Raw genomic sequence first — 45,703 nt, 5'->3', positions numbered from 1 at the left:
GTAGCCGTTGGTCGGCTCGGCGCGGAGCATCTCGAGAACGATCAGGTCCAGGGTGCCCTGGAGGAGCGGGATGGGTTTGGTCACGGGTCGGAGCACTAGGATGTCTAGTTATATAGACGGCCTAGTGTTTCGTCAAGTTTCGTCTTCGCCGGCGACGGCGATGGCGGCGGCCGGGCGGCCGAGCACTCGCCCGATCGTACCGCGCGCGGTCACCCGCTGCCCGAGGCGTGCCTTACGTCCATGCGAATTCTTTCTCCCGCGCGCGGCGCGTCTCTCGCCCTGGCAACGCTCCTCGCCGCGTTGGCGCCCGGCCCAACGGCCGCCGCGCAACCGACGACGGGGAGTCAGCCGACTCGTCGACATCAACAGCGGCACCAACAACCACGCCGGTGAGCATGTCGCTCGAACATCTTCGCGCCGGAGGCTCGCATGAAGGCATGGCTTCGATCGGAGAGGCCTCCGGCGCAAAGGCGTGCTTCGGCGCGCCGTAAGGCGCCGGATCGGCCCTCCGTTGGGCCGCGAAGACGCGGTGAATGCATGAGGCCGGCACGCGTGGCGGAGTAGGTCGTCGCCCGGTAAAGCGGCCGCCCAGCTGTATGGCAGAGTTTGCTGTGTAACCGTAGACGCCGTCCGCATCTTGCCGTGTGTGGCGAGTCGGCATAATTACTGTGGTCGACTCGCCGCGTCACTCGCCCGTTTCTCGAGGCGGCTGGTGCCTCACGCGGAGCGAAAAGCTTTGCGTCGCAGGCCCAACCAGTGCAGTCGTGCCTCGCGGCATGCGGAATCATCCGTCAGGCGTGTGACACTGCCGCTATGAAAATCCTGGGAATCTCCGCCTTTTACCACGACAGTGCGGCGGCGCTCGTCGACAACGGAACCATCGTCGCGGCTGCGCAGGAGGAGCGATTCACGCGCGTCAAAGGCGATCACCGGTTTCCGGCGCACGCGACGCGCTACTGTCTTGCAGAAGCCGGCATCACCGCACGTGATCTCGACAGCGTGGCGTTCTACGACAAACCCTTCCTCAAATTCGAGCGCCTGCTCGAGACGTACATCTGGTATGCGCCGCGTGGCGTTCGAAGTTTCCTCAAGGCCATGCCGCTCTGGCTCAAGGAAAAACTCTGGATGGAGCGCACGATTCGAAGCGAGCTGGGCTTCGAGGGACCAGTGTGTTATCCGGAGCACCACGAGAGTCATGCTGCGTCCGCGTTCTTCCCGAGTCCGTTCGGTTCGGCCGCGATCATCACGATCGACGGCGTCGGCGAATGGTGCACGACGAGCTGGGGCGTGGGCAGCGGCAACCGCATCGAGCTGCGCGAGGAAATGCGATTTCCACACAGCCTCGGTCTCCTCTACAGCGCGTTCACGTACTATACCGGCTTCAAGGTGAATTCCGGCGAGTACAAAGTGATGGGGTTGGCGCCGTACGGCGAGCCGAAGTACGTCGACCGCATTCTCGAGCATCTCATCGACTTGCGGGACGATGGGTCGTTCAAGATGAACATGAAGTACTTCGCGTATCCGGCCGGCCTAACGATGACGAACGGCGCATTCGACGAGTTGTTCGGCGGTCCGCCGCGCAAACCCGAGACACACCTCACGCAGCGCGAGATGGATCTCGCCCGGTCGATTCAGGATGTGACCGAGCTGGTCATGATGCGCATGGCGAAGCACGTGCGCCATGAAACCGGCGAGCGGAACCTCTGCCTCGCGGGCGGCGTCGCGCTCAACTGTGTGGCGAACGGCAAGATTCACAAAGAAGGCGTCTTCGATCAAATCTGGATTCAGCCGGCTGCGGGCGATGCGGGCGGGGCATTGGGCGCCGCGCTCTACGCGTGGTATCAAGTCGAGCGGCAGCCGCGGCTCGAGCGCGGGGATGGGCGGGATCATCAGCGCGGGAGTTATCTCGGCCCGCGCTACGATGGCGACACGATTCGCCGCTTCCTCGACGAGCGCAAGGCGCCGTACACGCGCATGCCCGACGAGGAACTGCTGCCGTACGTCGCACGCCTGCTCGCGAACGGGTCCGTGGTCGGCTGGTTCTCCGGACGCATGGAATTCGGCCCCCGCGCGTTAGGCGCGCGATCGATCCTGGGCGACGCGCGCAGCCAGACGATGCAATCGGTGATGAATCTCAAGATCAAGTTCCGCGAGTCATTCCGACCGTTCGCCCCATCGTGCCTGCGCGAAGACGTGGCCGATTGGTTCGACCTCGACGCCGATTCGCCGTACATGCTGCTGGTCGCCAACGTGCGGCCGGACAAGTGCACCGTGATGACCGACGAACAGCGCGGCCTGTTCGGCATCGACAAGCTCAACGTGCCCCGCAGCGCCATCCCCGCGGTGACGCACATCGACTACTCGGCGCGCATCCAGACCGTCGACGCCGTCGATCATCCGCGGTATCACCGGCTCTTGCGAGAATTCAAGTGCCTAACCGATGTCGGCGTGCTGATCAATACCAGCTTCAACGTGCGCGGCGAACCGATCGTCGAGAGTCCCGCCGATGCGTATACGTGCTTTCAGCGGACGGGCATCGATGCGCTCGTCCTCGAGGATTGCGTGTTGCTCAAGCGCGACCAGCCGAGGTTCGAGGATGCCGGTGATTGGCGCTCGCAGTTTACCCTGGACTGATTATGGAATCGCTCTGGCCAAAGACTCCAACGCGAAAGCAGTTGCGCGAGTTCGGCGTCGCCGTCGGCGGCGCCCTGGTAGTCGTGGGCGGCATCGTGCTCTGGCGGCATCCCGCGTGGCATGCGCACGGGTATGCCTGGATCGCTGGAGCCGCGCTCATGCTGTTGGGCGCCGTTGCGCCGCCGGTGCTCTTGCCACTCTACAAGCCGTGGATGGCGTTCGCCACCGGCCTCGGCATCGTCACGACGTCGCTTCTTCTGTCCGTGCTCTATCTCCTGGTGCTTCCGCTCTTCGGCCTGTTCGCTCGCCTAACCGGCAAGGACACGCTCGAGCGCGCCTGGGCGCCGGGAACCCAGCGCACGTACTGGAAGCCGCACGAGCGCATCGACGTGCCCGACCGGCACCTGCGGCCGTTCTGACCGCAGCGTCGTTCCAACTGAGTCGTGGAGGTGCGTGATGTCGAGGACGAGAATGCTCGGGGACCTGTGGTTGTTCTTGCGCGTGCGCAAGAAGTGGTGGCTCATGCCGCTCGTGATCATGCTCGTGTTGTTGAGTATTCTCATGGTGCTGGCGCACGGCAGCGCGCTGTCCCCGTTCATCTACACGCTGTTCTGAGCCTGACAGCATGCGCCTAACGCGCTGGCTCGTCGCGACGCTGCAATATGCCGGCCTCGCCTGTTTCGGCCTGGTGCTGGCCCTCGCCGGCGGCGAGCTGATGCTGCGCGTGTACAACCCCTTCGAGTCGCGTGTGAAGGGGTACGCGATCGCGCTGCCGGTGAATCAGCGCTACATCATCAAGAATCTCGACGACGACAAGCTCGACCCGACGATCATTCACACGACGAATTCGCTCGGCTTTCGAGGGCCGGAGCCACCGGCGACGCCATCGTCCATCCTCACTATCATGACGATTGGCGGCAGCACGACTGAGTGCTTCTATCTCTCCGACGGCCACACCTGGACCGACGTCCTCGGCCGCGACCTGGCGCAGACCTTTCGCCCGGTGTGGGTGGACGACGCGGGGCTCGATGGACAGTCGACGTTCGGCCACCTCGTGTTGCTCGACAGCATCGTGCACATGCGCGCCAAACCGAAGGTGGCGGTCTTTCTCATCGGCGTCAACGACATCGGCCACGACGCGCCGACCGCCGAGGATACCACACTGTACCGGCGATACAGTGTGCGCCGGTTCGCCCGCCGCCTTGTGGAGCACAGCGAGCTGCTTGCGTTAGGCGTCAATGCATATCGGTCCATCGAAGCGCGCCGCAGCGGCCTCGTGCAAGGGCAGGGTTGGAGCATGAAAAACCTGCAAGTCGATCTGCATCGCTCGGAGCACGAGCCGATGCGCACCGCGGAGCGCATGATGCTGCTCGCGCAGAACCGCGCGCGCTACATCCCCGCGTACGACGCGCGCGTTCGCGCGCTGGTACAACGGTCGCGCGCCAACGGCATCGAACCCATTCTCGTGACGCAACCGCTCTTAATCGGCCCGGTCACCGATGACGTAACCGGCGTCGATCTCGCCACCGTCCGCTGGGGCAAAGGGAACGGCGCCGAGATGTGGGACGTGATGGAGCTCTACAACGACGTCGTGCGACGAGTCGGTGAAGAAGACAGCGTTCTCGTGGTGGATCTGGCGCGGCAGATGCCGAAAAGCTCCCGCTACTTCTATGATTACGTCCATTATACGAATGCGGGCGCCCAGCGCGTCGGCGACATCATTTATAGCGACATCTGCCCGTTCTTGAGTGCGCGGTATCCGATGTATCGCACGTCTGCGTGCACTGCGTCGCGGACCAGCGCAGTGGTCGCCGCCAAGTGAGACGATCGCGGGTTGTGCTCGCAGCCATCGCGAAGAAAAGCCGCTGAGAAGTGTGTACCTTACCTCCATGCGATTTCATTGTCCCGCGCTCGTGGCGCCTCTCGCCGCCGCGACGCTGCTCATTGCCTCAGCGATCGGCCCAACCGCGGCCGCCCAAACAAGCACGCCGGGTCGGCGTACCGGTGTCGAAAGCAGAATCGTAACGTCGATCGACGCGCACAACGACGACGCGCTCGCCCTGCTCATCCGGCTCGTCGACATCAACAGCGGCACCACCAACCACGCCGGCGTGCGCAACGTCGGCGACATCCTGCGCGCCCAATTCGACTCGCTCGGCTTTACCACGCACTGGGTGGACGGCTCGGCGTTTCATCGCGCCGGACACCTCGTGGCCGAGCATCCCGGCCCCGGTCCCAAGATCCTGATCATTGGCCATCTCGACACCGTGTTCGATCCGTCGAGCCCGTTTCAGAAATTCGTGCGGCTCGATGACAGCACGGCCCGCGGGCCCGGTGTGATCGACATGAAGGGCGGGGACGTGATCGCGCTCTACGCGCTGCGCGCGCTCAAGGAGGCCGGTGCGCTCGACTCGATGCACGTCGTGGTGGTGTACGACGGCGATGAAGAAGATGCCGGGTCGCCGCTCTCGCTGGCCCGGAAGACGCTGATCGACGCGGCGCACGGCGCGGCCGCGGCGTTAGGCTTCGAAGACGGCGCGGGCGATCCCCGCACCGCGGTCATCTCGCGCCGCGGCGACATCTCGTGGACGCTCACCACCACGGGCCGCACCGCGCACTCGTCCCAGATCTTCACCAAGGAATACGGCGCGGGCGCGATCTACGAGGCCGCGCGCGTGCTCGCCCAGTTCTATCGCCAGCTGTCCACGGAACGCTATCTGACCTTCAGTCCCGGCATCATCGTCGGAGGCACCGCGGTGTCGCTCGATTCGACGCAGAGCGCGGGCACGGCCGCGGGCAAGACGAACGTCGTCGCCGACTCTGCGTTAGTCTCCGGCGACCTGCGCACGCTGAGCCCCGACCAGCTCGCGAACGCCCAACGCGCGATGCAGCGCATCGTCGGGCAAACGCTGCCGATGACCACGGCGCACCTCGTGTTCGCCGATGGCTATCCGCCCATGGCGCCCACCGCCGGCAACCGCCGGCTGCTCGCCATGTACGATCGCGCGAGCCGCGATCTCGGGTTCGGGCCCGTCGTGGCGGTCGACCCGTCGCGCGCCGGCGCGGCCGACGTCTCGTTCGTGGCCAACATCGTGCCGATGGCCATCGATGCGCTGGGCCTCTCCGGCCACGACGACCACAGCGAGCAGGAAACCGCGGATCTGCGCATGCTGCCGGTCCAGACCAAGCGCGCCGCGCTGCTCATGTACCGTCTCACCACCACGGGTGCACGCGGCGCGACGCCCTGAAGCCATTGCGCCGGTTGGCTCAGTATGATTCGGTGACATGCCGACGCGCATTTTTCTTCTTTCGCCGGCGCGCCTGGACGGCGCGCGCGCACGGGTTCTGTTGAATCCCGACGCTGCGTTCCCGTTGGCTCGCGCGTTGGGCACGCGCGACGGCGCAGCACTCTCCGACGTCTTCAGCTTCCTCAGCGGCCTCTACTTTCGGGGCAAACACGCCTACGCGCAGATGTTCGGCCGGCCGTCGGCCAGCGTCGCGGCCGTGCACATCATTACCACGACGCGCGGCCTCCTGCCGCCGGAGACGCGCGTCACGCGCCGCGAGCTCGAGGCTTTTGCGGAGATCGACCTGTCGGCGGGCGACGATCGCTTTCACGCGCCGCTGCTGCGCGATGCGAGCCGCATCCGCGCCGCCCTCGATGACGCAGCCGAGGTGGTGCTGCTCGGCAGCATCGCGACCGGGAAGTATGTCGACCCGCTCCTAACGGCGTTCGGGCCGCGACTGCTCTTTCCCGAGACGTTCGTCGGCCGCGGCGACATGAGCCGCGGCGGCATCCTGTTGCGGAGGACGCGTGCCGAGGACGAGCTGACGTACATCCCGGTGAGGGGCGCGGTCCGACACGGCCGCCGTCCGCCAAAGCTGGCCCGAGCGCGGTGATGGCCGGGCAGCCGCCGGCCGTCGACATCCCGGCGCAGGGGGACGCCGAGCTGCGCATCGCGGGGCGATCGGTCGCCCTCACCAATCTCGACAAGGTGTTCTGGCCCGGCGAGCGCCTAACGAAAGGCGATGTCCTGCGGTACTACGCCGCGGTCGCGCCGGTGCTCCTGCCGCATCTCTTCGACCGCGCGATGGTCATGAAGCGATATCCGAACGGCATCACGGGCAAGAGCTTCTTCATGAAGCGCGCGCCCTCGCCGCGGCCGGAGTGGATCGAGACCTGCACGATCGAGCACCGCTCGGGCAACGTGATCGACTTTCCCATGGTGCAGGACCTCGCGTCGCTCCTCTGGATCGTCAACCTGGGCTGCATCGATCTCAACCCGTGGTACGCGACGTGCGACGACACCAATCGTCCCGACGTCTTGCACTTCGACCTCGATCCGACGCCGGGGGCGACCTTCGACCACGTCCGCGAGGCGGCGCTCGTCGTGCGCACCGGACTCACTGGGTTAGGCATGAAACCGCTCGTCAAGACCACGGGTTCGCGCGGCGTCCACATCTACGTGCCGATCGAGCGCGGCCCGACGCAGAAAGACGTGTGGACGTTCGCCAAGAGCTTTGCCGTCTCCATTGCGGCGCTCCAACCCGCGCTGCTCACGTCCGAGTATCGCATCGCGCGGCGGCCGCGCCAGCGCGTGCTCGTGGACTACAATCAGAATGCCTGGGGACGCACGCTGGCGTCGGTGTACTCGGTGCGCCCGAGGCCGCGCGCGCCGGTCTCCACGCCGGTGTCGTGGGCCGAAGTCGAGCGCGGTATCGCGATCGACGACTTTCGCATGGACAGCGTGCCGGCGCGCGTGGCCAAGTTAGGCGATGGGTGGAAGCCCATGCTCGCGGGGCGCGGGCGCTTTCCGCTGGCGCGGTTGCTTTAGGTGCTGCCCATCCGCACGACCTTTGCGCCGATGGAAGCGGAGTCGGTGGGCGAGATCCCGCGCGGCGACGAATGGGAATACGAGCCGAAATGGGATGGCTTCCGATGTCTGGCCTTCCGCGACGGGACTCGGGTCGAGCTCATGTCCAAGGCCGGCAAGCCCTTGGCGCGGTATTTCCCGGACGTCGTCGCCTCGATGCTCGAGCTCACCGCGCCGCGCTTCGTCCTGGATGGCGAGATCGTCGTGCCGTTAGGCACGAGCCTGTCGTTCGACGACCTGTTGATGCGCATCCATCCGGCGCAGAGCCGCGTCGCGAAGCTCGCGCGCGAGACGCCCGCGACGTTCATTGCGTTCGACCTGCTCGTCGATGCCGCCGGAACGTCGCTGGTCGACCAGCCGCTCGAAGTCCGGCGCCAGGCACTCGAAGCATTTGCCGGCGAACATGTGCCGCCCGGCGCACGCGTGAGGCTGTCGCCGGCGACGTCGGACTTGCGCGATGTCGAACGCTGGCTCCGTTCACTGGGCAGCGGACTGGACGGCATCATCGCCAAGCGCGTGGATCTGCCGTATGAAAGCGGCAACCGCCGCGGCATGGTCAAGATCAAGCAGACGCGCACCGCCGATTGTGTCGTCGGAGGATTCCGCTACGGGTCCAAGGAGAAGCTGGTCGGATCGCTGCTGCTCGGATTGTACGACGACGACGGCCTGCTGCATCACGTGGGGTTCACGTCCAACATCCCGCGGGCCGAGAAACCGGCGATCACGAAGCGGCTCGAGGCACTGATCGAGCCGCCCGGGTTCACCGGGCGTGCGCCGGGCGGTCCGAGCCGCTGGAGCACCGAGCGGAGCGGCGAATGGAATCCGCTCGCGCCCAAGCTCGTGGTGGAAGTCGCGTACGATCATTTTTCGGGCGGCCGGTTTCGTCACGGCACCTCGTTTCACCGCTGGCGGCCGGACAAGGCGCCGGGGCAATGCACGCTCACGCAGGTCGAGCGAGAATCCCGGTCGCCGCTGGCGCTGCTCGAACGGCGGTGATCGCGCCGACGCCTAACGAAGCGCCGTCACGAAGGACCGCATGCGCGACGATCGCCGAGTCGATTCCTCGATCGCGAGTCGTGCTGCTCGACGAATCGAGAATCAGCTCTGGAACCAGATATCCGGCGTCAAGCGAATCCACGTGCGCACGCACGCGCTCCGGCAAGTCTCGGCGCAGATACGCACAGGCCATTCATCCAGGTCCTCACGTGGGTCTGGCACGTACATGGCGGACGTCGCTCGCTTTTTCCGCAACCGCGTTGATCGTAGTAGACGAGACCGGCGAACGCGGCAACGCGATCCCATTCCGGACGAGATAATCGTGCGACACACCAGGGCCGCCGTTGACCACGATCAGCGTGCTCGACAGATCACTCACTCGCTGCACGAAGAGGTGCACAGGCCTTGGCTGCGCAGCCTCGGCGTGCGTCGTCGGCCGTGCACACGCGCCAGTGATGGCCAGAAGCAGACCGGCGAGACTCGGTATGGCAAGGAGCCTCTTGCGGCTGCACGCGGTCGATGCCATCGTTGCTCACATATGCAACCTAGGGTAAGCGACCTATGGGAACGGGAGTGAAGCGCCGCGACATTCCGCCCGGCACCCTCGCAATGCTGATTCTCAAGACTATCAACCGCTGCGGACCGCTGCATGGCTTCGGCATCGCGCAATTCATCGCGCAAACCACCGACGGCGTGCTCCAGGTCGAAGAAGGCACGCTGTACCCGGCGTTGCAACGCCTCTTGATCAACGGCTGGGTGCGGGGCACCTGGAAGCAGACCGAGAACAACCGCCGCGCCCGCTACTACAGTCTCACACCGGAAGGACGCAAGCGGATGCACGCCGAGGTGAACGGCTTCGAGGAGATTGTGCGCGCGATCACGCGGGTGATTCAGCCGGCCGCCTCCTAACCGACGGCGCGAGCGCCATGCATTGGTTCGCCAGGCTCGGACGACGCACCGCACGGTTCGTGCGCCGCAGCCAGTATACGCGCGAGCTGGCCGAGGAGATGCGCACGCACATCGCGATGCGGGCCGACACCCAGACCGCGCGGGGGCTGCCGCAACGCGATGCCGACGCAGCGGCTCGTCGTCGCTTCGGCAACGCGGGCCTGATTGCGGAGGCGAGCCGCGATGCATGGGGCGGACGCGGGCTCGAGGAATGGCTCCGCGATGTCCGGCTTGCCGTTCGCGGCCTGCGGCGGACACCGGCCTTTAGCGTGGCTGCGGTCCTAACGCTGGCCCTCGGTATCGGCGCCACGACGAGCGTACTCAGTGTCTGGTACAGTGTCCTCGTTGCACCGCTGCCGCTGCGCGACCCAGCGCGCGTCGTCGTGATGTGGGGCGACAACCCAACCAAGCAACCCGAGCACATTCCGCTCTCCGGCGGCGAGTACACGGCATTCGCGCGGGAGGCGAGGAGCTTTTCGCGTATTGCGGCTGTCGACTATCAAGGAACGCTGCCCCGCCTCATCCAGTTTGGCGACACGGTCGCGTCGGTTCCGGCTGCGCTGGTGACGGGCACCTTCTTTGACGTGTTGGGCGCTCGTCCGCTCGTCGGGCGGCTACTGCGTCCGGAGGACGATCGCTACGGCGAGCCGTTCGTCGGGGTGATTAGCGAACGCCTATGGCGGCGCGCCTATGGCAGCGACCCGTCCGTCATCGGCACCAAGACCAAGTTCTATCTGCGGAAGATGACCATCGTCGGCGTCGTCGCCGGCAATGTCGACTATCCCAGCGGAGCCGAACTCTGGGGGTCTTGGCCTAACTACGCGCAGGTGAAGGACACGCTTCCCGGTTTTGTCGATGTCGTTGGACGTCTGGCGCCGGACGCCACGGTCGCCGGCGCCCGGGCCGAGCTCGGCGCATTTCTGTCGCGGCCGGAAGAGCCGCATTCCGGGGCCCGCCGCCTGTTAGGCAACATCGTGCGGCCGGTCGCGGTTCCTGTCGCCGAGGCCGTCGTCGGCACGGTTCGACCGGCGCTGCACATCGTGCTTGGCGCGGTCGCCCTGCTCCTGCTCGTCACCTGTGTGAATGTGGCCAACCTGATGCTGCTCCGCACGCTCGCCAGACGGCACGAACTCACGGTTCGCGCGGCGCTCGGCGCGGGCCGTCGCCGCATCGTGCAGCTCGTGCTGATCGAAGCCGCGGTGCTGTCATCGGCGGGCGGTGCGTTAGGCATTGGATGCGCCTGCTACGCCGTCACGGCGTTCGCACGTTTCGCGCCGGCCGAACTGCCACGCGTGCACGCGGTCGCACTCGATATGCCGGTGCTCGCCGCGGCCATCGCTTTGTGCGCCGCCATGACGCTGCTTTTCGGCGCGATTCCCGCCGCGATCGGCGGACGCGTCGAAGCTGGCGACACGGTGCGCGAGCGCCGCGCGGCGCAAGGACACACCATCGCGCGCGGCACCCGCGCGGCACTCGTCGCGACGCAAGTGGCCATCGCGGTCGCGTTGCTCGTCGGCGCAGTCGTTGTCCTACGCAGTTTCGAAGCGCTCGCGCACGATCGGCTTGGTTTTCATCCCGACCATCTCATCATCGCGCGGTTCGGCCAGAACCGAAGCGTCGGCGATCCGCGCGCGTTCAATGCCGCGCTCGAGGGAGCGATCCGGCGCGTCCGCGACGTCCCCGGTGTGCGCGATGCGTCGGGCCTCATCGCGCCGCCGTTTCGAGCTGCAGGCAACGACCTCGCGTACAGTCTGCCTGACGATCCGCCGAATACCGCCACCAACCGGCCCATGGTGGACTATCTTGGCGCCGGCCCGGACTACTTTCGCACGTTAGGCATTGCGCTCGAGCGCGGACGCGAGTTCACCGCGTTCGACGGCCCTGGAGCCGCGCCGGTGGCGATCGTCGATGCGTTCCTCGCGCGCGACGCGTGGCCAGGCAAGAATCCCATCGGCAAGCAGATCGGCGTTGGCACACAGTTCTACACTGTGGTCGGCGTCGTTTCGCCGACGCGGTACCGTGACGTCCTCGCGCCGCGCGCGACGTTGTACACACCCTATGCGCAGTCGGCGCTGGTACCGGCCTACATCGCCGTGCGAAGCACGGGAAATCCCGCGGCGCTCATCCCTGCGATTCGGGACGCTGTGCGGGAGTTCGATCCGCGTCTCTACCTCGCGGACTTCGCATCGATGGCGGACCGCGTCGGCCTCTCGCTCGCCGCGCAGCGTCTCGAGGCACAGCTGCTGGGCGCATTTGCGGTCGCGATCGTGCTCTTGACGGCGATCGCGCTCTACAGCGTCGGTGCGACATTCGTTCGCCAGTGCGAATTCGAGATCGGCGTTCGCGTCGCGCTTGGCGCCACGCCAGCGCAGGTGACGCGACTGGTGCTGAGACAGGGCGTGGCAATATTGGCGTGCGGTGTCACGGCCGGCGTCGTGCTCGCGTTCGCTGCCGGGGCCGTGCTGCGCGCCATCGTATACGACGTGAGCCCGCGTGATCCGTTAGCATTTGTTATTGCGTCCGGTATCGTGTGCGGCGCTGGCGCGCTCGCATTCGCGATTCCCTGCCGCCACGCCTCACGCACCAGCGCGGCGCATTTGCTGCACCACACCTGAGAGTTTTCACGGCATCGCGCGATATTTCCAGAATGAATAGCGAGCAAAGCACGGAACCGACTGTCGTTGACAACCAGGCAGAGCGGCGCTTCGAGCTGTACGCGGACGGCGGTGTGTCGGTACTCACGTATCGCATCACCGGCGATCGCATCCGGCTGCTCCATACCGAAGTGCCGCGCGAACAGCGGGGACGCGGGTACGCAGAAATGCTCGCCCGTGCCGCGCTCGAGCGCGCCGCCCGTGAGCACCTGCGCGTGGTGCCGCTCTGTCCGTTCGTGCGCGCGTTTCTCGAGCGACATCCGGAGTACAACGCGCTGATCGTTCCCGACACCGTCTCGTGATGCACGAACGCGGACGCATGCTGCAGCACACGTCCGCGTTCGTTCACGCCAAGCGGCTCGCTCAGTCGATCGGTTGCAAGCCGGCCACGATCCGTTCGCGCTCCGGCTCGAGGAACGGCGGCAGCACCACCCGCTCGCCTAACGTCGCCTGATCTTCGTCCAGCCCGAACCCCGGCCCGTCCGACGCGATCTCGAACAGCACGCCCGACGGGTCGCGGAAATACAAGCTGTGGAACCAGAATCGATCCACTTTGCCGCTGTTCGCCACGTGCAGCGTGTCCAAGCGGTCCGCCCATGCATCGTAGTCGGCGTCCGGCGTCCGGAACGCGACGTGGTGCACGCCGCCCGCGCCCTGCCGCGCGGCCCGCAGCCCCGGCTGCACCGCCACGTGCAGCTCGGCTGACGGGCCGCCCGCGCCCATCTCGTACACGTGCACCCGATGGGCATCGTTTTCGGGATGCGGGTACTCGCGCACCGGACGCATGCCCATCACGCGCTGCAGCAGGGCGTCCGTCGGTCCCAAGTTAGGCACGCTGATGAGAATCGGGCCCAGACCCCGCACCTGGAACTCGGCGGGCACGGGACTCCGCTCCCACGGATACGCGTCGCCCGTTCCGCCATCGGCGACCAGCGCGAGCCGCTGTCCCTCCGGATCCTCGAAGTCGAGGGTGAGACGGGCGTCGCGTTCGACCACGTCCCCCACCGTCACGCCGCGCTCAGACAGGTGCCGGCGCCAGTATTCGAGCGCCGACAGACCGGCCACGCGCAGATACGTGCGGGTGATCGACCGCGATCCGCGCGACTCGCGCAGCACGGGCCAGTCGAAGAACGTGAGGTCCGTGCCCGGCGTGCCGCGCGCGTCGGCATAGAACAAGTGATACGCCGTCACGTCATCCTGGTTCACGCTGCGCTTGACCAACCGCATGCCCAACGTGCGGGTGTAGAAGCGGTAGTTCTCGCGGATCGCGGCCGAGATCGCCGTGAGGTGGTGAATGCCGGTGAGTTGCATCGGTCCGCCGTGTTCGAGACAGAAGAGAAGATGCGATCGGTTGTCAGTTAGGCAACGCCGGCCGGGCGCCGGGCCATCAGGTTGCCGATCCCGCCCAGGATGGCGGCCGCGAGGGCCACGCCCGCGATGGCCGGGCTCGACAACGTACCGAGGCCGAGCACCGCATCCAGCGAATACGCGCCGGGCCCGGTCAGTGCCAGCGCCGCCGCGCCAACGGCGTACAACAACGGCACTTCGATGCCGTTCTTGGCCGCGAACAACCCGTTGGGCAAGTGGACGGTCACGGCGGCCACGATCATCACCGAGAGCATGAGCGCGGGACCGATCGGACCGAACAGCCCGAGCGCGACGAGCACGCCGCTCGCGACTTCGGTGCCGGCCGCGACGGTCGCGAACAACTTGCCCGGCTGGAATCCGAGGCTCTCGAACATGCCGCTGGTCCCGGCGAGGCCGTGTCCGCCGAACCAGCCAAAGAGTTTCTGAGACCCATGGGCGGCCATGAGGAGTCCGAGCGCGACGCGGGCAACGAGCAATCCCGTGGCGACGGTGGCGACATCGAGGGCGGTGGTCAGCATGGACGTAACTCGCGAATTTGGGTGGTGTAACAATGCCTGTTATAACACCTAAATGCGCCGCGCGTCACCGTTGTTCCCGGATCGCCGCCAGCACGCGAATCAGCGTCCGGACGTCCAGCGGGCTCAACCCGGCTATCCGCGCGCGACCGCTCCGCTCGAGCGCCGGCGTCGCCTCGGCCAACACCTTCCGTCCCGCGTCCGTGATGCGTGCCGTGACGTGCCGCCGGTCATCCGGATCGCGCGACCGCGCGATCAACCCGGTGTCCTCCATCCGGTCGAGAAGCCGCGAGACATCGGGCACGTTCGACACCATCCGTTGGGCCACGTCGCGTCCGCACAGGCCGCGCTTGCCCGCGCCCCGCAGGATGCGCAGCACGTTGTATTGCGTATGCGTCAGGCCGTGCGCCTTCAGCACCTCGTTCTCGGCGTGCTCCAGCACGGCCGCCGTGCGCAATATCGACAGCAGCGCTTCGTCGGCGGGCCGCGCGAACGGCTTGGTTTGCTTGATCTCGTCTCTGAGTGTCGTCGGCATACCGAGAGATAGGTGTTACAACAGGCAATGACAAGCCCATGGCGCCGAGGGCGCCACTGCTGGGTCCGCCAGCGGCCCCTGGTGCGGCTTGGCGCGACCTTCGCATGATTGAACAGGGGGGCCGCGCATCGCCGCCCTCAATCTTCTATATACCGAGGACCCGCGTCATGAAGACGGCCAGAGCCAAAGACCCGAACCTCATGCGCCGCCGCGAGGCCGCGCTCGATACGCCGACGGATCTCGACCACGAAGGAACGCGCCTCATCGCCGGCGCGCTCAACCCGATACTCGCCGACGTGTTCGCGCTCTACCTGAAGACCAAGAACTTTCACTGGCACATGAGCGGCCCGCACTTCCGCGACTACCACCTGCTGCTCGACGAACACGCCGATCAGATTTTCGCGATGACGGACCCGATCGCCGAGCGCGTGCGGAAGTTAGGTCAGGACACGATTCACTCCACCGGCCACATCACGCGCCTGCAGCGCATCTCGGACAACGACGCCGGCTACGTCGAGCCGTCGGACATGCTCGCCGAGCTCCGCGAAGACAACAAGACGCTTGCCGCGCGGCTCCGCGAAGCGCACAACGTGTGCGAGCAGTATCGGGACGTCGCCACCACGAGCCTCATCGAGATCTGGATCGACGAGACCGAGCGCCGCACCTGGTTCCTGTTCGAGGCAAGCCGCCGCGCCGATTCGGCCGGGCGCTGAGCGCCTAACGCAGGCGCCGCCGGGCCGCCGTCACCGGAGGCCGATCCGCGCCACCAAATCGGCGTAGCGCGGATCGCCTCGCAGCGGGCCGTACCCCGGGTCCAGATGCAGGTAGATGAGCCCCGCCGAGCGCGCCTGATACGCGCGCTCGAGCGCGGCGAACGCGCGGTCGAGATCGCCGACCGCGGCGTACCCCATCGCCAGGACCTCCGAGCGCATGTACTGGTGGTGCGACTCCTCCTCCAGGCGCGCCAGGATCGCCTCGGCCTCGTCCTGCTGGCCTAACGCCGCCAGCGCGCGCACGATCATCGCGTCGTACGAGCGCACGGACTTCTCGAGCGCCTGGGCGCGGCGGTACCACGTGAGCGCCGTCGCCGCGTCGCCCTTCGCCAGGTGCGCCGAACCGATGTAGTGCGGCGCCCGGATGCACACCTCGTCCATCTCGAGCGTGCGCAGCCCCTGCGCGATCGCGCCGTCGGTGTCGCCCGCGTACAGCAGGAACCGCGACAACCACTCGCTGTAGTGCACCGACAGCGGATCGAGCCTGAGCGCCTGCGCCACGGTCTGAATCGCATCGTCCAGACGGCCGACCAGCGGCAGCGCCGTTCCGTGCACGTAGTGCGCTTCGGCGTAGTTGGGGCTCAGCGCTACCGCACGCGCGAGCTGGGACTCCGCACTCGCGAAGTTCCATTCGTGCCAGCACAGCACCTTGCCGATCGACGTGATCGCCTCGGCCAGCTCCGGGTCGCGCTGGAGTGCGCGTTCGGCCGCGGCCTTGGCCCGCGGATATGCGTCGTCCGGCGCCACCCAGTCGTCGGCCAGGTTGCACCACACGTCCGCGATGCCCGCGTAGGCGCGCGCAAAGCCGGGATCCTGCAACAGCGCGTGCTGGAAGAGGTCGAGCGCCTTCCGCAGGGCGGGCTCGGAGAGCTTCACGAAAAAGAACCGGCCCTTGAGGTAGAGCGTGTACGCCTCGAGGTTCCGCGTCGGCACGACCACCTGCGGCCCCTGCGCTTCCGTTAGGCGAACCTTGAGCGCCTCGACGATGGCCTTGGCGATCTCGTCCTGCACGGCGAACACATCTTCGAGCTGGCGGTCGTACGTCTCGCTCCACAGGTCGTAGCCGTTCTCCACGTTCACCAGCTGCGCCGCGATGCGAATCCGGTTTCCCACCTTGCGCACGCTGCCCTCGAGCACCGACGTGACGCCCAGCTTCTCACCGACCTGGCGGATGTCCACCTCTTTGCCCTTGAACGCGAAGCAGCTCGTGCGAGACGCCACCTGGATCGCCGGGACCTTGGCGAGCGCGTTGATGATCTCCTCGGTCATCCCGTCGGCGAAATACTCGTTCTCCGGATCGGCGCTCATGTTCGCGAGCGGGAGAACGGCAATCGCCTTCGATGCGCTGCGGTAGCCCTCGCTGACTGCCCGCTGCGCGCCGCTTTCCGATTCTCTGTCCAGCGTCCGCAGCGCGGCCGCGAATTCGGCGGCCGTGGGATATCGATCCGCCGGTGTGCGGGCAAGGGCACGCGTCACCGCGGTGTCGACCGCGTCGGGCACATCGCGCGTCGTGCGCACCTTGGGAATCGGCGACACGAACCGCTTGGCGATGATCGCCTGCGCGTTGATCCCGGTGAAGGGCGGCTCGCCGGTGAGCATCTCATAGAGCACGCACCCCAGCGAGTACAAGTCGCTGCGGCCATCGGCGCCGAGCTCGCCCGACGCCTGCTCGGGGCTCATGTACGCGGGCGTGCCCAATGAGAGACCGGTCTGTGTGAGCGACGTCGCGTTGCCCGACAGCGCCTTGCCGATGCCGAAGTCGGCCACCATGGCGGCGCCTTCGTGCAGCAAAATGTTTTCCGGCTTGATGTCGCGGTGCACGACGTTGTGCCGGTGGGCGTAGTCCAGCGCGGACGCCACCTCGCGCGCAATGCGCAGCGAGTCCGACAACCCCAACTGGCGTTCCCGGTCCAATCGCTCGCGCAGCGACCGGCCTTCCATGCTCGGCATCACATAAAACAGCAGGCCGTCGGCTTCGCCCGAGTCGAATACCGGAAGGATGTGCGGATGCGTGAGACCGGCGGCGAGCTTGATTTCTCGAAGGAATCGGTCCGCGCCGATTTCCGCCGAGATCTCCGGCCGCAGGACCTTGAGCGCAACCTGTCGATCGTGTCGGAGATCGTGCGCCAGAAAGACGACGGCCATTCCGCCCTGACCAAGCTCGCGATCGAGCGAGTAGCGGGTCGAGAGGCCCTTTGCGAGGCGAGACTGGAGTTCAAACATGGGGAGAAAAAAGATGCAGCCGCGGCCTCTCGTGCGCGAGGGCAGATCGACAACCTGACCGAATCCGCATCGTGGCGCGAGCGATCGTGACCCGAGTGCGTGCAGCGCGTCATGCAAAACGCAGACGGTCCGCAACGAGAATCTCGAGCAGGAGACGGCGATGATCACGCTCCCCAACTTCAAGAAGCGTCAATCCACCAGTGAAGCGGAGCAGCCGCCGCTCGCAACCACCTACAATCCGAAGTACGACGGCGCGGCCCTCCTGGCCCTCGTCGCGCGCGCCGAGAAGGCGGCGGAGCACCTTCGCAGCCTCGAATCTGTTGCCGACCGTGCGGCAGAGCTCGGCGCGATGGAAGAGCGGATCGCCGGTCTCGAACGCTCCCTCGAGGTCGCCGAGCGAACGTCGGAGCAGCTCAAGGCCGTGGAAGAACGGGCGGGACGACTCGCGTCGGCCCACGAAGAAAGCACCGCAAAGATCAGCGCTGCCGACGCCGAAGTGACCCGCCTCCACGAGTCGAGCGCCGAGCTCCTCGCCAAAATCAATGATGCGAGCGGGATGCGCGAACAGCTGGAGCAATTCCTTGCGATCCAACCACAATTTGCTGCGCTGCGTCGTGAGTCCGAGGCGACCAATTCGCAGCTTCGCGAGCTTGGTGAAAGCCTCGGCCGCCTGCGTGCGGTGCATGACGACGCGCTGCACGCGCAGAAGCATGCGGTGTCGCGTCTCGAGGGTGTGGAGCAGCGATCGCAGGCGGCGGTGAGCAAGGTGGAGGCGGTCGAGCGTCGTGCCGCGACGGCCCAGGAAGCGCTCGACGCGCTGCTCCGGATCGCCGGCGGCATTCCCGACGCCCAGCATCAACTGGGCGTGCTCAAGGCGATCGCCGAGCAGGTAGCGCAGAAGACTGCCGTGCTCGAGCAGCAGCGCGAAGCCGTGGATCGCGCCGAGGCGCAGACGACTGAAGTATTGTCGTTGCGCCCGCAACTCGAGGGCGCAATTCGCCGTCAGGAGGAACAGGCGCAGGCCGTGTCGGCGCTCGAGGCCAAGCTCGCAGGTGTGCAGTCGCTGCACACTACGGTCCTGGCGCGCGCCGAGGAGATTTCGGCCCAGCAGCGCACGCTCGAGGAAGCCGAGCAGGCGGCGCAGCAGTCGCTGGTGAGCATGCGGGAGGAGATGAAATCGAGCGCCGAGCGATTCGAGCTCGAGAACAGGAGCCTCGACGCGGTGAGCGAGCGCATTGTCGAGTTGCGCGGGGCGCTCAAGGATTGTGAGTCGAGGTTGTCGACCCTCGATGCAACCGGCCGCACTCTGGCCGAGACCGAAGCGCGGTCGCGAGGCCTGGCGGACCAGGTGGGCGATCTGGCCGAGGACATCCAGCGCATCACGGGCCAGGCGGATCGCCTGCGTGCGGTGCGGGACGACGTCGGCGGCCTGGAGACCGCGCTGAGCGAGATGACGCAGCGGATGGAGCGGGCCGAGGCGCTCAGACCGCAGGTGGAGTCGATCTTCCGCGATCTGGCGACGCTCAACGGGACGCACGAGTCGATCCGGGATGGGCTGGAGCAGGTGCGTCTCTCGTACGAGGAGATGACGCGGTTGCGTGAGCGCCAGGCGCAGACCGACCAGTGGCTTGCGGACGCTGACGTGAAACTGCGCGCGACGCGCGAGATGTTGGCGGAGCTCGACCACCTGCGTCCGAGCACGGAGGCACTGCGGGACAAGCTGGCGCAGATCACGTCGTCGATGGATGCGCTCGAGGCGCGCGGCACGGTCATGGATGCGATGCAGCGCAAGTTAGGCGAGATCGATGCCGCGTTGGCGCAGGCGCAGGATCGCGGGAACGGGTTGCAGTCGCGCATGGAAGCGGCGGAGACGCGGTTCGGCGATCTGCTCCGCCAGGCGGCCGAGGCGCGCCGCGTGGCGCAAACCATCGGCTCGGTGACGGCATCGGTGGAAGCGGCCGATCGGCGCATGACGTCGGTCGGCGCCGTGGCCGATGCGTTAGGCGAACGCGCGGCGGCGTTCGCCGGCCTCGAGGACCGGCTGCGGGTGTTCACGCAGGAGTTCGAGCAGCGCCAGAGCGCGCTGGACGCCGCGTCGGCGAACCTGGCACAGGTGTCGGCGCTCCGGCGCGAGGCGGCCGACGCGATGCAGCAGCTGGATGAGCTCTCGCGCACGATCGGCGGCCAGTTAGGCGACGCGCAGCAGCGCACCAGTACGCTGTCGCAGCTGCTCGAGGAGCTCGAGGCCCGGGTCGGATCGTTAGGCCAGGTGGAAAAGCGCATGGGAAACTTCGAGGCGCTGCTCTCCACCTGGGACGCCGCGCAACGCGAAGCCGCGCTCGGCATGGAGCAGATCGGCAGCAAGCAGGCGACCATCGACGCGGTGAGTGCGCAGGTCAAGCACCTGTTCGAGGTGGCGGAGCGCACGGCCGAGCTGGTCCGCTCGATTTCCGCCGAGCGGCGCGAGATCGAAGACGCCGGCGCCACGCTCGAGCGAACCCGCGAACAACTCGCCGCGGCGGCGGACGGCATGCGCGTATTCTCGGATCGCAAATGGCAGGTGGAGGACATCGAGCGCCGTCTCGCCCGAGCCGATGCGCTGGCGCGCGACATTCGGTCGTCCACCGAAGCGCTCGCGGCGCAGCGCTCGGTGGTCGACCGCGCGCTCGATGGATCCGCGGCGCTGGCCGTGCAGATGAAGCAAGCCGACGCGGTGATGGAGGCCCTCCGCCAGGAGTGCGCCGCCGCCGCCCGCTTGCGCTCGGCCATGGACGAAGCGCGCGGCGAGTAGCGGCGCACAGGGGCTCGATGCACGACGGCCGGGGCGACATGCCCCGGCCGTTTGCGTTAGGCGCCTCGCGGCGCGGCGCTGTTGGTGTCCCCCGGCACCGCGGTATCGGGTGGCGGTGGCGGCGGCGGCTGGTACGAGCTGTCGGGCGCCGTGCCACTGTCGGGCGGTGGCGGCCGATGCGTGCTGTCCGGCACGGTGCCGGTATCGGGCGGCTGCGCCGGCTGATTCACCGCCGTGTCCACGATCGCAACCTCGGCGGAGTCGTTCACGCCATCTGCGCTGGCGAAAATCGCGACCACGCCAAGTCCAACACCGTGCACAAGGCCAGTGTCGCTGACGGTCGCGATGTGATCATCCGATGAGCGCCACGTGATCTTGACCGCCATCGGTGTGCCGTTCGTATCGTAAAGGGTTGCGTGAAACGCGAGATAGTTGTGCAGTTGCAGCGACGCCGCCTGTGGCGTGATGGTGAGCCACCGAACGTGCCCGGTGCTCCCGTGCGAGCTGGTGTCGCCGGTCGTCGTGCCGGACGAATCGTTGCCGTCGGTCCCGCCGCTGGTCGACACCGCTTTTGTCGGCGACGCAACGGAGTCGCTGCCGCAGGCCACGGCCGCCACGACGGCGACGGCGGCGGCGAACGTTCCTACCCAGACCATTCGATGCATCGCTCGGCCTCCTGAGCACTGTGTTGGAATGACGTCTCCGGCCGGTGATACCTCCGGTCCTGCACTGACGTCACGCGCCCGATGGCTGCGCGTCGGGAGGCGGCGAGGGAGGATGTGGCGCGCCGGGCGCGCCGAGCTGCTGCACGTTGGTGCGCACGCGAGTCGTGACGGCTGCTTCGGGTGTTTGGCCGTCGCGGATGTCCGCTTCGACTTCGCTGCGCAGCGTCACGAACCGCGACTCGGGCGCGCCGAGCCGCAGGAGCTGTTCGATGGATTGCGACGCAAGGGCGGGCGGGACGCCTTTGGCGACGAAGTCGACGAGCGTGACCAGCGCGGTAGCCAGGGCGGGCGCGCCCGCGGGCGCAGCGCCGGCTTCGCCTAACGAATGGAGCGCGGCGGGCGTGACACCGGCGCGCAGCGCGCTGGCGCCCGCGTCGAGCAGCGACGCATCGGCGACGGGCCCCAGCGCGGCGCGCGCCTGTCCTAACGCACCGGACAGCGAGCGCACGGCGTCCACGATGCGCGCGTCGTCCGCGCCTTTGAGCACGCCCTCGGCCGCCTTGGCCGCGAGCGGCGCCGTGGGCAGGCCGGCGGCGCGCGCCGAGTCCATCAGTGCCGTGATCTGCGCTCGGGCGGCGGCGCCGAGGCGAGCGGGGAGGGCCGGCTCCGCCGTCTGTGCCGGCAGGCCGCCCGCAGCGCAACCCGCGATGCCTAACGCGAGAGCGACTTGGCGCGCCCGTCGGATGAGTATGCCGGTCACGACCCACCTACCAGCACGACGGAGTTCGGCACGCCGAAATCGTCGGCGCCGGATTCGGCCGCCGACGAGTCGCGCGCCAGGCGCCCGTCGACGACGAACGCGTACGCATACCGGCCCGGCGTGAGACCCACGTCCACTTCCCACGTGCGGCCATCCGGCATCCGGTGCAGCGGCAACCCCGAGGGGTTCCAGCCGTTGAAGTCGCCGACGATGGACACGTGCACCGCGCCCGGCGCCTCTACCGAGAAGCGCACCGGCAGCGTCGACGGTCGGACGATACCGTTTTCCGCCGCGACGATGTCGCCGGCGCGGTCCGGCCGGATGCCTAACGATAGGGACGCGATCGCCGCGCCGGCGATCATGCACGCCGCGCACGCCGCCACCGCAACCCACGGGCGCACGGTCCACCCGCGGGAGGGGCCGGCTTCCGCCGCCCGCACCACCGCGTCACGCCACGCCTCACGCGGGACCGGTTCGTCCCGCAGGAGCCGCGTCGCGCGCTCCAACGCCCCCGTCAGCTCATCGTCGTCGCGTTGCTCACTCATAGCCATCCTCTCGAAGCAGCACTTGCAATCGATCGCATGCGCGCCGGACCCGCATCTTGAGCGCCGACACGCCGGCGCCGGTGATCGCCGCCATCTCGTCGTAACTCAACATCTCGACGTGCTTCAGCACGAACGCTTCCCGCTGCGCCGGATCGAGCTGGGCCAGCGCGCGCTCGATCGTGTCGCGCAGCTCGGCGTCGCCCTCGTCTCGCCCAACGGCCCGCTCCACGGCGGCGCCGTCGATGACCACACGCGACGTCCGCCGATGGCGATGCAACAGCGCGGTCCGACACCGGTTCGCGAGGATGCTCATGACCCAGGTGCGAAAACGCATCTGCTCGTCGTAGCGCGCCAGCGCACGATGCGCGCGCACGAACGCTTCCTGCGTCACGTCTTCCGCGTCCTCGCGACTGCCTAACATACGACTCGCAAAGCGGAGACACGCCGGTGCATGACGGTCCACCAGCATCCCGAACGCCGCGGGGTCGCCTGCGAGGACCGCGCGAACGAGCATCGCATCCGTCATCTCCACCGGGTTACTACCTTCGCACCCGGGCGGCGGTCACGCGTCACCGATCAGCGGACGTCGATGATGCCGGTCGTGCCGCCGAAGTCGTCCGGCACGGCGGGGATGCCGGGCGGCGCAAACCACGCACCGCCGTTCACGCGCAGGCTGACGTGGTGCACGCCCGGCTCGAGCGCCATCGTCGCGTGCCAGCGGCCGTGGCCATCCTCTTCGAGGTCCACGGGCGTCCACGCATTGAAGTCGCCGGCGATCTGGACACTCGACGCCTGCGCGGCGCCGTACGTGAACGTGAAGCGGTGATCGCCCGCCGGCTGCACGCTGAGTACTGACGCCGGCGTTGGCGGCGCGATGCGCTCGGTCGGCGCGCCGCGCACGGGCTGCACTCGCACACCGACGCTCACGAACCGCGAGCCGGGGATACCGAGCCCGATGCGTGCCGGCGACGTGCCGGCGGCAACGTCGAGACTGAAGCCGTGGGGCAGATCGATGCTGCCGCCCGCCTGCGCCCACGTCGCGGCAGGGAACGATTGCACCGGCGGCCGGGCGCCGACGAGCGCGCTGAGGCGCATCCGGCCAACCGCCCACTCCGCGCTCGCTTCGAGCTCCGACCAGATCTGCACGCTCGACGGCGTGGATCGATGCCTAACTGTGTCCACCCGGAACGCGCTGCCCCCCGGGACCGAGCTGCCGGGAGACGTGTTGCCCGGATACGGGACTAGGCCGCTGTCGGTGACGAACTCGGTGTCGACCGAAATCTCGAGGCTGCCCGGCTGTCCCGTGAACCGCAGCGCGTGCTCGGCGAGTCCGAGCTTCAAGGTGACCGGACCGATCGAATGCCACGCCGCGGCCTGCAGCGCGAACACCGGCGACAACGAGTCGGCCTCCACCGTGCGCTGGGTGGAGAGGCCGAGCGACGCGCCGCCCGCGGACGTGCCGGCCGACGCCGTCATGCCTAACGACAGGAGCGTGCGCGGCGCCGCCCACGACATGTTGCGCCCCACGCCGCCGGCTGCGCTCAGTTGGACGGCCCCGGTGGTGATCGGCACCACCGACACTCCGATGTTGGCTCCGGCGGCGTACTGCCCGGCGACGGGCGGCGCCGCGGACACAGCACCCAAGAGACAGACGGCGGCGACCACGGGCATGGCGTGCGAGAGCACCTGCGGCATGGCGACTCCTCCGGTTCGCGCCGAGCTGGAGCAAGCATGGCGCCGACGAACGCTACGGGCAAGCACGCGACGCCTCCGGGCCGCTCGCGCACCCGCGCGGATGTACTACCCCCGCACCAGGTCCCGACGTCACATCGCGAACTGCGGCCGGGATGGTCCTCGTGCCTCCAGACGCGACCCGCGCAGCGAACCCCCGCCTGGTACGCTCAATGGTTTCCACTATCCGCGGTGACGGCGATGGGTTCCGCGGCCGCGTCGGAACCCGACGTCGGCGACCGCCGCCTTCCCCCAGGCTCACGGTCCGAAGGCGGCTTCACCGCGGCCAGCGGCATGCTCGGCCTGGACCCGGGCCGGCCGGGACGCCCGCCTAACGAACCCGGGTGAACACCGCGTTGAGCGGCACGTGCGCGCCGGCAAAGCCGCCCGACATTCCGGTCAACGTCAATCCCGACGAATCGGCGCGCGCCTGCACCGACTGCACGAACGCGCGCGTCACGAAGTCGTCGGGCTCGAGCGCAATCTGTCCCCCTTGCACCGTGTACCGACCGGACCCGGTGATCACGTGCGGGTCGGGTCCCGGCGAAAGGCCGGGGATCGGAAAGGGAAGGGACGGCGCTTTCGTCCACCGCACCGTCACCTTGTCGGTGTACGAGCTGTCCGCGGCGAGCATGATGCGCGCGCTGTCGACGCTCCCGGCGACGACGGAACCGGCGAGCAGGAATTGAAATGGGATGGGCGGCCGAGCCGACGCAGCGCGCGAGAGAACGTAGGCGCCGGTCGGCAGCGCAGCCGGGCGAACCGCCCAACGAGCGGTGGCCGCTGTGGCGGCGAGGCACAGCGCGACAGGTGCGATGGCGAATCGAAGGCGCATGTCCGGGGTCCGTGGTCTGAGCACCTCCAAGATACACGCGCGGCGGTCCCGGGTTCACGGGACAGGCCCGTCGCCGGCGGACGCGGCCACTCGCGTCGGCGGCCTCCCCTTGACGTTCTGGGCAAGCGATCACATACTCGACCGTCACCTAGACGCTCTAATGGAGATGGCCGACATGGCCGCTGCTTCCGTCGCGCTGTTGCAGGGCACCCTCGACGTGATCGTGCTCAAGACGCTGAGCTGGGGGCCGATGCACGGCTTCGGCATCGCGCGATGGATCCAGCAGACGACCGATGATGCGCTGCGGGTGGAAGAGGGCTCGTTGTATCCGGCCCTCTACCGCATGGAGAACCGGGGCTGGGTGCGGTCGCAGTGGCGCATCACCGACAACAAGCGCCGCGCCAAGTACTATAGCCTGACCCCGGCTGGACGGCGCCAGCTCGAGGCGCAGCGCAGCAGCTGGTCGGCCTTCTCCGCGGCCATGGGACGCATCATGGACGCCACGAGCCAACCCGCCTAACGCTTCGATGTCCATGCCCAACGACGAGCCGCGGTGGCGGCGCTATCTGCGGTTCTGGCGGTCGGACCCGGCTGCCGACGTCGACGACGAGCTGCGATTCCACCTTGAGTCGCGCGTCGCCGAGAATCTGGCGGCGGGCATGTCGGCGGATGAGGCCCGCCGCGCGGCGGCGGAGCGGTTTGGCGACGTCCACGCGGTCGAACGCTCGTTGGCGTCGCTCACGCGCGAGCGTGAAACGGTCGAGCGGCGTCTGGCCTGGGGGCAGGTGATCGGCCAGGATCTCCGCTACGCCGTCCGGCAGATGGCGCGCAACCCGGCGTTCACCGCCGTCGCGGTGCTCACGCTGGCGTTAGGCATCGGCGCCAATACGGCGATTTTCAGCGCCGTCTACAGCGTGCTGCTGCGGCCGCTGCCGTACGCGCACGCTGGCCGGCTCGTCGAGCTCCGCGAAGGCGCGCAGGGCGGCGGCTCGATGAACGTCACCGCCGGGAATTACGAGGTGTGGCGGCAGCGCGCGCCGCGGTTCGCGGCGTTAGGCGCGTACTGGTACGGAGCGTACACGCTCACCGGGATCGGGGCGCCGCAGCGGCTCTTTGGCCTCGAGGCGTCGGCGGACTACTGGCGGGCGCTCTACATTCCCCCGGCCCTCGGCCGCTACTTCGGTCCGGCCGCGGACCTACCGGGCGCGCCGCACGTCGTCGTCCTGTCGCACGCGCTGTGGACCACCACCTTCGCCTCGGATCCGCACATCGTTGGGCGGATGATCACGCTCAACGGCGACCCCTACACCGTGGTCGGCGTGGCGCCGGCGGCGTACGCATTGCGCACGACGGCCCCCGAGATCTGGGTGCCGCTCGCGCTGACGCCGGCGCAGCGCGATGAGCATGCGGATCACGAGCTGACCGTCGTCGGCCTCGTACGCGACGGGGTCCCGGTCTCGGATGCCGTGCGCGATCTGACGGCAGTGCAGCACGAGCTCGCGCACGAGTATCCGCGCGGCGGCATCGATGGCAGCATCGTCGCGACCCCGCTCCGCGACAGCGTCGTCGGCGCCGTGCGGCCCTTGATGCTCGTGCTGTTCGGCGCCGTCGGCCTGGTGCTCCTCATCGCCTGCGGCAACGTGATGAATCTGCTGCTGGCGCGGGCGGCCGTCCGCCGGAAGGAAGTGGCCATCCGGAGCGCGCTCGGCGCGGCGCGCAGGCGCCTCATGATGCAGCTGCTCACCGAAAGCGTGCTGCTCGCCGGGTTAGGCGGAGTCGTGGGCATCGCCGTCGCGGCGCTCGGCTTGCACGCGCTCCTGCGCGCGAGCCCGCAAGGCATCCCGAGGTTGTTCGAGGCGACGCTCAACGCTCCAGTGCTTGTCTTCGCCGCGCTCGTCGCGCTGCTCTGCGGCATCGTCTTCGGCGTTTGGCCCGCGCTCCGCGCGACGCGCCTCGACCTCCAGCAAGCGCTCCGCGAGGGATCGCGCGACTCGACGTCGGCCGTGCGCGGATCGATGCGCACCGTGCTCGTCATCGCCGAAGTCGCGCTGTCGCTCGTGCTGCTCGTGGGCGCGGGACTGCTGGTGCGCAGCGCGTTCGCGCTGCAGCACGTCGCGCCGGGATTCGATCCGCGGGGACTGCTCACGGCCCAGGTCGCGCTGCCGGCAGCGCGCTATCCGACGGACAGCTCGACGATGGAAGCCTTCGAGCGGATCCGAGAGGCGGTGCAGGCGATTCCCGGCGCGTCGTCGGTCGCGCTCGTGTCGCGAATTCCGATTGTCGGGCTTGGCATGGATTGCCCCGTCTGGCGCGAGGGCAGCAACACGAACATCGAAAGCGGAGTCGACGCGAACGGCCGCAGCGCGACCGGGAATTATTTCTCGACGATGCGCACGCCGCTGCTTCGCGGACGCACGTTCGACGCCTCCGATCTGGCGGGATCGGCTCCCGTCGTCGTGATCAATGAAACGTTGGCGCATTGGCTCTACGGAAGCGCCGATCCGGTTGGCCGACGCCTCGCGCACTGCTCGGGCGGCAACCCGAAATGGCGCGAGATCGTCGGCGTCGTGGCCGACATGCGCGCGAGCGGACTCGCGGAAGCTCCGCCCAACGAAGTGTATTACCCGACCACCCAGATGCGGCTGTCGGCGATGAGCCTGGTGATTCGTGCCGCGGTGCCGCCGGCGTCGCTGGCGCCGGCCGTGCGCAGCGCGGTGGCCGGCGTCGACCCGGAGCTCGCCGTGTCGGGCGTCTCGACGATGGAGGAGATCATCGCGCGTTCGATGGCCACATCCCGATTCACGACCATGCTGCTCGGCCTGCTCGGCCTAACTGGGTTGGTGTTGGCGGCCGTGGGCATCTACGGCGTCATCGCGTACTTCGTGAGCCAGCGGGCGCACGAGATCGGCGTCCGCATGGCGTTGGGCGCGACGCGGCGCGGGGTGTCGCTCATGGTCCTCCGCCAGGGCGTGGCGCTGGCAGCAGCCGGGGTCGCCATCGGCCTCGTGGCATCGGTCGCCGCCACGCACGCGCTCGCCGGCATGATCTACGGCGTGAGCACGCACGACCCGGCCACGTTCCTCGGCGTGGCCGCGGTGCTGCTCCTGGTTGCCGCCCTGGCCAGCCTCGTGCCCGCGCACCGCGCCACCCGGCTCGACCCGCTCGACGCCCTCCGCGGCGGTTAGTCCGTTAGGCGCCCGGCGCGCCGGCGGCGCTCGAGCAGCCACGTCTTCCACCACGGCGTCGCAGTCGGATCCACCACGCGCACGTGCACCGAGCCCGCGAACGCGGTGCCGCTGATCCGGACCAGCGGCGCATCCGGCGACGCGAGCGACCCCGCCGAGGTCTTGATCTCGAACTCGCCCATGTTCGGGTTGCCCTCGCACACGACCCGAATCGTGTGCGGCACCACGATCTTCACCTCCCCGAGCACGCACAAGATCTCGATCGATGACACACCGGGCGCGAGCGCGACCTGCGTCAGATCCAGGTCCACCTGTCCCATGAACGACGCCACACGCGTCACCCGGGGCAGCTCCCACCGCCCGCACCGCGAAATGTGCGACATGACCGCGGACAGGCCCGACCGCGCCGGCACGCGATCGTCGGCGACGAGCACGGGACCCGCGGGCGCCTCCGCACCGGCAGCCGGCGCGGCCGCCATGATGCCTAACGGAAGGATGCGGCTCGGCGCTCCCCGCATGTCAGTGCGGCGTGGTGACGCGCGCCGCGGGTCGCGGCAAGGCCGTCGGATCGGCGGGACGCTGCGAGAAAACGTTGACCATGAATCGCTGTGACTCCGTCACACGCTCCACTTCGATCGCGGTGGATTCGACGATCTGCTCGATCCGCGACAACCGCGCCTCGAGCGCCGTGGTGTCCGGCGCCGGCGCCGTCGGCCGCTTGCGGCCCAAAAACGCAGTCACGACACGCGTGAACGCGATCAAGCAGCCGAGGCCAAACAAAAACGTGAGCAGGTCGGTCAACATGCTTTCAGTCATCGCCGGTCCTCCACCGCCGGAAGTTGTGCCAGGGCGCCATCCCGGCGCTCGGCCAGGAGACGCGCCGTAAATCGCTGCGCCTCACTCACGCGTTCGACCTCCACCGCGACGCTCTCCAATGACTGCTCGATGCGATCGAGCCGCGACACCATGCCGCTCGTGTCCACCGAGCCGCTCTTGAGCTTCGCCCGTGCGCGCGCCGACAACGCTGCGGCGATCATGCAGACCGACACGCCGAAGGTGATCACCGCAACACAGACCACCGTCATGATCTGCTCGCCGTTCATGTGGCCTCCTCGGATGGTCAAGCCCAAGATCCCCTACGCGGCATCACCGCGCCAGGTGTCAATGTCCGGTGAGCGTCGAGCGGCGCGTGCCCCACAGAACGATTGCGAGACGGCGCGCCGCGGTCCAAAATGAGTCGCCCGCGGTCTACATCCATTCACGATCTTGGAGCCCTTGGTGCGCGCAAATCGCTTGTCCGTTGCTGCCGTGTTCGCTCGTGCTGCCGCTCGTTTTGCGGCCACGCTCGCGGCGCTTTCAATGGCCGCGCTCAGTCTGCCGGCGCAGTCGAGGCCGTCGCCGGTCGTCGACCCCGCTGCCACCGTGCGGTCCGGCCGCCCGCTGCCCGGTCCCGTGTTCGAGTCGGCGGCATTCAGCCGGGCCGTGGCGCGCGGCACGCGCACGCGCACCGGCGAGCCGGGTGCATCGAACTGGGTGCAGCACGCGCGGTATCGCATCGACGCCTCGCTCGATCCCTCCGCCTCGCGCCTAACGGGACGCGAGTCGGTGGTCTATCTGAATCGCTCGCCCGACACGCTGCGGGCGCTTGCCGTGTATCTGCGTCAGAACGTGTTTGCCCCGGGCAGCCCGCGACGCGGCAGGCTGCCGATCACCGGCGGGGTGACGCTCTCGCGCGTCGCCGTGTCGGGTCGCGCGCTCACCGCCTCATCGGACAAAACGCGGCCCGGCTATGCGGTCGATGGCACCGTGATGTGGATCCGACTGCCCGCTCCCGTGCTTCCGGGCGACAGCGCGCACCTCGCGTTCGCGTGGTCGTATTCGCCGGCGCCGACGCCGTCCGACGGCCGTGAGGGACGCGATGGCCACGTGTTCTACATGGGCTACTGGTATCCGCAGCTCGCCGTGTACGACGATGTGAATGGCTGGGTCACCGATCCGTATCTCAGCGGCGCCGAATTCTACATGGACCCGGCCGATTACGACGTGCGCCTAACGGTACCGCACGGTTGGGTGGTGGGCGCGACCGGCCTGCTGGCGGATTCATCGGTCTATTCGGCGCGGACGCGCGCCCGGTTGGCCGAGGCGCGGCACACAGGACGGGTGGTCCGCGTGCTCACGCCGGGCGCCGACGCGGCCGCGGCGTTGGCGCCGGGCACGGGCCGCGCGACGTGGCACTACACGGCGCGCGACGTTCGCGATTTTGCATGGGGCACGAGCGACCAGTACGCGTGGGACGCGACCCGCGCCCTGGTTCCGCACGACAGCGGCGCGCCGCCCGACACGGTCGCCATCAACAGCTTCTTCCGTCTCACGCCCAAGGCCGCCGCCTGGTCGTTAGGCGGAGCGCGCTTCACGCGCGACGCGATCGAGCAATTGTCGGCCTGGCTCTGGCCCTATCCCTGGCCGCAGATGACGTCCATGGAAGGCGTGATCCAGGGCGGCGGCATGGAATACCCGATGATGACGCTCATGCAGTCGTGGGCCGACACGTTGTCGCTCGCGGGCGACCTGATGCACGAGACCGGGCACATGTGGTTCCCGATGCAGGTCGGATCGAACGAGACCCGGCACCCGTGGATGGACGAGGGCCTCACGCAATTCGACGTCGCGCAGTGCATGCGCGTGCTGTACGGGGAACCGCGCCAGGGCGGCCGGCCTAACGATTCCGAGCCCGGCCAGCGCAGCCTCTATCTCGGCGCGCTGCGGAACGGTCTCGACCAACCGCTCATGCGCTGGGGCGACCTCTCCGACAACGACCTCTACGTCATCAACTACTACGACAAGACCGCACAGGTGCTCGCCGCTCTGCGCGCCGTGATGGGCGCCGACAAGTTCCACCAGGCGCTCCGCGAGTACGGCCATCGGTGGATCGATCGGCATCCCTACCCGGTCGACTTCTTCAATACGTTCGACAATGTGGCCGGACGCGATCTGTCGTGGTTCTGGGTCACGTGGTTCTATCGGGCGTGGCCGCTCGATCAGGCCATCGCTTCAGTCACGCCCGATGGCGACTCGGTCGCGATCACGATCGAGGATCGCGGGTTGGCGCCCATGCCCGTTCCGTTAGTCGTGACGCGGGCCGGCAATGCCACCCAGCGGATCGACGTGCCGGTGGACGTCTGGCTGCACGGCGCGCGCACGTACGTCGTGCACGTGTCGCGCGAGCCGGCGATCACGCGCGTCCAGATCGACCCGCACGGCGAATTTCCCGAACTCGATGAGACGCATCTCGTGTGGACGGCGGCGCCGTAACCCCGGCGCGTTCACTCGTCGCGCAGGGCGATGGTCGGATCGAGCGCGGCGGCGCGTCGGGCGGGCAGCCACGCCGCCGCGGTCGCCACCAGCAGGAACACGATCGAAATCGCGATGTAGGTGGCGGGATCCGTTGGGCGGACGCCCACGAGCATCGTTGACATCGCGCGCGTGAGCAGGACCGCGGCCACCAGGCCGAACACAATGCCGATCGCGCTCAGGCGCACGCCCTGCGCGATGACCAACGCAAAGATGCTCTGGCTCGGCGCGCCGAACGCCATGCGCATGCCGATTTCCGCGGTGCGTTGGCGCACGACCGTGGACAACACGCCGTACAAGCCGACCGCGGCCAGGATGATGGCAATGCCGGCGAACGTGCCGATCAGGGCTAACGCAAACTTCGTGGGCGCCTCGGCCTCGTCGACGAAGCGCTGCATCGGCTGGAGCTCGGCGATCGACATCGTCGGGTCGAAGTCGTGTACGGTCGCGCGCACGAGGGGGGCGAGCGCCGCCGGGTCGCCGGTCGTGCGCAGGACCCAACGGGCGACGGCGCCCGACCCGACCTCGCCATCGCTCAGGAACAGCACCTCGCGACCCTCCGTCGCCAGCGATTCGTCGCGCTCGTGCGCAACCACGCCGATCACCGTGTACCACAACGGCACGTCCGTCACGATGCGCGCCAGCAAACGCTGCCCCACGGCATTCTGCCCGGGGAACGCGAGGGCGGCGAGCTTGTCATCGATGATGATGGTCTTGGCGGCGGTGTCGTCGTCCACTTCCGAGAAATCGCGTCCGGCGATGAGACGCGTCCGCATGGTCGCGAAATAGCCGGGAATCACGACGTGGACGTTCGCCTGCCTGAATTTGGCGGCATCGGTGAGCGCTTCGGCCGTGCCCCATCGCGCGTTGCCGATGTTGCCCTCGAGCGGCAGTTGCGAGACGGCGGTCGCCGATTGCACGCCGGGAATGGCGCGCAGCCGGTCGGCGAACGTTCTGACGAAGGTGGCGCGCTGCCGTGCCGCGTTAGGCCCGACCGGTGTTGGGCGGGTCGGGGTCGCGAAAAAGGTCAGCAGCCCGCCGGAATCGAAACCGGGATTCGTTTGCTCGAGCGCCACAAACGAACGGACCATGAGGCCGCACCCGATGAGCAGCACGAGCGACAGCGCCACCTCGGCCACGACGACGCCGTTGCGCATGAGCGCGCCGGCGCGCTGTCCCGTGGTGCGGCCGCTCGCGCGGAGCACGTCCATCAAATCGGGCCGCGACGCGCGGAGCGCCGGGACCGTGCCGAACACCAGCACCGAGAGGAGCCCCGCCACCACCGTGAAGCCGAGCACGGGCGGGTCGATCCGGATGGCGTCGAGGCGCGGCAGGCCGGCCGGCGCCAGGCGGACGAGCACCGTGATGCCTAACGCAGCCGCCCAGAGGCCCACCAGCGCGCCGCTGCCGCCCAGGAGCAGGCTTTCGAGCATCATCTGCCGCACCAGCCGGACGCGCGATCCGCCTAACGCTGAGCGGATCGCCAGCTCGCGCTCGCGGCTCGACGCGCGCACGAGGAGCAGATTGGCGACGTTGGCGCACGCGATGAGCAGCACGAACGCCACCGCGCCCATCAGCGCGAGGATCGCCGGGCGCTCACCCGACACCAGGTCGGCGTGCATCGGCTCCACGCGCATGGCGAGGCCGGCCGTGTTGAAGATCGCGAACTGCGCGCGCAGGTTGGCGGCGAAGGCGTCCATCTCCTGTCGCGCCTGGGCGAGCGTCGCGCCGGGCGCGAGACGGCCCACCACCCGCAGGAACACGTTGATGCGCGACGCCGCCGAATTGTCCCCAAAGTCGATGCGCTGCGCCACGTACACGTCCGGTGTGCGCTCGATGCCCGCGGCAGGCGTGAACAGGAGCTCCGATCCCGGCTGCGCCACGCCGACCACCTGCGCCTTGAGCCCACCCAGCTCCACACTCTTCCCGATGACGCTGGCGTCGCCGCCGTAGCGGCGCTTCCAGAACTCGTACGACAGGATCATCATCGCCGGCAGCGGCGGCCCCTGGGACGCGGCCTGGCCAGCGGTGGCGCCGTTAGGCGGCTGCGCCTGCGGCGTCGCATCCGCGTCCACGAAATCCCGGCCCATCACCACGCGTATCCCGAGCACCGAGAACAGGTTCGTCGTCACGAAGGCCGCCGGTACCTGCTCCGTCTCGTATCCGTCGCCGCCAACCGGAATCTTGGACATGCTCACGCCCGCCAGGGCGGAAAACGTCTTGGTGGTCGCACGGAGGTCGCGGAAATTGGCTGGCGACATCGGAAAGTTGGTCACGTTCCGATTGCGCATGTCGCCCCAGATGATCGCCAGCCGATCCGGCTGCGTGTACGGCAGCGGGCGCAGCAGTACGGCGTTCACCACCGAAAAGATCGCTGTGCTCGCGCCAATGCCGAGTGCTAACGTGACGATCGCCGTGAGCGCGAATGCTGGGTTCTTGCGCAGCATGCGGAACGCAACGCGCGTGTCCTTCAACAACGAGTCCATGCTGATCCTCGGTGCGCTTGGCGATGGGTGGGGCGATCCGCGAGAAACCGCGGCAGATCGCCGGGAGTCGCGTTACACGATGCGCGCCAGACGCACGGGCCCGCAACGCGTTGCGCCGCACAATCTTCGCACGTAGGCTTGTTCTTCGGCTGACCGATTTCGGGATTTGCCATGCCGAAACCGGACGCCTTGCAGCACGCGGTCGCCGGTCGGCCCGCCTCTTGCCTTCCGCACTCCCGCCATCACCGCGCCTCCGTAAGGCATCATTCCCTCAAATGCCGGGCTCCCTGTCGGTTTCCGCCGTCCAATGCCGGACGACGACCACATCAGCGCGCGTGTCTGCCGTCGTCGACGGCGCCGAGGTCTGGTTCGAGTCCGACGACGTGCCGCTGCGCCCGTCGGTCGAGGCGTTCGTGGCGGCGTTTCTCATTCCGTCTGCCTCACGCGGGTTGCGGCTCGACACGACAGGCGCGGTCGACGCGGCCTTCGCCGAATCGCTGCGCAAGGTCCTTGACATCACGCATCGCTGGTGGGGGTACGACCGCGTGTTGCCGCGCGTCGACACGATGCGTGTCGAGGCGAATCCGCACCGGCCGGCGGCGGGCCGGACGGCGCTCTGCTTTGGCGGCGGCGTGGATTCGTTCTACACGCTGCTGGCGTCGGGCCGCCGCGTGGACGACCTCGTGTTCGTCCATGGGTTCGACATGCCGCTCACCGACGTCGCGCGGGCGACCGCGGTGGAGCAGAACCTGCGCGACATTGCCGGTGTGTTAGGCGCGCGCGCCATCGTGGTGCGGACCAATCTCCGCACGGTCCCGGCGTTTCGGGTTGCTTCGTGGGACCGCACACACGGCGGCGCGCTCGCCGCCATCGGCCACCTGCTTGCCGACGAGTCGGCCACGATGCTCATCTCGGCGTCGTTCTACCACGGCGGCTGGCATCCCTGGGGTTCGGCCTGGCAGCTCGACCCGCTGTGGAGCGGGAACGGGCTGACGATCGAGCACGTGGGCGGCGAGCTCAGTCGTGGAGACAAACTGCGCGTGCTGCGGGATGAGCCGCTCGTGCGCCGCTTCCTGCGCGTCTGTTGGGCGAACCGGCCGGACCAGCTCAACTGTTCGCGCTGTGAAAAGTGCATCCGGAACCAGGTGGTGTTGGCCGGGTTAGGCGTGCTCGAGCACTTCCGCACGTTCGAGCCGCCGGCGACGCTGGCGGCGCGCATCGCCGAGGTCCCGCGGATCAAAGACCCGCTCGTGTTCGAGCGCTACGAGCGCGCGCTCGCCATGGGCCTGCGGCCGGACGTCGCCGCCGCCGTGCGGGCGCTCCTCGCCCGCAGCAAGCGCGCGCTCTGGCGGGACCGCGCGCGACACGCCCGCGAGTACGCGGCCGCCGTCATCCGCCGGCTGCTGCGCCGCCGGCTCGAATCGTCCCGTTAGGCAGGCGGCGCGGCCGCCGGCGACCCGAACGTCCACCGCGCAAAGAGCGCGAACAGCACTATCGTCGCCATCGCCCACCCGAGCGTGCCGAGCAGCACGCCCGCCATCCCGGCGGCCATGAGCCCCATAACCCCCAGCGTCAGCACGACGAACGTGCGCGATTGGACCAGACGCTGCGACAGCGAATCCGATGCCGGGTTCGGCTGGAGCCCCGGCACGAGCTGCCGCAGGAAGGTGGACTGCTTGCGCGATTGCTGCTTCTGCTGCTGCGCCGCCTGCGTCATGAGCGCGTCGAACGAACTGCCCCGGACGCTCGACGTATGGATGATGAAGGTCGCGAGGAACACGACACCCGTCGCGACCACCGATCCCACCCACCCGACGCTGCGCGTGTACGGTCGCCGGCGCAGCCGCTGCACGAGCCAGGTGATGCCCACGCCCACGACGCCCAGGAGTGCGAGATGCGCCGCCAACAGGCAGATCGTGAGCAGGAAGGCGCCGCCGAGTCCTGCGAGGAGCCGGAGGGTGACCGGGACCTCGGACCGCGCGGGCGCCGACGGCGGTGCGGAACTCGGACCAGCCGCCTCGACCGACAGACCGCGTGCGTTCATCATTATGCGTACCCCGTTCCTTGAGGAGGACGACGTCTGAAGCATTTTCTCGAGCGTGTGGCGGACCGGTTCGGGTTCGCGCTCATTCGCAAGACCGAACCGCCGGTCGCGCACCCTGACCTCGATCCCGAGTTCTTCGCGCTCCACGCGCGGTGTAAACCGTACACGCTCACGTCGATCGAGCGCGTGTACGCTCTGCGGCAGGCGGTCCGGTACGTCGTGCGGCACGGCGTCGCCGGCGACATCGTCGAGTGTGGCGTGTGGCGCGGCGGAAGCATGATGGCCGCGGCGCTCACGCTGCTCGAGTTAGGCGACACGAGCCGCACCCTGTGGCTCTACGACACGTACGAAGGCATGAGCGAGCCCACGGAGCGCGACATCAACCGCGGCAATCGCGCCGCGCGCCGCCGCTGGGAGCGGTCGCAGCAGGACGGCCACAACGCATGGAACTATGCGCCGCTCGACGACGTGCGCCGGAACGTCGAGGCCACCGGCTATCCCGAGTCCAGGCTGCGCTTCGTCAAGGGCAAGGTGGAGGACACGCTCCCCGGCACGATGCCGGAGCGCATCGCGATCCTGCGTCTCGACACGGATTTCTACGAGTCGACGTACCACGAGCTCACGCATTTGTATCCGTTGCTGGCGTCTCGAGGGGTCCTGCTCCTGGACGACTATGGGCACTGGCGGGGTGCGCGCGATGCTGTCGATCGTTATCTGGCGGAACACGACCCGCCGATTTTGCTGGACCGCATCGACTACTCGGGGCGGCTCGCGGTCAAACCGTGACGACGGATCTCCGTTAGGCGCTGGCGTCTCGGATGTGACACGTGAAGCCGTCGATGAGCCCGATGAGCTCGGCGAGATCGAAGGGCTTCACGAGATACGGTACGCGGCAGGCGCGAAGCAGGTCGAATGCACGGTCGCTCGTGTCGCCCGTCGTCATGAGCGTCGCCGACCGAAGGTGCGGGTGCAGCGCCGCCGCGAGCTCGAAGAACACGTCGCCGCGCTGGTCGGGAATGCGCAGGTCGACGACCATCGCATGGAAGTGTTCCTTGCCGAGGAGCGACTGCGCGGCCTCCCCCGACTCGGCCGCGCGCGCGTCGTAGCCCGCGCGACGCAGCGCAATCGAGAGCGCGCGGCAAATCGTCGGTTCGTCATCGACGATGAGTACGCGCGGCAGATAGAGGCTTGCCATTATGCGTGGCCTGGCCGCGGGGGACCCGGCGGCGCCTCGCGCTCGATGTGCGACGAGTCGCCGACGGCCAGGCGCATCGCGGCGGGCGGCCGGTACAGCGATCGCACGCAGTGTGTGACGACCTCGGTCGGGGCCATCTGGTTCATCTCGCGCGACGAGCGCACCGAGGTGGTCAATCTCAGATGTCGCGCCAGGATCCGCGGCGCGATGCGAAGCCGCTGCGCCGCGCCTTGCACCGTGATGTCGCCGGAGCGAAGCATCTGATAGGCGCGCAGCACGCGCGCCGTGACGAGCAGCTGCGTGGGCGACGTGAGGCCCGCGTCGGTGACCACGCGGTGCACGTGCCGGCGCGACATGCTGGCGGCCGACGCGAGATCCTCCACCGACGGAAACCGGTGCGGCGCGGCGAAGAGCAGGCGAATGGCGTCGACGAGCGGTGCCGGCAGCCGTTCAATCGGCCGGGCGAGCGCATCGAGCAGCAGGTTGGCCACCGCGTCAGCCGTTAGGCGGAGGATGAGGTCGCGGATGGCGGTGGTGCTGTCGTCGATCCCCGCGAGCAGGAGGCCGCTCAGGCTGCCGCGCATGAGCTGCGGCAGGGGACTGATGCCCGTCGCGGTGAGGCTGGCGTAGACGACGCACGGGATCCAGTCGAAGCGGGTGAGCACGCCGGCCAGGTCGTTCACGCGGCCCGCGCACCGCGGATCTGCGGGATCAATGACGATGAGGTTGACGGGGGCCGCGTCGAGGGTCGTCGTTAGACCGGTCGGCCCGTCGACGGCATCGAGCGCACGCACGGTGAAGGCGGGGGGCGCCGCCAATCGAATGCGCAGCAGCTTCGGGTCCGGCACCAGCGTCACGAGATTCATGCGGCCCACCCGTGCCGTGCGAGATGTCCCGATGGTGTATGGTGTGTCCCCAAAGTGCAGCGCCATGTCACCAAACTGCACTCCGGGTGCGTCGATGTGCTGGTAGCGTGCTCTCGGGTGAGGCACGCGTCGGGGCGCTTCCCGCCGCTCAGCCCGCTCCAGCGTCCAGCACACAGAGGATCCATGCGCCGCCTGACTGCCCGTCTCATTCTCGCCGCCATTGCCCTGGCGTTTGTCGCTTGCACGTCGCCGACTGCTCCCACGCAACCGGGCGCCGACCAGACCATCACCGTCGGTCCGCATTAGACCGCATGTGATGGTGGCGCGCGGCTGAACCGCCGCGCGCCGGCGGTGCGTCGCCACCGGCGGCTCCGCGTGCCGGCGGCGCGGCGTCCACCGTTAGGCGGACGGCGCCTCCAACTCCTCGCGCATCCTGCCTAACGCACGAGCCACCACGGCCGTCTTGGCCGACGCGTCGGCCATCGGCTCCGGACCGAGCGGCGGCGGCGTGCGCAGCTTCGCGATGGCCGCCTCGACGTCGAAGCGCAACTGCGCCAGTCCGTGCCGTGCCGCAACCTCCGCGGCACGTCCGTACTCCATGCGGGCCGTCTCGATCCGCCCGAACTGCCACGCTCCCAACCCCGCGTAATAGTGGTAGTACCCGGCCAGTCGCGGCGGTAAGTCCTCGACCGCGAGCTGCCGGCGGTACTGTTCGAACAACGGCTCCGTCCGGTCCTTTGTCGCCATGTCCATCAAATTGATGAGCGCAGCGCCTCGGACATACGGCTCCTGCGTTGTCGCGATCAGCACGAGACTGGCGTCGCGCGCGGCGCGCCGTACGCCTAACTCAATGAACGCGGCCGCCACGTCGGCCAGCGCGCGGTCGCGCGCCAACGGGTCGCGCAAGCCGCGCAGCGCGCGGAACGCGAACCGCACCGACGCCTCGTACCGCTTGCGCTGGAACGCCACGTGCGCGCGGCCGTGCAACGCCAGCGCCATCTCGTCGGACAACCCCGCCCAGCGCGCATCCTGCGCCGCCCGACGCAAGAGCGCATCGGCCACCGCCAGATTCCCCGACTCCGACAACACCGCCGCGCCGAGACACCGCGCTTTGATCTGCGTCGGCCAGTCCGACACACTCGCCGCTGCGTCCGCAGCCGCACGAAACGCATGCTGCGCGTCTTCCCACCGCGCTTCCTGACGCCGGCACTCGCCTAACCGCATGTACGCCGCCGCGGCGTCGTGTGCCTCGCCGGTGTCCGACGGACTCCGGCACAACCGGACCACCGTCTCGTACACATCGGCGGCCAACGCCCAACGCGACTCGAGCTCGAGGACGCGTCCGTACGCCAGCAGGCGAGGCCGCGCCGTCACCGCCCGGTCGCCGCTGTCGCTCGACAACACGTTCAGCAGGCTCGCCAGCACGCTCGCGATCGCGTCGCCCGCGCCCAACGATTCCAGGCAGCCCCACGCCGCGCGTGTCGCGCGCACATCGTCGACGCGCTGGCCATCGCCCGAAGCCAACAGATAGTCGACGAGGCGCAGACATACCAACCCTGCCGACACCCGCCGCCACTCGGCCGTCGTGTCGTCGCCGAGCTCCGCCAAGTGCTCGAAGAACGCAGCGTGTTGAATCGTGATGTCCCGAATCGGCACTATGGGGTCCGAAATTCGTGTCGCGAACTCGTGGGACCGCGGGAGAATGCCCTCATCGCTGTCGTCGCCTCGGACAGAATGCCTGAGAGATTTGCCGCGGTATCGGATTCTGCGCCTGCGCGGAGGGTCGAGAGCCATGACAGAGTATCGGGAAAAAGCTCCGAACCTGCAATGGTCGCTGAGCGGCCAAGGCCACGCCGGACAAGAACCTGACAGGCGGGGTCAGCAGTAGCCGGTAGCCCGTCGGTCCTTCCGCTACTGGATTCCGTCGTTTGCCGGGTTGGTACCGATGCTCCACTTGGCAAGCTCGCCCCACCACGCGTCGGCTCGGAGTCCCCGTGGCTCGATCGGCTGTCGCACCGCGCCCACGTTCACCAGATCGTACAGCCAGACCGCCGGTACGTTCGACACCAGGACGGACCAGGCCTTCCGGTACAGCGCCCGAGACTGCTCGGGTCGAGTGGCAGCGATGGCGCTGTCGAGGAGGGCGTCGAACACCGGGTTCGCGTAGCCGCCGAAATTCGAGCCGCCCGGCGGCGCGGACCCGCTTGCCCAGAGCTGGCGCGAGCTCGCAGGCGACGGATCCCACGTGAGATCGAGCAGTGTCGCATCGAATTGGCCGGCCTCCAGGTCATCGAGTGACGTATTGAGCTCCACTTGATCGATTTCGACATCGACGCCGGCGCATCGCAGCTGCGACTGCAGCACCACGGCCGCGGCGACCCGCTCGGCGCTGCTCGTCGGCACGAGAAGCCTAACGATGAGCGGTTGTGTGCCGCGCCGGCGAGCGCCTGTTCGGTCATCTCGAGCCCAGCCTGCGGCGTCGAGCAGGCGGGCGGCGCCGGCGCAATCCGCCGGCCGTTCGGGAAGAAACACCGAATCGAGCAGGCTCGCCGGAGCGGGCCCTCGTGCGACGCGTCCGGTCTCGCCTAACACACTGCGCACGAGCGCCGGGCGGTCGATCGCCATCTCGATCGCGCGCCGGACGCTCGAATCGCCCAGCACCGGGTGCGGACGCGACCGGTTCGCCGGATCTCGCAGATTGAACAACAGGGTCACGTTCTCTTCCGACGGCCAGCGCAAAACGCGCAGGTCGCGGCGAGCACGCACGCGTGGAATGTCCGAGGTCCTGATGCGATCCAGAAAATCCGTCTCGTGCGCGAGCAGCCGCGTCACAGCAACCGATGGATCGCGCGTCACCGTGAACAGGATCCGGTCGAACGTCGGACGTCCGTTGCGATACGCGGTGTCGGCGGACAGCTCGATCGATGTGCCCGGCGCCCAACGGACGAACCGATAAGGACCGCTTCCGATCGGGGCGCGGCCGAACGCCGATGTGCGCCACCGGTCGGGCGCGATGGTGTCCAGCACGTGTGCCGGCAGGATGCGCGGCGAGTACGTGGCCGTGTAGAACTCGTCCGGCGTGCGGGCATGAAACCAGACCACGGCCGTCGCTGAGTCGCGCACCGACACGGAGTCGATGTTGGACAGGAGCGGCGCAGCGATGGAACCCGCGGCGCTGTCCTTGAACACCCGAAACGAGAATTTGACGTCCCGCGCGGTCACCGGCGGGCCATCGTGCCACCGCGCCCGCGGGTCGATGTGAAACGCGATCGAGAGCGAGTCGCGGCCCCACGTCCAGTGATCCGCCAGACGCGGCCGATAGTCGCGATCGCCGACGGTGCCGAGCGTGCTATCCGGATCCGCGAGGCGCTCGAAAATCTGATCGGCGATGATCGCGCCCTGCGTCGTTGCCGTGAACGGCGGCATCAGCACGTCGGCGTCGGCGCCGATGTCGATGACCAGATCGCGATGGCGCGCGCCGCTATTCGACGCGTGGCACGCGCCGCCGGCGATCGCGCACGCAAACGCGATCGCACGGCGCCTCGCCGGGGCTCGCGCCCAACGGAAGCACACCGACCGCGTCCGTGCGCCCGTCGTTGGGCGCGCTCGCGTGGCGGACTCGGCGCGAGCGTACGATGGCGGGTCGCTCATCTCGTCTGAAAAATGCCGGAAAAGTAGAGGGCCGCAGCGCGCGCCGCGGCGAGGAATCATCGACGAACGTAAAGGCGCGGATAGCGTGCTGTACAGGCGAACGGCGCGCGCGGGAACGGGAGCGCGGCAAAAAGCCTTTAAACTCGAAGGAATCGGCGCTCGGGCTGGACCCGCGCCGCGCCTGGCCTTACAGAGGAGGAACACTATGACGACCTCGACCATCAATCGGTCGGACACCAGCAGCACCTGGACGCTCGATCCGGCGCATACCCTCGTGGAATTCGCCGCGAAGCACTTGATGATCACGACCGTGAAGGGTCGCTTCACGGATGTGAGCGGCACGATCCACATCGATGACGCGCGTCCATCGGCGTCGTCTGTCGCAGCGGTGATCAAGGCCGCGAGCATCGATACACGAACCGATCAGCGCGACACCCACCTCAAGTCGGCGGATTTTCTCGAAGTGGAGCGATATCCCGACATCACGTTCAAGAGCACCGTTGTCGAGTCTGCCGGAGAGCAACGCTATCGCGTCACCGGCGATCTCACGATCCACGGTGTCACCAAGCCCGTCGTGCTCGATGTCATGGAAGAGGGCCGCACCAAGGACCCGTGGGGCGGTGAACGCATCGGCTTCAGCGCCACCACCCGCATTGACCGCCGCGATTTTGGCCTAACGTGGAATCAACTCATCGAGTCGGGCGGGCTCGTTGTTGGCAACGAGATCCGCATCAGCCTCGAGGTGGAGGCCAGTAAGACGGCGTCGTGACGTCTGCTACTCGTCGCGGAGCGTCACGACCGGGTCCACCCGCGTGGCGCGCCGCGCCGGCACGAGCGTGGCGCACACCGCGACGGCGCAGAGGAGCACCGACACCAGCGTGAACGTCGCCGGGTCGGTGGGTTGGGTGTCGAACAACTGGCTGGTCATGAGGCGCGTGAGCGCGAGGGCCGCCCCGAGTCCGAGCGCCACGCCGCCCAGGACTAACGCAAGGGCCTGCCGCATCACCATGAGCAGCACGTCGCGCGCGCGGGCGCCGAGCGCCATGCGGATGCCCATCTCGCGGCTCCGCTGCGTCACCGAGTACGACGTGACGCCGTAGATCCCGAGCGACGCCAGGAGCAGCGCCAGCACGGCGAAGATGCCGAGCAGCACCATCGAGAGGCGGCGTTGCCCCATGGACGATCCGATCATGTCGTCCATCGTGCGAACGTGCGCGACGGGTTCGTTGCGGTCCACAGACTGGACGGCGGCGCGCACGGCGTTGGTGTACTCGGATGGGGGCCCGGCGGTGCGCACGGCAACGGTGAGGTGCCCAATGCTGCGAACCTGTGCGTATGGCATGTAGACCTGCGGGCGCGCATCGGCCGCCAGCCCTTCCTGCTTGGTATGTTCGACGACGCCGACGATGGTGCGGTACGTCGTGCTGTCGTTAGGCGCCGCCGGCCCGAACCACATCCGGTGCCCGATCGGGTCATCGCCGGGCCGCAGGTAGCGGTGCACGAACTGCTGGTCTACCACCACCACCTTGAGCGCCGCGGCAGCCTCGGCGTCGGTGAACGTGTGGCCGCGCTTCACCGCGATGCGCAGCGTACTGAAATACCCGGGGCTCACGATGCGGACATCCCCCCATGGCATCGAGCCGTGAGGCGGCGGCGTGTAGCCCTCGACGTTATAGGTGCCGGTGGACCAGCCGCCGCTGAACGGCATCACCGTCACGGCGCCGGCGCCGCGCACGCCCGGGATCTGCGCAAGCCGCGGGAGCACCTCGTTGAAGAACTCGGTGCGCGCCGTATCGGTGGGATACGACAGCTCGGGCAGCGAGAGGTCGAACGTGAGCAAGTGCGACGGATCGAAACCGGGATCGACCGCCGCCAGTTTCGCGAAGCTCTTCATGAGGAGGCCGGCGCCGCTCAACAGCGTGAGCGCCAGCGCCACCTCGGCGACCACCAGCACGCGGCGGAGCGTCGCACCGGCGCGATCCGCGGTGCCGCTGCGGCCGCCTTCTTTGAGGGTGTTGTGCATGTCCCCGCGCGACATTTGGAGCGCCGGCGCCAGCCCGAACAGCACGCCGGTGACGAGCGCGACCGCCGCCGTGAACAGCAGCACGTGTCCATCGATGCCTAACTCGGACACGCGCGGCACGTTGCTCGGGTTCGCGGCCACGAGCGCGCGCACGCCCGCATACGCGAGCAGCAAGCCCAAACCGGCGCCGATGAACGAGAGGAGCAGGCTCTCGACGAGGAGCTGCCGCACCAGGTCGCGGCGCCGGGCGCCTAACGCGGTGCGAATCGCCACTTCCTTGGCGCGCCCGGCTGCGCGGGCCAGGAGCAGGTTCGCCACGTTCGCACAGGCGATAAGCAGCACGAATCCCACCGCGCCCAACAGCACGAGCAGCGCCGGACGGATGTCGCCTGTCCCCAGCACGGTGAGCGACTTCACGCCTAACGTCCAGTCGGGCGGGATGTCGTTCGGGTGCTCCTGGCGCAGCCGCGCGGCGAACGCGTGCAGATCGCGCTGCGCCTGGTCGATGGTCACGCCCGGCTTGAGACGCGCCGTGAGGTTGAGGTATTCCGTCGTGTAATCCGACGGCACGAAATCGCTGTCGGCGAGCGCGAGCGGCGTCCAGATCTCGGCGTCTTGGACCCAGAAGTCGTGGAACGACGGTGGCATCACACCCACGATCGTGTACCCGACGCCGTCGAGCGACATCGACCGGCCCACCGCCTCCGGCCGGCCGCCGAACAGCCGCTTCCAGAGCCCGTCGCTCAACACCACTTCGCGGTTGTGTCCCGGCGCGTCCTCGTCCGGCAGCAGGGTTCTGCCTAACGCAGGAGCCACGCCGTACGTGCGGAAGAATTCTCCGGACACTTTCGTGCCGTGCAGCCGCTGCGGGTCGCCCAGACCCGTCAGATTCACCGGCCAGTTGCTCTCGACCGCGACGCCGCTGAAATCGCGCGTCTTGTCCCGATAGTCACGGAATCCCGGCGCCGACACCGGCGCCTCGAGCTTGAGCGACGGATAGTCGTGTTGAATGGTGACGAGCCGATCGGGTTCGGCGTACGGCAGCGGGCGCAGCAACACCGTGTTGACGACACTGAAAATCGCGCTGTTGGCGCCGATGCCGAACGCCAGCGTTAGCACGACGATGGCCGTGAAGCCCGGGTGCGCGCGGAGGCGGCGCAGCGCGTACCGGAGGTCGCCAAACAGGGTGTCCATCGCAGGAATGCTCCGCGTGAATCGTTCGATGCACGCCGCACCTCATTGCGGTTCGTGCGTTTGGGCGAACATAAGTATCTACGGGAGCTGGGGACTTTCGTTTCTACAGGCGGACAGGCGAGGACAAAGCCGGACAAATCGCGGACCGCTTGGGTGGAGAGAGATAGCGATCCGTCCGTCCGTTCGTCCGCTCAGCGGTGGCGGGCGTGGACGCAGAGAACTGCGGACGTGCCTGTCGCATAGCAGCCGGCGACGCGTGTCGCGTGGGTGTTGTCGGCTGGCGTGAGCGCGTGCGCCGTTCGCGTCCACCGTTTCACTTCGCCGCGCACGTCGATGTGCGCGAACGGACCGTGCGGTCCCATCGCGTCGTACAATCCGAGGCCGCCCGCGAGATCGGGGTACCGGTGCTCGACGCGCTCCACGGCGCGCTCGATCACTTTCACGTCGCCCTCATCGACGCGTCCGTCGAGATTCAGATCGTCCATGTGCCCGTCCCAGTTCGCATCGATGATGATGTCGGCGGCATCGCCGTACTGGTGCCGGCTCTCGCGCGCGCGTCCGCTGGCGTCGCCGAGCGCAAGATTGTACGCAGGGGTCCGGAAGCCGGACAACACGATTACGTGCGACGTGTCGATGCCGTGATGCGCGAGGTCCTGCAGCACCAGCTCGAGCTTGTCGAGGAGTGCCTCACGCAACACCACGTACTTCGGCCACACTCTCGGTTGATCGTGTGTGATGAAGTCGCGCAGACGAAAATGCTCCGACACGAACGTGTCCTCGTTGGCCGGCGTCACCTCGATGAAATCCTCGGGATTGGCGTACGCGCTCTCGCGGATGCGTCGCCGCTCGGCCGGCCAATAG

At 68.2% G+C, this 45,703-nt stretch carries 40 protein-coding genes (1 of these 40 running past the window's edge); 19 read left to right on the top strand and 21 right to left on the bottom strand.

Features of this window, described 5'->3' with window-relative positions; genetic code table 11:
• Window positions 1–813: 813 nt before the first annotated feature.
• The 11 genes from VFW04_02125 to VFW04_02075 all read left to right on the top strand — a co-directional run bounded on the left by VFW04_02125 (window position 814) and on the right by VFW04_02075 (window position 12,408).
• Window positions 814–2,634 carry a carbamoyltransferase gene (locus VFW04_02125; protein ID HEX5178102.1) on the top strand — a complete coding sequence of 607 codons (1,821 nt, stop codon included), beginning with the start codon at window positions 814–816 and terminating at the stop codon, window positions 2,632–2,634.
• A gap of 2 nt (window positions 2,635–2,636) precedes the next feature.
• Window positions 2,637–3,053 carry an SxtJ family membrane protein gene (locus VFW04_02120; protein ID HEX5178101.1) on the top strand — a complete coding sequence of 139 codons (417 nt, stop codon included), beginning with the start codon at window positions 2,637–2,639 and terminating at the stop codon, window positions 3,051–3,053.
• 52 nt (window positions 3,054–3,105) lie between these two features.
• On the top strand, window positions 3,106–3,249 hold the full coding sequence (locus tag VFW04_02115; GenBank protein ID HEX5178100.1) for a DUF5989 family protein: 144 nt from the start codon (window positions 3,106–3,108) through the stop codon (window positions 3,247–3,249).
• Between the two features lie 10 nt (window positions 3,250–3,259).
• Entirely contained in the window at window positions 3,260–4,456 is a 1,197-nt protein-coding gene (locus VFW04_02110) for an SGNH/GDSL hydrolase family protein (GenBank protein ID HEX5178099.1), read from the top strand.
• A 67-nt stretch (window positions 4,457–4,523) separates the two neighbouring features.
• Window positions 4,524–5,882, top strand: coding sequence for a M20/M25/M40 family metallo-hydrolase (locus tag VFW04_02105; protein HEX5178098.1), 1,359 nt, complete (start codon window positions 4,524–4,526; stop codon window positions 5,880–5,882).
• A 37-nt stretch (window positions 5,883–5,919) separates the two neighbouring features.
• Window positions 5,920–6,534, top strand: coding sequence for a hypothetical protein (locus VFW04_02100; protein HEX5178097.1), 615 nt, complete (start codon window positions 5,920–5,922; stop codon window positions 6,532–6,534).
• Window positions 6,534–7,469, top strand: coding sequence for a non-homologous end-joining DNA ligase (ligD, locus tag VFW04_02095; protein HEX5178096.1), 936 nt, complete (start codon window positions 6,534–6,536; stop codon window positions 7,467–7,469). The genes VFW04_02100 and ligD overlap by 1 nt, the downstream gene beginning before the upstream one ends.
• Entirely contained in the window at window positions 7,470–8,504 is a 1,035-nt protein-coding gene (locus VFW04_02090) for an ATP-dependent DNA ligase (GenBank protein ID HEX5178095.1), read from the top strand.
• Window positions 8,505–9,077: 573 nt separating this feature from the next.
• Complete coding sequence (locus VFW04_02085) at window positions 9,078–9,413, top strand: PadR family transcriptional regulator (protein HEX5178094.1); 336 nt, start codon at window positions 9,078–9,080, stop codon at window positions 9,411–9,413.
• Window positions 9,414–9,472: 59 nt separating this feature from the next.
• Complete coding sequence (locus VFW04_02080; GenBank protein HEX5178093.1) at window positions 9,473–12,067, top strand: ADOP family duplicated permease; 2,595 nt, start codon at window positions 9,473–9,475, stop codon at window positions 12,065–12,067.
• 32 nt (window positions 12,068–12,099) lie between these two features.
• Window positions 12,100–12,408: a GNAT family N-acetyltransferase gene (locus VFW04_02075; GenBank protein HEX5178092.1), complete on the top strand. Its 309-nt coding sequence runs from the start codon at window positions 12,100–12,102 to the stop codon at window positions 12,406–12,408.
• Between the two features lie 61 nt (window positions 12,409–12,469).
• On the opposite strand, the gene VFW04_02070 is transcribed toward VFW04_02075, so the two are convergent.
• From VFW04_02070 to VFW04_02060, 3 genes are all read right to left on the bottom strand, one after another.
• Window positions 12,470–13,417, bottom strand: coding sequence for a ring-cleaving dioxygenase (locus VFW04_02070; GenBank protein ID HEX5178091.1), 948 nt, complete (start codon window positions 13,415–13,417; stop codon window positions 12,470–12,472).
• 47 nt (window positions 13,418–13,464) lie between these two features.
• Complete coding sequence (locus VFW04_02065; GenBank protein HEX5178090.1) at window positions 13,465–13,992, bottom strand: DoxX family protein; 528 nt, start codon at window positions 13,990–13,992, stop codon at window positions 13,465–13,467.
• 64 nt (window positions 13,993–14,056) lie between these two features.
• Window positions 14,057–14,524: a MarR family transcriptional regulator gene (locus VFW04_02060; GenBank protein HEX5178089.1), complete on the bottom strand. Its 468-nt coding sequence runs from the start codon at window positions 14,522–14,524 to the stop codon at window positions 14,057–14,059.
• 167 nt (window positions 14,525–14,691) lie between these two features.
• Between VFW04_02060 and VFW04_02055 the strand changes: the two genes are divergently transcribed.
• Window positions 14,692–15,237 carry a DNA starvation/stationary phase protection protein gene (locus VFW04_02055; protein HEX5178088.1) on the top strand — a complete coding sequence of 182 codons (546 nt, stop codon included), beginning with the start codon at window positions 14,692–14,694 and terminating at the stop codon, window positions 15,235–15,237.
• Window positions 15,238–15,267: 30 nt separating this feature from the next.
• Here the strand turns inward: VFW04_02055 and VFW04_02050 are convergent, their stop codons facing one another.
• The gene (locus VFW04_02050) at window positions 15,268–17,520 is read right to left on the bottom strand and encodes a protein kinase (GenBank protein ID HEX5178087.1); all 2,253 of its coding nucleotides are present in this window, start codon (window positions 17,518–17,520) and stop codon (window positions 15,268–15,270) included.
• A gap of 160 nt (window positions 17,521–17,680) precedes the next feature.
• On the opposite strand from VFW04_02050, the gene VFW04_02045 reads away from it, so the two are divergent.
• On the top strand, window positions 17,681–20,311 hold the full coding sequence (locus VFW04_02045) for a hypothetical protein (GenBank protein HEX5178086.1): 2,631 nt from the start codon (window positions 17,681–17,683) through the stop codon (window positions 20,309–20,311).
• Between the two features lie 56 nt (window positions 20,312–20,367).
• Here VFW04_02045 and VFW04_02040 read toward each other — a convergent pair whose 3' ends face one another.
• The 6 genes from VFW04_02040 to VFW04_02015 form a co-directional block, all read right to left on the bottom strand.
• Entirely contained in the window at window positions 20,368–20,976 is a 609-nt protein-coding gene (locus tag VFW04_02040; GenBank protein ID HEX5178085.1) for an Ig-like domain-containing protein, read from the bottom strand.
• 70 nt (window positions 20,977–21,046) lie between these two features.
• Window positions 21,047–21,736 (bottom strand): hypothetical protein, encoded by a 690-nt coding sequence (locus VFW04_02035; protein HEX5178084.1) that lies wholly within the window; start codon window positions 21,734–21,736, stop codon window positions 21,047–21,049.
• Window positions 21,733–22,281, bottom strand: coding sequence for an isoamylase early set domain-containing protein (locus VFW04_02030; protein ID HEX5178083.1), 549 nt, complete (start codon window positions 22,279–22,281; stop codon window positions 21,733–21,735). The genes VFW04_02035 and VFW04_02030 overlap by 4 nt, the downstream gene beginning before the upstream one ends.
• Complete coding sequence (locus tag VFW04_02025) at window positions 22,274–22,795, bottom strand: sigma-70 family RNA polymerase sigma factor (protein ID HEX5178082.1); 522 nt, start codon at window positions 22,793–22,795, stop codon at window positions 22,274–22,276. The genes VFW04_02030 and VFW04_02025 overlap by 8 nt, the downstream gene beginning before the upstream one ends.
• Window positions 22,796–22,857: 62 nt before the next feature.
• Entirely contained in the window at window positions 22,858–23,976 is a 1,119-nt protein-coding gene (locus VFW04_02020; GenBank protein ID HEX5178081.1) for a glycogen-binding domain-containing protein, read from the bottom strand.
• A 367-nt stretch (window positions 23,977–24,343) separates the two neighbouring features.
• Window positions 24,344–24,847, bottom strand: coding sequence for a hypothetical protein (locus VFW04_02015; protein HEX5178080.1), 504 nt, complete (start codon window positions 24,845–24,847; stop codon window positions 24,344–24,346).
• A gap of 175 nt (window positions 24,848–25,022) precedes the next feature.
• On the opposite strand from VFW04_02015, the gene VFW04_02010 reads away from it, so the two are divergent.
• On the top strand, window positions 25,023–25,367 hold the full coding sequence (locus VFW04_02010; protein HEX5178079.1) for a PadR family transcriptional regulator: 345 nt from the start codon (window positions 25,023–25,025) through the stop codon (window positions 25,365–25,367).
• A gap of 13 nt (window positions 25,368–25,380) precedes the next feature.
• Entirely contained in the window at window positions 25,381–28,032 is a 2,652-nt protein-coding gene (locus VFW04_02005; protein HEX5178078.1) for an ABC transporter permease, read from the top strand.
• On the opposite strand, the gene VFW04_02000 is transcribed toward VFW04_02005, so the two are convergent.
• The 3 genes from VFW04_02000 to VFW04_01990 are packed head-to-tail and all read right to left on the bottom strand — an operon-like array spanning window position 28,029 to window position 29,135.
• The gene (locus tag VFW04_02000) at window positions 28,029–28,550 is read right to left on the bottom strand and encodes a LiaF domain-containing protein (protein ID HEX5178077.1); all 522 of its coding nucleotides are present in this window, start codon (window positions 28,548–28,550) and stop codon (window positions 28,029–28,031) included. The genes VFW04_02005 and VFW04_02000 overlap by 4 nt on opposite strands.
• A 1-nt stretch (window position 28,551) precedes the next feature.
• Window positions 28,552–28,848, bottom strand: a complete 297-nt coding sequence (locus VFW04_01995) for a hypothetical protein (GenBank protein ID HEX5178076.1) — start codon at window positions 28,846–28,848, stop codon at window positions 28,552–28,554.
• On the bottom strand, window positions 28,845–29,135 hold the full coding sequence (locus tag VFW04_01990) for a hypothetical protein (protein HEX5178075.1): 291 nt from the start codon (window positions 29,133–29,135) through the stop codon (window positions 28,845–28,847). The genes VFW04_01995 and VFW04_01990 overlap by 4 nt, the downstream gene beginning before the upstream one ends.
• Window positions 29,136–29,391: 256 nt before the next feature.
• Here VFW04_01990 and VFW04_01985 point away from each other — a divergent pair, with 256 nt between their 5' ends.
• Window positions 29,392–31,344, top strand: coding sequence for a M1 family metallopeptidase (locus VFW04_01985; protein HEX5178074.1), 1,953 nt, complete (start codon window positions 29,392–29,394; stop codon window positions 31,342–31,344).
• Between the two features lie 11 nt (window positions 31,345–31,355).
• Here the strand turns inward: VFW04_01985 and VFW04_01980 are convergent, their stop codons facing one another.
• Entirely contained in the window at window positions 31,356–33,869 is a 2,514-nt protein-coding gene (locus VFW04_01980; protein HEX5178073.1) for an ABC transporter permease, read from the bottom strand.
• Between the two features lie 335 nt (window positions 33,870–34,204).
• On the opposite strand from VFW04_01980, the gene VFW04_01975 reads away from it, so the two are divergent.
• On the top strand, window positions 34,205–35,302 hold the full coding sequence (locus VFW04_01975) for a hypothetical protein (GenBank protein ID HEX5178072.1): 1,098 nt from the start codon (window positions 34,205–34,207) through the stop codon (window positions 35,300–35,302).
• Here the strand turns inward: VFW04_01975 and VFW04_01970 are convergent.
• The gene (locus VFW04_01970) at window positions 35,299–35,916 is read right to left on the bottom strand and encodes a hypothetical protein (GenBank protein ID HEX5178071.1); all 618 of its coding nucleotides are present in this window, start codon (window positions 35,914–35,916) and stop codon (window positions 35,299–35,301) included. The two genes, VFW04_01975 and VFW04_01970, sit on opposite strands and share 4 nt — an antisense overlap.
• Before the next feature lie 54 nt (window positions 35,917–35,970).
• On the opposite strand from VFW04_01970, the gene VFW04_01965 reads away from it, so the two are divergent.
• Entirely contained in the window at window positions 35,971–36,699 is a 729-nt protein-coding gene (locus VFW04_01965; GenBank protein HEX5178070.1) for a TylF/MycF/NovP-related O-methyltransferase, read from the top strand.
• Between the two features lie 13 nt (window positions 36,700–36,712).
• Here VFW04_01965 and VFW04_01960 read toward each other — a convergent pair whose 3' ends face one another.
• From VFW04_01960 to VFW04_01945, 4 genes are all read right to left on the bottom strand, one after another.
• Complete coding sequence (locus VFW04_01960; protein HEX5178069.1) at window positions 36,713–37,108, bottom strand: response regulator; 396 nt, start codon at window positions 37,106–37,108, stop codon at window positions 36,713–36,715.
• Window positions 37,108–38,040 (bottom strand): AraC family transcriptional regulator, encoded by a 933-nt coding sequence (locus tag VFW04_01955; protein ID HEX5178068.1) that lies wholly within the window; start codon window positions 38,038–38,040, stop codon window positions 37,108–37,110. The genes VFW04_01960 and VFW04_01955 overlap by 1 nt, the downstream gene beginning before the upstream one ends.
• A 333-nt stretch (window positions 38,041–38,373) precedes the next feature.
• Window positions 38,374–39,630 (bottom strand): hypothetical protein, encoded by a 1,257-nt coding sequence (locus VFW04_01950; protein HEX5178067.1) that lies wholly within the window; start codon window positions 39,628–39,630, stop codon window positions 38,374–38,376.
• A gap of 255 nt (window positions 39,631–39,885) precedes the next feature.
• Complete coding sequence (locus tag VFW04_01945) at window positions 39,886–41,625, bottom strand: peptide ABC transporter substrate-binding protein (GenBank protein ID HEX5178066.1); 1,740 nt, start codon at window positions 41,623–41,625, stop codon at window positions 39,886–39,888.
• 205 nt (window positions 41,626–41,830) lie between these two features.
• Between VFW04_01945 and VFW04_01940 the strand changes: the two genes are divergently transcribed.
• Window positions 41,831–42,394 carry a YceI family protein gene (locus VFW04_01940; protein HEX5178065.1) on the top strand — a complete coding sequence of 188 codons (564 nt, stop codon included), beginning with the start codon at window positions 41,831–41,833 and terminating at the stop codon, window positions 42,392–42,394.
• A 6-nt stretch (window positions 42,395–42,400) separates the two neighbouring features.
• On the opposite strand, the gene VFW04_01935 is transcribed toward VFW04_01940, so the two are convergent.
• Both VFW04_01935 and VFW04_01930 read right to left on the bottom strand, forming a co-directional pair.
• On the bottom strand, window positions 42,401–44,842 hold the full coding sequence (locus tag VFW04_01935) for an ABC transporter permease (protein ID HEX5178064.1): 2,442 nt from the start codon (window positions 44,840–44,842) through the stop codon (window positions 42,401–42,403).
• Window positions 44,843–45,033: 191 nt separating this feature from the next.
• Window positions 45,034–45,703: the 3' portion of a D-Ala-D-Ala carboxypeptidase family metallohydrolase gene (locus VFW04_01930; GenBank protein ID HEX5178063.1), read on the bottom strand. 380 nt of this gene lie beyond the right edge of the window; 670 of the gene's 1,050 nt are visible here — the last part of the coding sequence; the start codon falls outside the window, past its right edge; its stop codon occupies window positions 45,034–45,036.

This window comes from Gemmatimonadaceae bacterium (assembly GCA_036273715.1).
GTDB lineage: Bacteria > Gemmatimonadota > Gemmatimonadetes > Gemmatimonadales > Gemmatimonadaceae > JADGGM01.
The sequence above is the reverse complement of the archived record's forward strand: the minus strand, read 5'-3'. Positions and strand labels throughout refer to the sequence as shown.

Coding starts and splice junctions, on each gene's coding strand:
- VFW04_02125 (HEX5178102.1), top strand. CDS start 814: ATGAAAATCCTGGGAATCTCCGCCTTTTACCACGACAGTGCGGCGGCG.
- VFW04_02120 (HEX5178101.1), top strand. CDS start 2,637: ATGGAATCGCTCTGGCCAAAGACTCCAACGCGAAAGCAGTTGCGCGAG.
- VFW04_02115 (HEX5178100.1), top strand. CDS start 3,106: ATGCTCGGGGACCTGTGGTTGTTCTTGCGCGTGCGCAAGAAGTGGTGG.
- VFW04_02110 (HEX5178099.1), top strand. CDS start 3,260: ATGCGCCTAACGCGCTGGCTCGTCGCGACGCTGCAATATGCCGGCCTC.
- VFW04_02105 (HEX5178098.1), top strand. CDS start 4,524: ATGCGATTTCATTGTCCCGCGCTCGTGGCGCCTCTCGCCGCCGCGACG.
- VFW04_02100 (HEX5178097.1), top strand. CDS start 5,920: ATGCCGACGCGCATTTTTCTTCTTTCGCCGGCGCGCCTGGACGGCGCG.
- ligD (HEX5178096.1), top strand. CDS start 6,534: ATGGCCGGGCAGCCGCCGGCCGTCGACATCCCGGCGCAGGGGGACGCC.
- VFW04_02075 (HEX5178092.1), top strand. CDS start 12,100: ATGAATAGCGAGCAAAGCACGGAACCGACTGTCGTTGACAACCAGGCA.
- VFW04_02070 (HEX5178091.1), bottom strand. CDS start 13,417: ATGCAACTCACCGGCATTCACCACCTCACGGCGATCTCGGCCGCGATC.
- VFW04_02065 (HEX5178090.1), bottom strand. CDS start 13,992: ATGCTGACCACCGCCCTCGATGTCGCCACCGTCGCCACGGGATTGCTC.
- VFW04_02060 (HEX5178089.1), bottom strand. CDS start 14,524: ATGCCGACGACACTCAGAGACGAGATCAAGCAAACCAAGCCGTTCGCG.
- VFW04_02055 (HEX5178088.1), top strand. CDS start 14,692: ATGAAGACGGCCAGAGCCAAAGACCCGAACCTCATGCGCCGCCGCGAG.
- VFW04_02050 (HEX5178087.1), bottom strand. CDS start 17,520: ATGTTTGAACTCCAGTCTCGCCTCGCAAAGGGCCTCTCGACCCGCTAC.
- VFW04_02045 (HEX5178086.1), top strand. CDS start 17,681: ATGATCACGCTCCCCAACTTCAAGAAGCGTCAATCCACCAGTGAAGCG.
- VFW04_02040 (HEX5178085.1), bottom strand. CDS start 20,976: ATGCATCGAATGGTCTGGGTAGGAACGTTCGCCGCCGCCGTCGCCGTC.
- VFW04_02030 (HEX5178083.1), bottom strand. CDS start 22,281: ATGAGTGAGCAACGCGACGACGATGAGCTGACGGGGGCGTTGGAGCGC.
- VFW04_02025 (HEX5178082.1), bottom strand. CDS start 22,795: ATGCTCGTTCGCGCGGTCCTCGCAGGCGACCCCGCGGCGTTCGGGATG.
- VFW04_02020 (HEX5178081.1), bottom strand. CDS start 23,976: ATGCCGCAGGTGCTCTCGCACGCCATGCCCGTGGTCGCCGCCGTCTGT.
- VFW04_02015 (HEX5178080.1), bottom strand. CDS start 24,847: ATGCGCCTTCGATTCGCCATCGCACCTGTCGCGCTGTGCCTCGCCGCC.
- VFW04_02010 (HEX5178079.1), top strand. CDS start 25,023: ATGGCCGCTGCTTCCGTCGCGCTGTTGCAGGGCACCCTCGACGTGATC.
- VFW04_02005 (HEX5178078.1), top strand. CDS start 25,381: ATGCCCAACGACGAGCCGCGGTGGCGGCGCTATCTGCGGTTCTGGCGG.
- VFW04_02000 (HEX5178077.1), bottom strand. CDS start 28,550: ATGCGGGGAGCGCCGAGCCGCATCCTTCCGTTAGGCATCATGGCGGCC.
- VFW04_01995 (HEX5178076.1), bottom strand. CDS start 28,848: ATGACTGAAAGCATGTTGACCGACCTGCTCACGTTTTTGTTTGGCCTC.
- VFW04_01990 (HEX5178075.1), bottom strand. CDS start 29,135: ATGAACGGCGAGCAGATCATGACGGTGGTCTGTGTTGCGGTGATCACC.
- VFW04_01985 (HEX5178074.1), top strand. CDS start 29,392: ATGGCCGCGCTCAGTCTGCCGGCGCAGTCGAGGCCGTCGCCGGTCGTC.
- VFW04_01980 (HEX5178073.1), bottom strand. CDS start 33,869: ATGGACTCGTTGTTGAAGGACACGCGCGTTGCGTTCCGCATGCTGCGC.
- VFW04_01970 (HEX5178071.1), bottom strand. CDS start 35,916: ATGATGAACGCACGCGGTCTGTCGGTCGAGGCGGCTGGTCCGAGTTCC.
- VFW04_01960 (HEX5178069.1), bottom strand. CDS start 37,108: ATGGCAAGCCTCTATCTGCCGCGCGTACTCATCGTCGATGACGAACCG.
- VFW04_01955 (HEX5178068.1), bottom strand. CDS start 38,040: ATGGCGCTGCACTTTGGGGACACACCATACACCATCGGGACATCTCGC.
- VFW04_01945 (HEX5178066.1), bottom strand. CDS start 41,625: ATGAGCGACCCGCCATCGTACGCTCGCGCCGAGTCCGCCACGCGAGCG.
- VFW04_01940 (HEX5178065.1), top strand. CDS start 41,831: ATGACGACCTCGACCATCAATCGGTCGGACACCAGCAGCACCTGGACG.
- VFW04_01935 (HEX5178064.1), bottom strand. CDS start 44,842: ATGGACACCCTGTTTGGCGACCTCCGGTACGCGCTGCGCCGCCTCCGC.